Source organism: Candidatus Pseudoscillospira sp. SGI.172 (assembly GCF_050313575.1).
Classification (GTDB): domain Bacteria; phylum Bacillota; class Clostridia; order Oscillospirales; family Oscillospiraceae; genus Vermiculatibacterium.
This window is the reverse complement of sequence record NZ_JBNPLQ010000001.1, coordinates 1-55,096: the sequence shown is the minus strand read 5'-3', so window position 1 is coordinate 55,096 and position 55,096 is coordinate 1. Positions and strand designations below refer to the sequence as shown.

The following is a 55,096-nucleotide window of genomic DNA, read 5'->3' as shown; positions in this document are numbered from 1 at the left end:
TGTCCTTTTTGCTTCCCCGTTCCCGCACCAGCGGTGTCAGTAGCTGCGCCGCCGCCAGCAGGTTGCTCACCTGCTCCCGCAGCTCCTGGACCAGTTTTTCCCCCGTCTGCGTCTCCATGCCACGCCTCCGCACTCAGTGATATTATCTTGTGCAGTTTTCTTCCGTACAGTATAGCAAAATCTTCCTGCTCCAACAAGAGGAATTTGTCGGAAAAAAGAAAGTATTGTCGAAAGCATAAAATTCATTGGACAAATTCCAGAAAATTTCCGGGAAAATCAGCATTTTTCCTCTTTTCTATTTCTTGCGTTTGGGATATAATTTATTGTATCGCAATGGTTCGTTATATTGAATCACAAAGGAGTAATGAACATGAGCATTAAGGTTGGCATCAATGGATTTGGCCGGATCGGCCGTCTGGTCTTCCGCGCCGGCATCGACCGCCCCGACATCGAATTTGTGGGCATCAACGATCCCTTCATGACCCCTGACTATATGGCTTATATGCTGAAGTACGACACCATGCACGGTCGCTTCAACGGCACCGTCAGCTTCACCGACCATTCCATCATCGTCAATGGCAAAGAGGTGGAGTTCTTCGCCCAGAAGGATCCCAAGGACATCCCCTGGGGCAAGGTGGGCGCCGAATACGTGGTGGAGTCCACCGGCGTGTTCCTGACCAAGGAGAAATCCCAGGCCCATATAGACGCCGGTGCCAAGAAGGTTATCATGTCCGCCCCCTCCAAGGATGACACCCCCATGTTCGTCTGCGGCGTCAATCTGGACAAATACACCTCCGACATGCAGTTTGTCTCCAACGCCTCCTGCACCACCAACTGCCTGGCCCCCATCGCCAAGGTGCTGCACGATAACTTCGGCATCACCGACGGTCTGATGACCACCGTCCACTCCACCACCGCCACCCAGAAGACCGTGGACGGCCCCTCCGCCAAGGATTGGCGCGGCGGCCGCGCCGCCGCCGGCAACATCATCCCCTCCTCCACCGGCGCTGCCAAGGCTGTGGGCAAGGTCATCCCCGAGCTCAACGGCAAGCTCACCGGCATGTCCATGCGCGTGCCCACTCTGGACGTGTCCGTAGTGGATCTGACCGTCAATCTGGCCAAGCCCGCCAAGTACGACGAGATCTGCGCGGCCATGAAGAAGGCCAGCGAGGGCGAGCTGAAGGGCATTCTGGGCTACACCGACGAGGACGTGGTCTCCAGCGATTTCCTGGGCGATACCCACACCTCCATCTTTGACGCCAAGGCCGGCATCGCCCTGACCGACACCTTCGTGAAGGTGGTCTCCTGGTACGACAACGAGATCGGCTACTCCAACAAGGTGCTGGACCTCATCACCTATATGTTCTCCGTGGACCACAAGTAAGATTTTCTGATTCGCTGGAAAGAGAGGCACCGCTGCTGCGGTGCCTCTCTTTCTCTCGCTTTGTTTCCCTGAGGAAAAGCGCGGGCAGCACAGCCGCCGCTCATTCTCCCGCTCCGGTCTGACAGGGGCTCGTCGTTCAGCCCTCCCGTCCCTTGTCGTCAGCGGAACGCTCTACCTCCGTCTCGGGGCATTCTTCGGCGGCGGGCTCCTCCCCGGCGGCAGCCTTCAGATCGGCCTCGTCCAGCGCCATCAGCGCCGCCCTGTCCGGGGCCTCCAGTCCGGCCACCCGGTCGGACTGACGGGATACCGCCCGCTCGAAGAAATTGCGCACATCCCGGGCGTTCCCGAAATTCTCGTCCCGGTTTTCGTACATCTCCTCCAGGAACTCCTTGGCGTAAGTCCCGGCGCGCTCGTCCAGCGTGTAGCCGTTCTTCCCGCACATGGACTGGAAGATCTGATACATCTGGGCGCCGGTGTAGTCGTCAAAGCGGAAATACTTGTTGAAGCGGCTCTCCAGCCCGGGGTTGGAGTGGATGAAGTCCTCCATGAGATCGGTGTAGCCCGCCACGATGACAACGAGGTCCTCCCGGTGGTCCTCCATGTTCTTGAGCAGGACCTCCACCGCCTCCTGCCCGAAGTCGTTCTGACCGGTGCGGCTGGTGAGCGCGTAGGCCTCGTCGATGAAAAGCACGCCGCCGATGGCCCTGGTGATGACCTCCTGGGTCTTGAGGGCGGTCTGCCCTACGAACCCGGCCACCAGTCCGGAGCGGTCCACCTCCACCAGCTGCCCCTTGGACAGCACGCCGATCACGTGGTAGAGCCTGGCCAGGAGCCTGGCCACCGTGGTCTTGCCGGTGCCCGGATTGCCCAGGAACACCAGGTGGAGAGACAGGGGCGGCACCGGCAGGCCCTCCCCCTCCCGGAGCTTGCGCACCTTCACCAAATTGATGAGGCTCTTCACATCGGCCTTCACCTGTGTGAGGCCGCACAGCTCGTCCAGCTGGGCCATCAGCTCGTCCACCGTGGGCTCCGGTTCCTTCTGTTCGACTGGTTCCTCCGGCTTTTCCGGCACACCCTGCGCCGGGGCCGGACGGGCAGTGACAAAGTCCTTCGCGTCCAGAGGCGTCTTGCCCCCCGCCAGGCCGTCCTTGTCACAGAGGCTGGAGAGGGCATCCGCGCAGCGGTTGACAAACCCCGCCTCCCCCTCGCTCACCACACCGTCCACCGCCGCGAACAGGAGGGCCATCAGCGTGAAGAGATCGATGAACCGCCGGGCCAGCCCGGCCCCCGCCACCTTGTCCCAGGCCCGCATCCGCCCAAAGCTCTCAGGGGGGCGGAACCCCGGGTAGTTGGCCACGCTGGTGCCCAGCTCCCAGTAAAGGATGGAGGGCGCCGGGTTCCCCCGGAGATAGATGGCGTTATAATACTCCACATAGCCCGGAGTCAGGGAGGCCCCGTCTGCCTTCCACACCCCCAGGGCACAGGACTGGAAAAAGGCGTCCAGATCCCGGCCCAGCCGAACCCGCAGGCCTGCGTCGGGCACGGAGCGGATAAAGGTAGAGACCCCCTCTTCGTATTGTTTGTGGACCTCTGCCGGAGACAATGGCGTTTTCATGATCGGTTCCCCCTGCTGCCTATGGATTCCTGGCATGGCATTCTGAGATCATATTATAACCTTATCCAGTTGATTTGGCAATCCAAAGCCCAAAAACACTTCTTTCCCCGCTCTTCCCCCGCCTATTGACTTTCCCCCTCTGCCGCATTAAAATAGTGAAACTGCTTTATAATACTAAAGGTACTTTAATGACAAGGAGATGCCCCCCATGTCCATCTATCTGGATCATGCCGCCACCACCCCGGTGTGCGGCGCTGCCGCCCGGGCCGCCTATGAGGTGATGACCGAGGGCTATGGCAACCCCTCCTCCGGCTACCCTCTGGGAAAGGCGGCGGCCAAGCGCCGGGACGCCGACCGGACGGTGATCGCGGGGGCGCTGGGCTGTCTGCCGGAGGAGCTCTTCTTCACCTCCTGCGGCACCGAGGGAGACAACTGGGCCATTTCCGCCGCCGTGGAACTCAACCGCCGGAAGGGAAACCACATCGTCACCACCGCCATCGAGCACTCCGCGGTGCTGGAGCCGATCAAAGCCCTCCAAAGCAAAGGCTTTGAGGTCACCTGGCTCAAGCCGGACCGGGCAGGCCGCATCGATTCCCAGGCGGTGGCTGAGGCCGTCCGGCCGGACACCATTTTGGTGTCCATGATGCTGGTGAACAATGAAGTGGGCTCCATTCTCCCTGTCCGGGCCGCGGCCGATGCCATCCGCGCCGCCGGCGCCCCCGCTCTGCTCCATGTGGACGCCGTCCAGGGCTTTCTCAAGGTTCCCTTCACGCCCAAGGAGCTGGGGGCCGACTTCGTGACCATCTGCGGCCATAAGATCCGGGCCCCGAAGGGGATCGGCGGGCTCTATATCCGCAAGGATCTCATTTCCCGGGTGAAGCCCCTTCTGCTGGGCGGCGGCCAGGAGCGGGGGCTCCGCCCCGGCACCGAGGCCACACCCCAGATCGCCGCCTTCGCCGCCGCCGTGGAGGCGTGGGTCCCGGGGACCCGGGAGCACATCCGGGAGGTCAAGGACTACGCCGCCGACACTCTCTCCGCCATCGGCGGGGTGGAACTCATCAGCCGGGGGGACGCCCCCCATATTCTGGCCCTTTCCATGCCCGCGTTTTCCGGGGAGTCGGTGGTGCGGGCTCTGGGGGAAAAGGGTGTGTATCTCTCCTCCGGCTCGGCCTGCCACCGGGGCAGGCCCAGCCATGTCTTTGAGGCCATGCCTCTCCCCCCCAAGCTGCGCTTCGGGGCCCTGCGGGTCTCCTTTGGCCCCGGCTCCACCCGGGAAGAGGTGGACACCCTGGCCGGTCTGCTGGCCGATATGACTCAGCGGGGCAGCCTGCTGTAACGGAGGTACGATCTGTGTTTTCCTATATGAGGAGGGGGAAGGCCTTCTACAAGGACGTGGTGACCCTCGCCATCCCCATCATTCTGCAAAATCTTATCACCAACTCTCTGGGCCTGCTGGACACCTTTATGGTGGGTCTGCTGGGAGAGGCCCCCATGGCCGCCGTCACCCTGGCCAACATTCCCATCTTTGTCATCCAGCTCATGATCTTCGGCTTCCAGAGCGGCGCGTCGGTCCTCATCAGCCAGTTTTACGGCAAGGGGGACAACGACTCCATCAGCCGGGTCATCGGTATCGGGATGTACATCTCCGGCGGGCTCACCTTTCTCTTTGGATGCGTCATGTACTTTTTCCCTGTGTGGTTCATGGGCCTGTTCGGCAATGAGCCGGCGGTGGTGGCTCTGGCCGCCCAGTACGCTAAAATGGTGGCCTTCTCCTTCCTTTTTGACGGCCTGGCCCAGGTGTACATCGGCGCCCACCGCAGCATGGCCAATCCCCAGCTGGGTCTTTACATCCTGGCGGTGGCCATGGTGAGCAACACCTTCCTCAACTGGGTGTTTATCTTCGGCCACCTGGGTGCCCCCGCCATGGGGGTGGAAGGAGCCGCCCTGGCCACCCTCATCTCCCGCTTCCTGGAATTCCTCTTCGCCGTGGGTCACGCCTGCCTGGGCAGGCAGTTCCGGATCCGACCCGGCTTCTTCTTCCGCCCCGGCGGAGAAATGCTGGCCCGGTATGTCCGCTATGCCACCCCGGTCGTCATCAATGAAACTCTGTGGGGCCTGGGCACTGCCCTCTACCCCACAATCATGGGCCACATGGCGGGCTCTCAGGCCATTCTGGCCGCCTTCGGCATCTCGGGCAACATCGAGCGGGTATCCACCGTGCTGGTCTTTGCGGTGGGCGGCACCTCCGCCATCATCGTTGGCCGGGAGATCGGCGCGGGACGCCGGGATACCGTCTACGAGGTGGGGCAGGCGCTGGATCTGCTGGCCTTCCTGTCGGGGCTGCTGGTGGGCGGCGTGTTCATTGTGCTCACCTTCGTCCTGTTCAGCCCCGTGCTCTACCCCATGTTCCACCTGTCGGCAGAGGCGTCCTCCATCGCCACCATGATGAGCCTGGTCACCTTCTCCGTCCTCTCCCTGCGCTCGTTCAACACCACCAACACGGTGGGCGTGCTCCGGGGCGGCGGAGACGTACGGGCCGCCTCCGCCATCGATCTCTCCCCCCTGTGGTTCGTCTCACTTCCCGCTGCCGCGCTGGCCGGACTGGTCTTTCACCAGAGCATCCTGGTCGTCTATCTGTGCATCTCCCTGGAAAATGTGGTAAAGTTTTTCCTGGGCGTTGCCCGGCTCCGCTCGGGGGATTGGATCCGGGACGTCACGGTAGACTGACCTCCCTTGTACTGGCAATCTCTTTCCCGGTTCGCTAACCGCCCGGAAGCGGCCGCCTCTCTCCTTTCCCCGGAGAGGGGCGGCTTTTTGGCCGAAATTGCCCTTCATTATTCATATTTTATTTACAACCCCAACTCTTGACATTGTAGGCCCGTGGTGGTACAGTATCTTTAGCACTCAGGAAGCGAGAGTGCTAAAATATTTTGTGAGAGGTGAGCGGCTTGGATCTGACTGATCGTAAGAAGAGAATTCTCCGGGCCGTCATCGAAAGCTACATCCAAAATGCTGAACCTGTGGGCTCCAAGGCGGTGGCTGAGTGGGCACGGCTGAACGTCTCCTCCGCCACCATCCGCAACGAGATGGCCGATCTGGAAAACCTGGGTTATCTGGAACAGCCCCATACCTCCGCCGGGCGTGTTCCGTCCCCCAAGGGCTACCGGCTCTATGTCAACGAACTGATGGATGACTACAAGCTCTCCATTCAGGAGACCCAGCGGATCAACCAGGCTCTGCACATCCGCATGAAGGCCCTCGACCGGGTCATCGACGAAGCCGGCCGGGTGGTGGCCAAGCTCACTCAGTACCCCGCCTTCGCCCTGGCCTCCGGGCCGGAGAAGATGACCATACGCCGGTTCGATCTGCTGCTGGTGGATCAGAGCGCGTTTATCGCCGTGGTAATGACCGACTCCAACGTGGTGCGCAACAAGCTCTTCCGCCTGTCGGGAGATCTGAGTGAATCTCAGCTGCAAATGCTGGGCACCCTGCTCAATACAGGCTTTACCGGCCTGACGCTGGCCCAGCTGACCCCGGAGCTGGCCCGGGTATCCCGCCACGCCACCCGGGAGGCTTACGAGCTCATTGAGCTGGTGGTGAATTTTGGCGCTGAGGTGCTGGATGATCTGGAAAAGCGTCAGGTCCACACCGCCGGCATCGCCAACCTGCTGGAGCATCCGGAATACCAGTCCCTGGAGAAGGCCCAGCCCCTGATGAGCTTCCTCTCCGACGAGGAGTTTAAGCCTCTGCCCAGCGACTGTGACCGCGCCACCGACATCCTCATCGGCCCTGAGAACGTGGCCGAGGCCCTGAAGGATTCCAGTGTAGTGATGGCCACCTATGACCTGGGCGACGGGATGCGGGGCTTGGTCGGCGTGGTTGGCCCCACCCGAATGGATTACGCCAAGATCTCCGCGCGGCTGTCCTATTTTGCCAAGGGTCTGACCTGGCTCATCGGCCAGGGCGGACTGCCTCCCGGTGACAAGGATCAGTGACGCGCACCAAAGATAGAACCAAGGAGGGAATCTCTTGAGTAAAAAAGAGAAGGAGAAGCAGGTCCCGGAGACCGAGCTTCCCAAGGAGACCCCGGCGGCCGAGACCGCCCAGACCGGGACACCCGGGCCCCAAGCAGAGGAGGCCAATCCCCTGCTGGAGGAACTGGAGACCCTGAAGGCAAATCTCTCGGAGCAGGAGGACAAATTCCTCCGTCTGGCCGCCGAGTACGACAACTTCCGCCGCCGCACCCAGAAGGAGAAAGAGGCCATTTACGCCGACGCCAAGGCCGACGCGGTGAAGGCCCTGCTTCCCGTCTATGACAATCTGGAGCGGGCCCTCAAGCAGGAGACCTCCGATGAGGCCTACGCCAAGGGCGTTGAAATGACCATGACCGGCCTGAAGAAGGCGCTGGGATCCCTGGGCGTCACCGAGATCGACGCCGCCGGGCAGCCCTTCGATCCCACCGTCCACAATGCCGTGATGCACGTGGAGGACGACACGCTGGGAGAAAACACCGTAGCTGAGGTGTTCCAGGCCGGATTCCGGCTGGAGGATAAAATCATCCGGTTTGCCATGGTGAAGGTGGCCAATTAGGCTTGCGCCCATCCTTTTGTAAAAAAGAAATTTACGATATAATTGGAGGAATTCATATGTCTAAAATCATCGGTATCGACCTTGGTACCACGAACTCCTGCGTGGCTGTCATGGAGGGCGGCGAAGCCGTCGTCATCCCCAACGCCGAAGGCAACCGCACCACCCCTTCCGTCGTCGCCTTTTCCAAGGACGGCGAGCGGATGGTGGGTCAGGTGGCCAAGCGCCAGGCTGTCACCAACCCCGACCGCACCGTGGCCTCCATCAAGCGTGAGATGGGCACCGACCACAGGGTCTCCATTGACGGCAAGGGCTATACGCCCCAGGAGATCTCCGCCATGATCCTGCAAAAGCTCAAGGGCGACGCCGAGGCCTACCTGGGCGAGAGTGTCTCCGAGGCCGTCATCACCGTCCCCGCCTACTTCACCGACGCTCAGCGCCAGGCCACCAAGGATGCCGGCCGCATCGCAGGCCTGGATGTGAAGCGGATCATCAACGAGCCCACCGCCGCGGCCCTGGCCTACGGCATCGACAAGGAGTCCGACCAGAACATCATGGTCTACGACTTGGGCGGCGGCACCTTCGACGTCTCCATCCTGGAGATCGGCGACGGCGTCATCCAAGTGCTGGCCACTGCCGGCAACAACCGGCTGGGCGGCGATGACTTTGACAAGTGCGTCATGGACTGGATGGTGGCCGAGTTCAAGAAGGACACCGGCATCGACCTGTCCACCGACAAGGTCGCCATGCAGCGGCTGAAGGAAGCCGCCGAAAAGGCCAAGATCGAACTCTCCGGCGTCACCTCCTCCAACATCAATCTGCCCTATATCACCGCCGATGCCACCGGCCCCAAGCATCTGGACCTGACCCTCACCCGCGCCAAGTTCGACCAGCTCACCGCCCATCTGGTGGACGCCACCTCCGGGCCTGTGAAGCAGGCCATGTCCGACGCGGGCCTGTCCCAGGGCGACCTGTCCAAGGTCCTGCTGGTGGGCGGCTCCAGCCGGATCCCCGCTGTGCAGGAGATGGTCAAGAAGCTCACCGGCAAGGAGGGCTTCAAGGGCATCAACCCCGATGAGTGCGTGGCTGTGGGCGCAGCGCTCCAGGGCGGCGTTCTGGTGGGCGACGTGAAGGATCTGCTGCTGCTGGACGTCACCCCCCTGTCCCTGGGCATTGAGACCATGGGCGGCGTGTTCACCAAGCTCATCGAGCGCAACACCACCATCCCCACCAAGAAGAGCCAGATCTTCACCACCGCCGCCGACAACCAGACCTCCGTGGAGGTCAACGTGCTCCAGGGCGAGCGCGAGATGGCGCAGTACAACAAGAGCCTGGGCCGCTTCAACCTGGACGGCATCGCCCCCGCCCGCCGCGGCGTTCCCCAGATCGAGGTCACCTTTGACATCGACGCCAACGGCATCGTCAACGTCTCCGCCAAGGATATGGGCACCGGCAAGGAGCAGCACATCACCATCACCTCCTCCACCAACATGTCCAAGGAAGACATCGACAAGGCCGTCAAGGATGCCGAGCGGTTTGCCGCCGAGGACGCCAAGAAGAAGGAAGAGGTGGATGTCCGCAACCAGGCCGAGCAGATGGTTTATCAGACCGAAAAGACCATGGAGGATCTGAAGGACAAGATCGACGCCGGCGACAAGTCCACTCTGGACGCCGCCCTCAACAAGCTCAAGGACGCCCTCAAGGGCACCGACACCGCCGCCATCAAGACGGCCACCGAGGACTTGAGCAAGGCCTTCTACCCCATCACCGAGAAGCTCTATCAGCAGGCCAATCCCCAGGGCGGCCAGCCCGGCCCCGACATGGGCGGCTTCAACGGCGGCGCCCAGGGCGGCGCGCAGTCCGGCCCCGCCGATGACGGTGTGGTGGATGCCGACTACAAGGTCGTGGACGACGACGACAAGAAATAAGGACCCTTTCCAAAACAGGCGGCGGGGCGGTTTTCCGCCCTTGCCGCCTGTTTGTGGGGCCTTCCGGGAAGCAGAAGGTTTCCCCGGAAGGAAGGAGCAGCGGAGCAAATGAGCTTTCGCGCTCCGCGCGAAAGCGAATGATACGGAGCCTGCTTTTATCCGTGGCCCCGCGAAACAAATTGTTTCACGGGGTGAGGAGGAGCATCGAAGTGAATGAACTTTCGCGCTCCGCGCGAAAGCGAACGATACGGAGCTTGCTCCGACGAGGTGACAACATATGGCTGAACAAAAAAGAGATTATTATGAGGTCCTGGGGGTTTCCCGCGGGGCCAGCGATGCCGAACTCAAAAAGGCTTATCGGCATCTGGCCAAGCAGTACCATCCGGACCTGAATCCCGGCGACAAATCGGCCGAGGCCCGTTTCAAAGAGGTCAATGAGGCCTACGAGGTCCTCTCCGACAAAGAGAAACGTGCCCGCTACGACCAGTACGGCCACGCGGGCGTGGATCCCAACTTCGGCGCCGGCGGACCCGGCGGCGGCTTCGGCGGCTTTGATATGGGCGACATCGACCTGGGAGACATTTTCGGCTCCTTCTTCGGCGGCGGCTTCGGCGGCGGCCAGCGGGCCAACCCCAACGCTCCCCGGAAGGGAGAGACCCTCCGCACCTCCGTGACCATCAGCTTTGAGGAGGCCGCCTTCGGCTGTGAAAAGGAGATCACCGTCTCCCGTTCCGAGTCCTGCGGCACCTGCCACGGCTCCGGCTGCGCAGCCGGGACCACGGCGGAGGTCTGCCCGGACTGCCACGGCACCGGCTCCATCCGCATCCAGAGGGGCGGCGGGGCCTTTACCTTCGCCACCACCGCGCCCTGCACCCGCTGCCAGGGCACCGGCAAGATCATCCATCAGCCCTGCCCCGACTGCAAGGGCTCCGGTTCGGTGCGCAAACAACGGAAGATCACGGTCTCCATCCCCGCGGGCATTGACGACGGCCAGGCCATCTCTCTGCGGGGCCAGGGCGGCGCCGGAAAGAACGGCGGCCCCGCCGGAGATCTGCTGATCTCCGTATCCGTGCGTCCCAGCGACAAGTTCCGCCGGGACGGCACCGCCGTCTATCTGGAGCAGCCGGTGACCTTCACCCAGGCTGTCCTGGGGGCCAAGCTCATCATCCCCACCATCGACGGCAACGTGGAGTACACCATGCCCGAGGGCACTCAGCCGGGCACCACCTTCCGCCTGCGCGGAAAGGGCATCCCCTCCATCAACGGCCGGGGCCGGGGCGACCAGTTCGTCACCATCCGGCTCCAGGTGCCCACTTCCCTCACCTCCGAGCAGCGGGAGGCCCTCAACGCCTATGCCGCGGCCATGGGAGAGCGCGTGGAAGAGTCCGGGATCAAAGGTTTTTTTGACAAACGCAAGAAAAAGAAATAAAATAGAGAGCGGGTTTTTCCCGCTCTTTATTTTTGCATTTTCGGGAGGCTGTGTCATGCAGTATATCACCCCCTCCATTCTGTTTGCCCTGGTCACCCTGTTCTGCGTCGGACTCTTTCTGCTCCGATACGTTCGCACCGCCTGGAATGGGCCGCTGGGTGCAGACTGGGTCAGAGGCCGGACAGGATCCGGGCGGCTCACCTTTGCCGGAACCTGCCACCCCATGGAGAAGCAGGATCGGCTGCCGGTGCTCCTCATCACCCTGGTCTACGCCGCCACCGCCTTCTTCCTGCTGGGGGACACCACCGCCCCCCAGAGCGTCTATGAATTTGCCGGCGGCGAACCGGTGACCATCGCAGTCTACGGGGACGCCGTCTACACCACCGGGATCCGCTACTACTCCGGTCTGGGCACGGGGGCCTACAATGTGGAGATCTCCGCCGACGGGGAAAACTGGCTCACCCTGTGGCAGCGTAAGAACGACCCGGAGGACACGGAAAAGGTCACCGGGTGGTACTGGGCGCAGGCGGAGGACTATGATCCCAGCTATGCCCTGACGCAAAAGTACAATCAGCTCTATAAATGGATCGACATCACGGTGGAAAATCCGCAGAACGTCCGCTTCCTGCGCATCACCGGCAAGGCGGAGAAACCCCATCTCCAGCTCTCCAAGTTCTGCCTGCTGGGGCAGGACGGCCGCCCGGTCCCCTTCCACTGGGCCATGGCCGACGGCTCCAAAGCCGCTTCGGAAGTCCGGGACCTCTTTTCCGTGGACGCTACGGTACCCGCCAAGTCCACCTGGTACAACTCCACCTACTTTGACGAGATCTACCACGCCCGCACCGCCCAGGAGCACATTCAGGGGGTCTACCCCTATGAGGTCACCCATCCCCCGCTGGGCAAGCTCATTCTGGGCATCGGCATCCGGCTCTTCGGCATGACTCCCTTCGGCTGGCGATTCATGGGCACGCTCTTCGGCGTGGGGATGCTCCCCATCCTCTATGTCTTTTTGAAAAATCTCTTCGGCAAGACCCCGACGGCCGCCTGCGGTACCATTCTTTTTGCCGTGGACTTCATGCACCTGACCCAGACCCGGATCGCCACCATCGACACCTACGGCGTCTTTTTTATCCTCTGCATGTACTTTTTCCTCTATCGCTACCTGACTCTCCCCGCCGGAACCAGCTTCCGGCAGGGAGCCCTGCCCCTCTTCCTCTCCGGGCTCATGTGGGGCCTGGGGGCAGCCTCCAAGTGGACGGTGATCTACGCCGCCGTGGGGCTGGCCGTCCTCTACTTCATGGGCTTTTATCAAAAGCTCCGGGACTGGCCCGAGGAGCAGCGGGGGGAACGGGCCGTCTGGTGCGTAAAGACGCTGGCCTTCTCCGTGCTCTGCTTCGTCGTGATCCCCCTGTGCATCTACTGCGCCGCCTATCTCCCCTATGCCATGGCCAAAGGGGACACCAGCCTGAAGGGCCTTCTGAGCACCGTCTGGGAGAACCAGAAATATATGCTCCACTACCACGAGGGAGTCAATCAGAGCCATCCCTATTCCTCCCGGTGGTACCAGTGGATCGTGGACGGACGTCCCATTCTCTACTATATGGACAACACGGTCCCCGGCTTCACCACCCGCTTTGCAGCCTTCTCCAACCCCGTGGTCTGCTGGGCGGGTCTGGGCGCTGTCATCCTCTGCGCCGTGCAGGCCTTCCGCCGCCGCTCGGCAAAAGCCGCCTTTGTGGTGGTGGGCTACCTCTCTCAGCTGGTGCCCTGGATGTTCATCGGCCGCACCACCTTCGAATACCACTACTTCCCATCCATCCTCTTTCTGATCCTGGCCCTCTCCTTCCTGTTCAGCGGCCTCATGGAGGCCGACGAGGGCTGGAGAAGACCGGTTTACGGCCTTACCTGCCTCTCGGCGGGACTGTACGCTCTCTTCTACCCCGTCCTCATCGGTCTGACCATCCCGACCTGGTATGAACCACTGGTGAAATGGATCGAAAGCTGGCCATTTTAAGGAGTCATATTCATGTTTCTCACAGACTACCACACGCATTCTCTCTGCTCTCCCGACAGCTCCGCTCCCCTGACCGCCATGGCCCAGGCGGCGCGGGACGCCGGCATGGACGAGCTTTGTCTCACCGATCACTGCGACCTTCTCTCCGCCGACGGCAAGCTGGACCTGTCCTTCCGGTGGGCCCCCATCGAGAAACAGCTGGCCCTGACCCGGCCTGTTTTTGCCGGGATCCTCCCCATCAAAATGGGGCTGGAGCTGGGAGAGGCTTGGGAGGATCCCGCCGCCGCCGCAAAGCTCGTCAGCCGCCCGGAACTGGACTTTGTCATCGGCTCCGTCCACAACCGGGGCCGTGCCTCCGGAGGCATTGATTTCTATTATGTTAACTACAACAGTGAGGAGACCTGCTACGCCGCTCTGGACGACTACTTCTCCTGTATGGAGGCCCTTGCGGAACTGGACTGCTACGATGTGCTGGGTCATGTGATCTATCCCCTCCGCTATATGAACGAGCGGGATGGAAACCACGTCACCCTGGACCGGTATTGGGATCGCATCCGCGAAATTTTCCGCCGCGTGATCGCCAAGGGGAAGGGCATTGAAGTCAACACCTGCCGCGGCCGGAACATCGCCGACTGGAGGCCTGTCCTGGCCCTCTATCGGGACTGCGGCGGAACGCTCATCACTCTGGGCAGCGACGCCCACCGCCCGAATGACGTGGGGCTCGGCATTCGGGCGGCGGCGGAGCTGGTAAAAGAGATGGGCTTTGGCTCCATCGCCGTGTACGAACGCCGTCAGCCCAGACTGATCCGGCTGTGAGGCTGCACTCCCCATCTATTTTTCTGTCCATCCATTTTTACAATCATAGGAGGATATCATATGATCGCACTGGGTTCCGACCACGGAGGCTTCGGCCTCAAACAGCACATCATCGGCTATTTGGAAGCCAACAGCATCCCCTACAAGGATTTCGGCTGTGACAACACCGACTCCTGCGACTACCCCGATTTCGGCGCCGCCGCCGCCCGTGCGGTGGCTTCCGGCGCGTGCGAGAAGGGCATCGTCATCTGCACCACCGGCATCGGCATCTCCATCGCCGCCAACAAGGTCAAGGGGATCCGCTGCGCCCTGTGCTCCGAGCCTCTCTCCGCGGAGATGACCCGCCGCCACAACGACGCCAACATGCTGGCCATGGGCGGAGGCCTGATCGGGCCCAATCTGGCCGAGCGCATTGTGGAGGTGTTCCTGAACACCCCGTTCGAGGGCGGCCGGCACCAGCGCCGGGTGAATAAGATCTCCGCGCTGGAGGACTGACCTTTCTTTTTGCTGCAAAAAGGGCGTCCCCGCCCATGGACGGGGACGCCCTTTTCCTGATGTAAATACGGATTCCGCTCAGAAGCTGCAGCGGACAATGCACTTCAGTGTGGTGCCGTTCACCGTGGCGGTGACATTGCAGGTCCCCTTGCCTACCGCGGTGACTGTACCATCAGCGCCCACAGTGGCCACCGAAGTATTGCTGCTGGCCCAGGTGACGGCCGCGCTGGTTCCCGACACCACCATACGGAAAGTCTCTCCCGCGTGTCCCAGGGTAAAGTCTTCCCGGTTGAGCTTGAGTCCGGAGGCGGAAGAGGATGCGCCGGAGCCGGTGGGCGAGGTAGTGGCTGCGGAGGTCGTTGTCCCGCCGCTCTTAAAATTGCAGCGGACAATACAGGTCTTTTCTCCTGCGCCCGCCACCGATGCGGTGAGAGTGACCGTCCCCGGCGACACCGAGGTAACCACCCCGTTCCAGGAGACGGAGGCCACATTGGGATCGCTGGACTTCCAGGTGATATCCCCCGTGGTCCCTTCCGGAGTAAACGTCGCTTTCATCTGGAACACCTGTCCCGCCGCGTCAAAGGTAAAGTCCTCCCGGTTGAGGGTAAATCCGGTGGCCGTGCCCACGCCTGAGATCTGTCCGGCGGAAGGCGCCTCACTTTCGGCGGGCGCCGCGCTCTCGATGGGCGTCTCACTCCCGGCGGGTGCGCCGCTCTCTGCCGGAGCCTCGGAAGGAACGCTGCTCTCCACCGCGGGAGAGGCCGAAGGGGCCGGGTCCTTCGACCCACCCAGCATGGATTTGACAATGGAGATCACAATACAGACCGCCGCCACGATGAGCGCCAGAGACGCGACCGTCAAAATGATCCTGCCAATGGAGGGGCCGCCACGGCCCCCTCTTCTGCTGCCGCCTGCCAACCGCTTTCCGCCCCCCGTTCGAAATCCTTCATCCTTGTCGTAGTCATCCTCGTTCTCCAGGCTGTCCGGGTCATCCCAGCGGCCCGTGCCGTCCCCGTTGCAGAAGGGACAGCGTTTATATGTGGCGGAGTAACGCTCTCCACAGTATTCGCATTCAATGAGCTCATCTTTTGAGCCGGCGCGGCGTGCCATACTCTTCCCTCCGTTTTTTCATTTCTGATCCCATTGTACACGTTTGGTCAAAAATCGTCAACGGCCGAAAGACAAATGTCACTATTTGTAATGGCGTCTTAATGTCTTTTTCGGGAATTCCCGTGTTACGGATAAAAATTCAGATAAGTGCTGCCTGCCTTCAAAGAGAGGCGGCGCTGGGCCGCCAGCTCGTCCACCGTAAGAAAATAGAACCCTTTCTGGTGAAGGGCATCCACAATGCGCAGGGCAGCTTCCACCGATGTGGGATAGATGTCGTGGAGCAGGATGATATCGCCGTCCTTGGCCCGGGAGACCACATGCTCCACAATACGGTCGGTGTTCTTGTCGTCCCAGTCCTCCGGGTCGACAGACCACAGGATGATGGGGCAGCCCGCCCGGCGCTTCACCCCGTCGTCTACCATGCCATAGGGCGGGCGCAGCAGGAAATCGTTGTGTCCCAGAGCATTTTTCAGCACTGTGCGCGTCCGGTCTACCTGGGCGGAAAAATCAGCCGCATTGAGTCCCGTGAGCATCACGTGATCGTAGGTGTGGATCCCGATCTGGTGTCCCTCCTCATCCATCCGCCGCAGCAAGTCCTCGTTGCCGGGCACCTGCTCCCCGATCAAAAAAAAAGTGGCCCGCACGCCCCGCTGGGCCAAACCGTCCAGCAATTCCGTTGTGGTGGAGCGCCGGGGACCGTCGTCAAATGTGAGGGCAATGAGCTTCAGCTCGCACTCCTGCGTCAGCACCGCATCCGCAGGGCACGCTTCGGAGCGGGCCTTTTGAAGCCCCGCCCCCGCCCATGGGAGGATCAGTGCCGCCGTCAGGGCCAACATCGTCATCTTTTTCCATTCCAAACGCAAAACCACCCCGCCGCCTTTCTGAGAATGTTCCCTCTCAGTATGCGCAGCAGGGTGGTCTTTGTTCCTGTCAAAAAATTCTGAAAATGATTACGGCTCTCTTGGGTCCGGATCCCCGTCCAGTGTAGACAGGTAGCGGAACAGGGGAACCAGCTTCTCCCACTCCTCCAGAAGCGCTCCGGGCAGCTCAGGAGAAAAAACCAGGTCATCATGAGGCCGGTCACAGCTGAGTGAGAATCCGTTTTTCTTGTTGTACCAAGGCTCCAGCAGGGTGCTGGGCGCTTGTTTCGGGCGCTTGAAATCCTCTCCATCCAGCGCAAAAACATCCTGTTTTTTGATCTGGCGGGCCAGCTTTTCCATCGGTTTTGGATCCCGGTCCATCCGCGCCCGGAACTTGGCCATCGTCAGGGCCTGAGCCATCCAGTAGCCCACTCCGTGGCTGTACCCGTCCGCCGAGATCTCAAACCAGAACGCCGGGGCCGCCGACCAGCGCTCCACCGGCTGGGAGAGGGTCAGCCACAGGTGGTCCTTGTAAGGCCCCCGGCCATGGAGCCTGCGGGCGTCCCGATAGATGCGGCAGACCCGGCTGGTCATTTCCAGATCCTTGTGCCGCTCCCCAAAGCCCTCATACAGGCTCCGGCAGAGCTCCTTCATCGGCTCATAGAGGTTTTTCTGATAGTCCTCCTTATGGGCCTCAAACCAGCTGCGCTCGTTGTTGAATCGGATTCCCCAAAGGAAATCCACAGTCTGCTGTGAAAAACCTTGAAACATGCTTTTGTAAGCTCCTTCCCATCAGGCTTCGGGCGGAAGCAGGGGATCGTTGGGATCGGCGGTGGGGGCAGGCGTCTGAGTCTCCCCGGGAACGGGCGCCGTCGGCTCAGCGGTGGGTGCCGCCGTCACGGCCGGAGCCTGGCTTTCCGTGGGAGCGGGCGTGTCTGCGGGGGGTTGGGTGGCGGCAGGCGTTGGCGTCACCGGTGTCAGTGTCTTTAGCCCGGTGGCGGGATCGATCCCCCACAGCGCCGCGTCGGCGGGATTGTAGAGGATCACGGCATTGCGCAGCTTATAGCTGTCCTTGTGCAGGAAAATGGTGTCCACAGTCTTACCGTTGGCATCCACCAGCTTCTGATAGGTCTCCATGGTGACTGCATTGTAGGCGGTGCGCTCGGGATCCTTCCGCGTCGTGCCCTGTGGAATCTCCGCGCTGGGTTCATATACTGTCTGGGCATACTGGGTCACCGTCCGGTTGGTGTGGTACGGCTCTCCGTGGATCCCCGAGGTATTGGTGCCATAGAGATTGACGTGGACGTAGTTTTTGCTGTCCACATAGGCCTCTACCTTCACCGGATACTCGGTGGTGTTTTTAAACCGGTAATCCAGACTGTTTCCATACACCGTGGCGTCCAGGCCGCCAGGGATATAGCTGGGTTCATAGCGGTGGCAGTGGCGCTCGGTGATCTCCAGATTCCCCTTTAAGGTCGCCCAGTGGAGGGTGGAGGAGAGTTGGCAGATGCCGCCGGCCGTGGTATCCACCGTCTTTCCGTTGACATAGGCGCCTGCCTTGCCGTAGCCTTTGGAGGTCTCGTAGGGGCCGCAGAGGGCGTTATAGGAAAATTCCTCCCCGGGGAAGAGAATATATCCGTTGATAAAGCTGGCCGCCAGCTTGATATTGTCCTTCCGGGCGGCGGTACCGCTGAACTTGGTGACAGCGGCTCCCAGTGTGTCCCGAAACAGGCTGGCCTGAAGCGTCTCGGTGCTGATCTTCGGCGCGGTCAGCGTAAGCTCCACCCGGCAGGGCCTGCCGTCGGCGGTCTTGGCCAGCGCCGCCCGGGCCGCCGCCACATCAAAGTCCACCCCCATCACCGAGGGGACGATCTCCCGGCTCTCCTTGTCCAGATAGGCGTCAGCCACCTGAGCGGAGACCTTCTCGTGGATGGCGTCGAAGTCCGGCTCTGCCGGAGGGGCCTGGATGAGCACCACCTCCACCGTCTCCGGCCCGGTGCCGCTGAGGGCAAAGCCCACGCCCTTGCGGGCAGCCGCCCCGTCCACTTCCGTGCCGGTGACGCCTTTTTGAAAGAGGAGGGCGGTATCGGTGACTTCATAGGTCGTCTCATTGCCCTCGATCCCCAGCTTCTCGGAAAGCTCCTCCAGCGCCTGCGCCATCCGCTTTTCCCCGTCGGGGGTGAACGTCAGCGTGGGTGGGACCTCAATGTCTCCGCCGGAAATCACCCGGGCCAGATAGCGGCCGCCCAGCGTCAGAAAATTGGTTCCCCGGCGGTCGGCATGGGCGGCGGTGTTCACATCCCCGGCCAGATCGGCGGCCTCCATCAGTCCATCGGTATCCAGCGAGACCCGCTGTCCGCTGCCGGGCTCATAGAGTTCCACCCGTTTTCCCGCCAGCTTGCCGGGAATGGCCCCGGCCAGCTTTTCCTCGGCCTGAGCGGCAGTCAATCCGGAGAGATCCACCCCCATCACGCTGGTGTTGGGCCACAGCTTATCTCCGTTGGCAAAGGCACACAATCCAAGGTAGGCTGCCGCCAATACCCCGACCACGATTCCAGCCGCAATCAGGCCGATCTTTTTCCGGGAACCGGGCATAACCCGCTTACCCGTCTCTTTTTCTTCCATCTCCATCACTCCAGATCACACGCCGCTTTTGCGGCGGCGAAACACAAGATATAGGTCATTATATGTTTTTTTGTCCTAAAAAGCAATGACAGAACGGTTACAGCCGCTTAAACTCCCCCGGTTTCCGCTTTACAACTCTTTTCTTTCGTTGTATGATATGTGATAAGTGTAAAAGTATGTTTTCGGGAGGAACAGCATGTCAAACAAACAGGATTCCAACATTCCGTGGTGGCTCATCGTGCTGGGCTTCATTTTTTTCTGGCCGGTAGGAATGGTCCTGCTCTTCATGAATCTGGGCGGCGTAAACATCCCCACCGATCAGATCCGCCGTGACATGAAGGACCGATACGGTTCCTCCGCCGGAGCCGGTCCTTACGCCCCCAGCGGCGCGGCGGATTGGCAGGCTCAGAACGGTCAGGCACGGCGGCAGACGCCTCCCGCTTCTTCCACCTCCGCCCGGGGCATGGGAGCTCCCCGAAATGATCCGGGTCGGGTACGGCAGCGGAGCGGCCTCCACAGAGGGTTCCGTTCCCCCAGAGGCGGCACCGCACTCACGGTGGTGGGCACGATTTTTTCCCTCTGCTTCGCCGTCTCCTGCTTCGGCGTGATCGCGGGCACCGGACTTTCCGGCGCCCGCGCCATAACGGGGGCCTTTACCACCTTCGGCTTTTTGTGTGCCAGCCTCTTCATGACCGGAATGGGCCTTTCCATGACCCGGCGGGCCCGCCGTCAGCGGCTCTATCTGGGCCTCATCGGCCAGCGCAGCTCCATCTTCATCTCCGACCTGGCGGGGGCCGCCGGAGTGCCGGAAAAGAAGGCCATTGCCGACCTCCAGCGGATGCTCTCCGACGGAATCCTGCCCATGGGCTACATCGACCGTGCCACCGGACGTCTGGTGCTCACCGATCAGGGCTACGAGCCGCCCCAGGACTGGGTGAAACAGGCTGAGGGCGGGAAAAAGAGCGCGTCCTCCGATGACGCCATTCTGCGGGAAATCAAGGCCATCAACGATGCGATTCCCGACGAGGAAATGAGCCGCAAGATCGACCGTATCGGGGAAATTACGGGGAAAATTCTGGACTACCAGCGGCAGAATCCCGCCAAGGCCGGACAGCTGCGCCAGTTTTTGAATTACTATCTGCCCACTACCCTGAAAATTTTGAAGGCTTACGCCCAGATGGACGCCCAGGGCGTGCAGGGATCCAACATCTCGGCTGCCAAGGCGCGAATCGAGGGGATGATGGATAAAGTGGTGGAGGGGTTCGAAAAGCAGCTTGACCAGCTCTTCCAGACCGACGCCATGGACATCACCGCCGATGTGGCGGTGCTGGAGCGGATGCTGGACAGCGACGGGCTTGGTTCCGGCATGACCTTTTCTTAACACAATCTCACCCCCGGCGGGCCGAAGCCCGCCGGGGGTGACTTTTCACTTTCTCAAAGCTCCTTGCGCGCCATGATACGCACGGAGATCCCCCGGGAGATCAGGTTTGCCAGAATCCCGGCCCCCAGCAGAAGCAGGCCCAGCCACACGGGAAAGTCTGCCTCTCCGCCGCCGGCCATCCCCGCGATGCTCCCCACCGCGCCCAGCACCGCGGAAAGAGCAACAATGACCAGGAGAAACACCCGGCCCCGATTCACCCCGAAGCGATAGCACAGGGGCATCGCCACAGCGGCATAGACCAGGCCGAGCCCACCGTAAAAGAAGGGCATTCCCATTATGCCGCGGCCATCCGGACTCACCAGATCGGCGATCAGGAGCACCAGGGTCACCCCGCCGCTGAAGAGGAAGGCGAGGGCATACCGAGCCTCCACCTGGCTCCGGCGCCCGTTGGGAGCGGCCGCGGCATAGGCCTGCCAGTGGTTGGCCTCATCATAGTTGAACAATCCCAGCATCCCGGAGAAAGTAAAGATACAGGCGTAGATGGCGAAAAAGTCCAGGCCCAGCGAAGTGAAAAAGGACACCACCAGCATGATGGCAAAGATCCCCCCGTAAATTTTCAGGTTTGGAATCATCAGGTCCAGATCCCGCCTTAAAAAGCCTCTCATGCTCTGTCCCCCCTTGTGGTAAAAATCATCAGATCCTCCAGGCTGGCCGGGTCCAGCGGCAGATCGGGATAGGCCTGCTGAAAGACCGCCCGATCCCGGATCAGCGCCTGACAGCCGAATTCTCCCGTCCGTTTTCCCACCACCAGAGCGGGTTCCACCCGGCTCAAGTCAGCCCGGGAGCAGGAGAGCTTCCCGTAGTTGTCCAGCAGCTCGTCCTTGGCCCCCGAGACGGTCACCTCCCCCCTATGGAGATAGACCACCCAGTCGCAGATCTTTTCCAGGTCGCTGGTGATGTGGCTGGAGATGAGAATGGCGTGATCCTCATCGGAGAGGAAGGCGAGAAACTCATCCAGGATTTCGTCCCGGATCACCGGATCCAGCCCGGAGGTGGCCTCGTCCAGCACCAGCAGCTTGGGCCTGTGGGCCAGAGCAGCAGCGATGGAGAGCTTCATCTTCATGCCCCGGGAGAGTTCCTTTACTTTCTTCTCTGCCGGCAGATCGAACTTCTCCAGGTAGTGACCAAACAGCGTCTCATCCCAGCCGGGGAACACCCCGCCGAGAAATTTCCCCACCTGCTTCACCCTGAGCGCATCGGAGAAGGGGCACTCGTCGGGGACATACCCCACTTCGGTGAGCGCCGCCTCCCCCTCCTGACCCAGGACGGAGACCTCGCCGCTGTCCCGCCGGAGAATCCCCAGCAGGCACTTGATAACCGTGGATTTTCCCGCTCCGTTTTCCCCAATCAGTCCCAGAATAGTCCCCCCCGGGATGGCAAGGGACACATCCTTCAGAGAAAATGAGCCAAAGTCTTTGCACAAGTGGTCGATCTTGACCGCGTATTCCATATTCTATTCCTCCCCGTAAATAATGTCCAGCGTCTCGGCCACCTCTGCCCGGGAAACCCCGCCGCACTTGGCTGCGTCCACTGCCTTGGTCAGATATTCCTCCACCTGCCGCAGGGCATTTTCCCGCACCAGCTCCAGATTTCTGGGCGCTACAAAGCACCCCTTCCCCGGTACCGTGGTGATAAAACCCTCCCGCTCCAGTTCTTCATAGGCCCGCTTTGTGGTGATGACGGAGATCCGCAGATCCTTTGCCAGCGCCCGCATGGAGGGAAGGGCCTCCGCCTCCGCCAGCGCACCGCTGAGAATGAGCCCCTTGACCTGGCGGGTGATCTGATCGTAGATCGGGATCTCCCCCGTGTTGCGGATAATGATGTCCATATCCCGCCTCCGTATTTTGTGTATCTATTAGATATACACAGTATAATCACACATCACGTATCTGTCAAGCGTTTTTTTGCCCGGGCGGCGCACTTGACAAGCGCCGCCCTCCATGATAGGGCAAAAAAAGAGGTGAAATATGTGCAGTTACAACAGCTTTTTTACGTCGCCGAGGTGGCGGAGCGGGGCAGCATCAACAAGGCGGCGGAGGCTCTCTTTATCTCTCAGCCCAGTCTGAGCAAGGCGATCATCAATCTGGAGAGCGAGCTGAACATCCGCATCTTTGACCGGAACAACAAGGGAGCCACCCTCACGGAAGAGGGAAAATCTCTCTATCAATATGTCCGTACCATCCTCAATCAGATGGAGCTGATCGAGGGTATCTCCGCCAGTGATGCCCCCAAGGTCCTGCCGGCGGCCTCCTACCCGGTGCTCACCGTCTCCCGGGCACTGGCCGGGTTTTACCGGCGGCGGCAGGGCTACGGAATCGCTCTGCGGATGCGGGAGGTCCAGCTGGCCGAGGTGGTGGAGGCCGTGGCCTCCTCGGCGGAGATCGGCATCGTCTTCATCAACAACGCCCAGTTCAAGGAGTTCAAGCATACCATTGGCTACAAAAACCTGGAGTTCAACCCCATCGCCCAGGACACCTGGTACATCGACGCCGGTCCCGAAAGCCCGCTCTACGGCCGGAGCGAGGTCTCCATGAAAGAGCTGCTTGGGCTACTCCTGATAGGGTATCTTGATAACATATCTTGGAATCAGGCAGACAGCGCATTTGCGCTGTCTGCCTTTTCTGTTGTCTCCGCATAGAACGGGTCATCCGCTTCGTTCAAATTGAAGTCTTTGAACCGGATGCGAACCATCTGCGGCGTGTGCTTGGAGTATTTTACTTCCTTTTCATAGACGATGATTTTGGATATGAAGACCCGCAGAACCTCCGGCGCCAACTCTCCCATATCTGTGAACTTTCTGGCCTTAGCAAGCAGGTCATCGTCAGCCGGATGGACATATATTACAAAAGCAAAACCAGTTGCTCATCTTAATGACATTGCATGTATGCGGCCTCCTGTTTTATTTTAAGGGGTCTCGCTTTTCGGCTGAGGCCGGAATACGTTTTTAAAGAAATTTTGTTTGATATGTCTAAAAAAAGGCATTTATTTTGTATATTTAGCAGAATTGACTTTAATATGACACTATAGTATGCTAAAAATGTCACTAACAGTCAATATTGACAAATAATAAAAAGAGGAGGAGAGTTTCGTGACAACCGCAACCAAGAAAACCGCCGCCAGCATCGTACTGATCATTGGCCTGGTACTTATGCTGGTCGGAGGAACCATGGCGCATACCGCCAGCACCAGCAAGGGCACAGTCGATATCCAGTCCATCGAGTGGGTCAACGAGAATGGCGCATCCATGCATGCTGTTCTTTACATTCCCGAAAGCGCTTCCGCCGCGAACCCCGTCCCCGGCATCGTTGCAAATCACGGCTTTACATCCAACTCCGAGGCCATGCATCTCCACGCCATTGAGATGTCCCGCCGCGGATACGTGGTGATCGCTCTGGACGCATATGGCCACGGCAACTCCAGCTATCCCGACATGAGCATTGAGAGCGCTGTCATCAATGACATGGGCCACTATTCCGCTCTGCAGTATCTGGGCCGTCTGCCCTACGTGGATACTGACAACATCGGTTTGATTGGCCACTCCATGGGCTCTGACTGCGCTCGTTTCGGCGCTCTGCGCGCTTTCCAGGAGAGGGAAGCTGGCAACGACAACGTGATCGTGCCCAAATCCATCCTGCTGACCTCCAACTCCTTCAAGGCTATTGCTGCTGACAGTACCGGAAGCGTGCTGGGCGCAGGGCAGAGCGGCGAGAAGGTGGATCCCATCAATGCCTATCCCGTCAACTATGGCACCATCTTCGGTCAGTTCGACGAGTTTGCCGGCATAATGTGGGCCGTTGGCAAAGGCTCCGAGTTTAAGAATTCCGCTCAGTTTGCCGTCGGCATGGGCTTTGAGGGCGCTGATTACGCCACCTACTATGCCTATGGCGATTCCACCGCGCTCTCCCGCGAAGAGGCCATTGAAGCTGGCAACAACCGCACCCTGCGTGTGGGCTTCAACCCCTCTCTGACCCATGCCTTTACCCTGTTTGCCAAAGAGCCCGTGGCTTTGGCTCTGGAGTTTTTCGACATCACTCTGAGCAACGGCGAGCTGGCCTCCAGAACCTATGCCTATGACGATCAAATCTGGACCATGAAGCCGGCAGGCGGCATGATTGCCCTGATCGGCCTGGTGATGTTCATCATGGCGCTGGGCAGCATGCTGATCAAGTCTGCCGCTTTCCAGGGCATTGTGAAACCCGAGGGCCGTAGCTTCTCTACCCTGGCTGTCTCTGGCGATAAGGTCCGCTATGTGGTCCTGTACATCCTGCTGTCTGCCTGCGCACCCTTGCTGTATACTTGGTGCTCCGGCCTGTCCCTGCACAATCCCTTCCATGGTGTTATCGTTCCCGTAAAGCTGCCCGTCAGCGAGTACTTCCAGCTGCCCGGAACCAACGGTGTCGTCCTGATGAACATAATCCTGACCATTATCTTCTTGGCGGTGTTCATTGTGCTCTTCGCCATGGAGAAGAAGAGGGGTTACACCTTGCAGGACGCCGGCCTGGCCGTCTCCAGCAAGGTATTCCTGAAAAGCCTGTCCCTGGCTGTCCTTTTGTTCGTTGTGCTGTATGCACTGGTCTATGTTGCCGGCCTGTTCCATGTTGAGTTCGGCGCATTCAAGCTGGTACTGATGGAAATGCCCGGCTACAAGTGGACCGTTTACCTGAAATATCTGCCCTTCTTCCTGGCCTTCTTCATCGTTCACAGCCTGATCGTCAACAACCTGACCCGCATCAACGGCGCCAAGGAGTGGGTCAACATGGTGCTCATCGTTGTGACCACTGCCGGCGGCCTCATCCTGCTCCAGGCCTACGACCTGATTGTCTTCAAGAGCACCGGCGTGCGCGGCATCCCCACCGTTCCCTTCTCCTCTGACCCCAACGCCCTGTCCGGCATTCTGTTGTGGGGAACCATTATGATCCTGCCCGTCGCCGCCGTTATCTCCCGCTTCTTCTACAAGAAGACCGGCAGCATCTGGGTCGGTGCGATTCTGAACGGCCTGTTGGTCACGTTTGTCTCCGTGTGCGGCACCTGCATCATGCTACCCGCATAAGTTCTCACAAACAGTATAGGATCAAGATCATATACCTCTTTACAGAGATGGGACGCTTGCTCAGGCAGGCGCCCCATCTTTTTTGTGTGCGGGCGATCTGGTTGGTGTGCCGCGGCATTTGACTGGCCACCTGTGCGATCAACGCACCTTCTGGCAGTTTTCATAGTTTTGCGGGCGATTTTAAGTTATATTATTGAAATCTTTTTTTTCGTATACTATAATGATAAGATAAATAGTCATCAACAAGGGAGGACAACCAACTTTGCAAACTCCGCTTTCCTATATCATGGACCTTACTAAAACATCTGCAAGGGAAATTGCCGACCAGACGGGGATTAACGTGACTTTGCTGAGCAAGTTTAAGAACAACCAGAGAAAGTTACAGTATAACTCCAGATACCCGCTTCTTTTGGCTGATTTTTTCCTTCAGTGCAGAGCAGAACAGAGCGGTCATGTGGTGCGGGACCTTCTTGTGAAAAGCGACAGTACTCTGAAAGACGCGGATCTCCAGCAGCTGCGGGAAGCCTTGGCCCTGTGGCTGAGTTCTGAGCTTACCGATGAAGCTCCGGTCCGGCAAGTCCTGCCTGTGGTTGATGTCTTTCAGTCCACCAATGATCTGAAACCGGTGCTGGAGGGCTTTACCCGGCAGGTGTTGTCAGCGCCTGCCGGAAGGGTTTTTGTTATCCATGATTTTCCGGATATGCAGTTGTCCACATCCTTTCTGGAGTTTTCGCTGCCCTATCTGGAGCAGATGAGGAATCACGGCTGTCCCATTCAAATCTTGGACAGCTGTCCGGCCCCAAAGACCTACATGTCCATTTTCAAGTGGCTGGAATTCTATTTTTCGGACCGGATACAGTTGTTTTCCGATTATGAGCGGGCCTATCTTCACCGGATGATCTTCCTGCTGGAGGATACCTGTGCGCTGGTGATTCTGTCTAACGATGTTGGACAGAAAGTGTTCCACAGCACTCTGTACACAGACCGGAAAAGTGCGCAGTACTTCCAGCGGAGCGCCGATATTGCCGCGGAGACTTCCACCAGGGTGATCGAGAAGATCCCTTTCAGCAATATCACGGATTTTCTGCATACACTGGATAGATTTCTTGTGCCCTACTCCACCACCTACCTTGTGAATCCGGTCATGATGTACAAAACAATGAACCTGGATATTCTGAACCGGGTTCTCGAAGAAAACGGGGTCCCGGAGGCAGAGAGAAGGCCTGCCTTTGAAACAAACCGGTTTACTGCGTACCTCAGAACAAAGTGCCCTTATAAGCAGATCTATGACCTAAGTGCGATGACCTGGGTCGCGACGATGGAATCCACCGTGGACGAGGAACTTTCGGCGGTTTACGGTCGTCCCATAAAGGTATCGCGCCGGCTGCTTCATGAGCATCTGCAGTTCCTTTCCAAATTGAACAGCCATAAATACCAATTGCTGTTTGTCCCCTTCGAGACGCTTCAGCTGCTTCACAGCACTATCAGCTATGTGGTACAGCAGGGTGGTCTGTTCCTTGCCTGGGATGCTTCACGGAGTAATCAGCGCATTTACAGCAGGGATCCTTCTATCGTGCAGGCATCTTATAACTACATGGAAGAGATTTGGAACTCCATTCCTGCCGCATATACCAGCAGCGAATGGCAGGCACAGCAAATCAGAAAACTTCTGGAACTTTCCGGTGAGTGATCTGCTCAAAACAAAAGGAAATAAGAAACGCAGGGCCGCCAATGTCATTAAGATAATGAGATAAGTGAGAAAAAATAGAACTAGAACACAGGCCCCGGCAAGTGGAAAGCGGCTTGCCGGGGCCATTAATTTGTATATGAGTATGCTAAAGAGCGGATGAAAAAATCCGCTTGGAAAAGCTGTTCAACAGAAATAGGTCATGCTACCCCGCAAGAGAAGCTAACTGCGTGTTTAGCGGTGATATTTTCGGGGCTGGATCTGCCTGGACGAAGGAGATACATATGCCTCAGAATAAAAGCTTCAGCATCAAGTGGAGATACATCTTCAGAGAAAGAGTTGTCTGCAAATATGTGCGGCGGCAGAAAATCTTGATTCATATACGGATAAAAAAACATCCACGAGCTCAAGTAATACTTGTGGATATTTATTGTAGGGCAAAAACCCCGGAGGTACAGAAGGCTTGATAAGCCGAAAAAGCCTGACCAGAAAGAACCCTTATAGGGGCAGAACTTGCCACCTGTTTTGCGGGTGGTCATGACTCTTTTCTCTCAATCGGTCCTGTTGTAATCAAATTTCAAGATACCCCTATGAGGAGCCGCCCTTTGGGATGCCTGTTTTTCTGTTATCTCCCATTGTTTCAAGCACTTTTTAAAATATTTTTGCCCAAATCGTTTTTTTATCTATACTTTGTGGTACAATGGTGAAAACCTGAGAAGGAGCTTTCTATGATCCGATATCTCTCATTTTGGAACTGTATTTTGGAGGGTACTGACAAATCCGAACTGGTCTACCGGCTCAATCTGCGCTTTCAGGCCCTGCTTCCGGACTGTCCCGGTCTCCTGCGGACCCAGGTCATGCTCACCCGCCCCGGCAGCACCCATGAGCTTCTCGTCTGCCTGGACTTTTTTGACCAGCGTGCCCTGGACGCCTATCAGTTCAATCCCCGCCACCTCTCCCTCCGGGCAGAGACCGGTTATCTGCTCACCGACCACACCTTTGTCACCGTAGATCTCCCCGACTGAAAAAAGCCGGGTTCGCCCCGAATGAGCGAACCCAGCTTTTTTCATCGCAGATCTCAAGCAAGGCTGTCGTTTTTTTGTACGGTCCCTATGAAAGTTTTCTTTGCTGACTTTCTTTTTCAAAAGAAAGTCAGTGGGTGAGGTAGCGGACGCGGAGGACGCCTCCGATGGCGCGGATGGCATCCACCTCCCGGTCGGAGACGCGGCTGCCGATGTCCACCAGCGTATAGGCGTACTCACCCTTGGACTTGTTGGTCAGGTTTTCCACGTTCACATTTTCCCGGGAGAGGACGCCGGTGATGCTGGAGAGCATGGCTGGGATATTGCGGTGGATGACGCAGAGCCGGGCGGTGCCGCTCCACTCCTGCTGGAGGGTGGGCAGATTCACCGAGTTGCGGATGTTGCCGTTTTCCAGATAGTCCCGCAGTTCCTGGGCCGCCATCACGGCGCAGTTCTCCTCGCTCTCCGGCGTGGAGGCTCCCAGATGGGGGATCAGGGTGACGTTCTTGCCGGCAGAGAGCTTGTTGGTGGGGAAATCTGTGACGTAAGCCGCCACCTTCCCGCGCTCCAGGGCAGCCAAGATATCGTCCTCGACCACCAGCCCGCCGCGGGCCAGGTTGATGATGCGCACGCCGCCCTTCATCATGTGGATGGCGTCCTCGTTGATCATCCCCTTGGTCTCCTTGTTCTGGGGGACGTGGATGGTGATGTAGTCGCAGTTTTTATAGATGGTCTCCAGATCCATGGCCCGATGGATGAGACGGGACATGGACAGGGCCGCGTCCACCGAGAGGAAAGGATCGTAGCCGTAGACCGTCATCCCCAGCTTGGTAGCAATGTTGGCCACCTGCACGCCGATGGCGCCCAGGCCGATCACGCCCAGGCTCTTTCCCATGAGCTCAGGACCCACGAACTGGGCCTTGCCCTTCTCCACCACGGCCTCAATGTCGCCTCCCCCGGCGATCTGGGCGTCGATCCACTTGGTGCCGGCGGCCACGTTCCGGGATGCCATAATGAGGGCGCACACGGCCAGCTCCTTGACGGCGTTGGCGTTGGCGCCGGGGGTGTTGAACACCACGATGCCCGCCTCGGAGCAGCGGGCCACCGGGATGTTGTTGGTGCCCGCCCCCGCCCGGGCAATGGCCCTCAAGGCGTCGGGGAACGCATATTCCTGCATGTCCGCCGAGCGGACCAGGATGCCGTCCTCGTTCTCTTCGCTGTCGGAAACGGTGTAACGGGTCTTGTCCAGGGCGGACAGACCGGCGGGGGAAATCTTATTCAAAGTCTTGATACGGAACATATCTGAACTCCTCCTCAAATGAACCGGGAGGGCCGCCGAAGGCGGCGACCCCCAGCGACAAACTTCGATCTTGATGGAATGCTCAGTGATTCGCGTCAAACGCCTTGATAAAGTCCACCAGCTTCTCCACGCCCTCCAGAGGCATGGCGTTGTAGATGGAAGCCCGCATCCCGCCCACAGAGCGATGGCCCTTCAGGTTGGTGAACCCGGCGGCCGTGGCCTCGGACACGAACTTGGCGTCCAGTTCCTCAGAGACAGAGCGGAAGGCCACGTTCATATCGGAGCGGGAGCCCGGCTCCACCGGGCAGTTGAAAAGCCGGGAACTGTCGATGACGTCATAGAGCATCTGGGCCTTGCCGTGCTTGATCTTCTCCATGCCGGGCACGCCGCCCTGCCCCTCCAGCCAGTCCAGCACCAGACCCAGGATGTAGATGCACCAGCAGGGGGGCGTATTATACATGGAGTCCTTCTCGATCATGGTCTTGTAGCCCAGCATCAGGGGCGTGTAGGGCAGCTCCGCCCCTGCCAGCTCCTCCTTGACAATGACCACGGTAAGTCCCGCGGGGGCCATGTTCTTCTGCGCGCCCGCAAAAATCACACCGTACCTGCTCACATCCACGGGCCGGGAGAGGATGTCGGAGGACATGTCGCACACCAGCGGCACGCCTTGCGTCTCCGGAACATACTGCCACTCCGTGCCATAGATGGTATTGTTGGCGCAATAGTAAAAGTAAGACGCGGTGGGATCCAGCTTCAGCTGATCCTGGGCCGGGATGTAGGTGTGGTTCCGATCTGCGCTGGAGGCAGCCAGAGAGATGGTGCCGTACTTCTTGGCCTCCTTGTAGGCAATGTTGGAGAAGTTGCCGGTGACCGCGTAGTCCGCCCGTCCGGTCCGGCTGATCAGGTTCAGGGGGACGGCAGAGAACTGAGTGGATGCCCCTCCCTGCAGAAAGAGGATCTTGTAGCCCTCGGGAACGCCGAGGAGTTTGCGGAATTTGGCCTGTGTCTCGTCGAAGATCTTCTGGAAGACCTTAGATCGATGGCTCATCTCCATCACTGACATGCCAGAGCCCTGGTAGTTGGTGATTTCGGCACCCGCCCGCTCCAGTACTTCCAGAGGAAGCATGGACGGTCCCGCGGAGAAGTTGTAGACCCGCTGGTTTCCCATAATTATGACCTCCTAATCGAATCAAGCCAAATTACTTCTTTAGCTTGTTAAAGCACATTATATCTGTATTGCCCTGCTTCTGTCAATGGAGCCATATGTCAAAATACCGCTCTACCCGGGAAAAATCTTTGTGAAAAATAGAGCAATCTTCTTTACATCTTTTCTTTTATGTGCTACAATATTTAGTACAAAAAACTGCGTAGTTTAGTTTTGGAGGCTTGAACATGAATCTTTCCGAGGTCAGAGAAACGTTGAAGGCAGAGGTGCTGTACGGAGAAGACAAGTTAGATCGTGAAGTCACCTCCGCCTGCGGCAGTGATTTTATGAGCGACGTGTTGGCCTATGTGAAAAATCAGGCTCTGCTGCTCACCGGGCTGGTCAACCCCCAGGTGGTGCGCACTGCGGATATGATGGATATGAAGTGTGTCGTTTTTGTCCGCGGAAAGCATCCAGACGGAAACGTGCTGGCCCTGGCCCGCGAACGGGACATGGTGGTCATGTCCACCCCGATGCGGATGTATGATGCCTGCGGCAGGCTCTACTCCCGGGGCCTGAGAGGAGAGGAATAATCATGGAACCTGTAAAACTGGTCTATCCGGTGGAGGGCGGCGACCTCATCGAAGCCGGCGAAGCTTCCAGCAAAATGAAAATGACCCTCAAAAAGCTGGGGCTTCCTCCCGATGTGATCCGCCGTGCCTCCATTTGCATGTATGAGGGCGAGATCAATATGGTCATTCACGCCGACGGCGGCCGGGCCGAGGTGGATGTTGGCATGGACGAGATCGTCATCCGCATGATCGATCAGGGCCCCGGCATCCCCGATGTGGGCAAAGCCATGGAAGAGGGGTTCTCCACCGCCGGGGACATGGCCCGGGATCTGGGCTTTGGGGCCGGTATGGGCCTGCCGAATATGAAGCGCTATTCAGATGATATGTCTATTGAGACCAAAGTAGGAACCGGCACCACCGTAACGATCAGGATCAAGATCTGATCCTGTTTTTCCGCAATCGTTTCCATCTTCTGTGGGGGCGGCTTTGCCGCCCCCCTTGCCTATTATTTTACTCCGGGAGGTGTTTTCTTGGAACACTCGGTCACCATTGAATACGCCCGCTGCCGGGGGTGCACCACTTGCATGAAAAGCTGCCCCACTGAGGCGATCCGCGTCCGGCGGGGCAAGGCCACCATTCTGAAGGAGCGGTGCGTAGACTGCGGGGAATGCATCCGGTCCTGCCCGCACAAGGCCATCCGGGCTTCCAGCGACTCTATTTCCCATTTGCAGGATTTCCGCTACAACGTGGCGCTTCCCGATCCTGTTCTCTACGGCCAGTTTCAGAACCTGGACAGCATCGACTTTGTCCTGGAGGGGCTGACCCGGGTGGGCTTTGACGCGGTATTTGAAACCGCAAAGGGCTCGGGACTTCTTTCAGACTATGCCCGGCGCTATCCCCCGGATCCGGATCCCCTGCCCCGCCCGGCAATTTCTTCCGCCTGTCCGGCGGTGCTGCGTCTGATTCGGATCCGCTTTCCCCAGCTTCTGGAGCATATCACCTCCACCATTACCCCCGTGGAGCTGGCAGCCATTCTGGCCAGGCAAAAGGCCGTTCTGGAAACCGGACTCGCCCCGGGCGAGATCGGGGTGTTTTCCATTGTCCCTTGTTCCGCCCAGGTCACCGCCGCCCACACGCCCGACGATCTCCAGCAGCCGGTGCTGGACGGCGCGCTCTCCATCCGGGATCTCTATCTCCGGCTCCTGACCCCCATGAAGCAGATCGGCACCCCCCGCACCTTCTCCACCGCCGGTAAGGCTGGCGTCCGCTGGGCTTTCTGCGGAGGTGAGGCCAATGCCCGGAGCGGCAGCGAACGCTTCCTTGCTGTGGACGGCATGGACAGCGTCATCCGGGTCCTGGAGGCCATTGAGGACAACCGGGTCCCCGACGTGGATTTTGTGGAGCTGTCCGCCTGCACTCAGGGCTGTGTGGGGGGCTGTCTCACTGTGGAAGATCCCTTTGTCTCCACCATGCGCCTGCGCCACCTGATCCGGAACCTGCCCGATTTTGCCAGCAATTTCGACGCTGAAGTGGGTGATCCCGGCCTCATCCAGGCGGACAAAGAGCTGGAATTTGCCCCCGTGTTTCTGCTGGACACCGACCGCACCGCTGCGATGGAGAAGATGACCGCCATCCATGAGCTGGAGCGGCGCCTCCCCGGCCTTCTCTGCGGCTCCTGCGGCGCCCCCTCCTGTCACGCCTTCGCGGAGGATGTGATCCTGGGCCGGGCCGACCGTTCCGACTGCATCTTCCAGGTGCGGGCCAGGATGAAAGCCATGACCGGAAATGAAGACCCCGACGACTACCTGCCCACCCCGTTCCGCAGGCGAAAGCCGCCGGACTCCGATCCCACTCATACATAATTTTCTACAAAAAATGCCGTGGACAAAAGTCCACGGCATTTTTAACGCTCCGATTTAGTCGGTCACGTAAGGCAACAGGGCGATCTGACGGGCGCGCTTAACGGCCTCGGTCAGCTGGCGCTGATGCATGGCGCAGGTGCCGGTGGTCCGGCGGGGCAGGATCTTGCTCCGCTCGGAGAGGAACCGACGCAGCTTGACGGAATCCTTATAATCGATGTGCTCCACCTTGTCCACACAGAAAGTGCAGACCTTGCGGCGCTTGCGGCCGCGGGGACGCTCTCTATCCATAGCCATAACGGAATACCTCCTTACAAATCAAATTAGGGCCGTTCTCAAAACGGCAGGTCGCCGTCGTCATCGGCCAGTTCCGCGAACTGGTCGCCTCCGGAGGGGGCGGCATAGCCGCCGGAGGGCTGGGCGGGGGCGGAATAGTGGGAGGGAGCAGGCGCGTAGCCGCCGCCCTCACCATCCCGCTTGGAATCGCCAAAGTAGACGTTGTCAGCCACCACCTCGGCGGCAGTGCGCTTGTTGCCGTCCCGATCCGTATAGGGACGGATCTGCAGGCGGCCCTCCACCACGGCCAGACGGCCCTTGGTGAAGTAGCGGCTCACGAACTCAGCGGTCTGACGCCAGGCGACGACATTGATGAAGTCGGTCTCCTTCTCGCCGGTCTGCTTGTTCTTGAAATCCCGATCCACGGCCAGCCGCAGGGTGGCCACGGCGACGCCGCTGGGGGTAGTCCTCATCTCGGGGTCAGCTACCAGCCGGCCCATGAGGGTGATCCGGTTGAGCATGTCTCAGCTCCTCCTTATTTCTCGTCCTTGCAGACGATGATGGAGCGGATGACGCCATCAGTGATCCGGAAGATACGGTCCAGCTCCGCGGGGAAAGCGGGCTCAGACACAAAGGTCATCAGCACGTAGTAGCCATCGTTCTGGTCCTGGATGGGATAGGCCAGATGGCGCTTGCCCCACTCGTCGACCTCGCACTGAGTGGCATGGGCCTCGGCGAGGGTCTTGAACTTCTCCACCAGAGCGGCGGTGTCCTCCTCGTTCTTCCGGGGGTCAATGATATACAGTGCCTCGTAATTCGCGTTCAGTTTTGCCATTTTCTTGCACCTCCTTATGGACGTATGGCCCCCGGCCTCGTGCCGGGAGCAAGGAGCTCTGTCTTTAGACAGGCTATATTATTATATCGAAATTCTGCGCTTTGTCAAGTATTTTCCCTTGATTTTAAAATATTTTCCGGGCAAGGTGAAAAGGGCTCCGTTCCAGGTTCCTTTTGTCCCACGCCGGAAAAACAGAGAGGCCCGGGGCGGAGGCTGGGGTGCCCTCCGTCCCGGGCGGTCAGATCCTGATAAAATGAGTTGCCGGAATGAGTTCCCTTCTGGTGAACCCCTCGTGGAAATCCGGGTAGTAGACCCCCAACTCCTCCACCGTTTTTTTCAGCAGGCGCACATAGGGCAGGTAGATCCGGTTGACAATGTCGTCACTGTCGATGTGATAGTACCAGCATAGATTGTACTCGTTTGCATCCACCGCGGTCAGGCCGGAGAAGTGGTAGAAAATCAGCGGGTCCTCATTGAGAAAAAGGGTCCCGCCCCTGTCGGAGACCGTATACTCGGTGATGTTCCAGAGGGCGGCGTTGGCGCCCAGAGACTCAATGACGTGGACCCTGCCGGGATAGAGCTCCGGCCAGTCCTCTACATAGCGCTGATCTCCAAACGCCCGCCGCATGGGATCTTCCTGAATGGGGCAATATTCCACACACTGGCCGCGCCAGCGGCTGACCGCCGCAAGGCCCGCGGCGTCTCCCCGGCAGCCCACAAAACCGGTGTTGTAAACGCCCGTCACATAGTAGAATTTCCAGAAGGACGGAGAATTCCGGTGATGAGTCAGATAGAGCGACGCATCCGGCTTTTCCGAAAACAACAGGTCCGGGGTATTAAAAAAGAAGAGATCGGCGTCCAAATGGGCAAAAAACCGGGCATCCGGATACTGTGTCATCACATAGTGGAGAAATACCGGCTTCAGCGTCCAGCAGTAGGCGTGAAAAATGCGTTCCCGTTTGGCGTAAAGCAGTTCGTCGTCCTCAATCCTCTTCAGATCGACAGGCACCACATGGGGAAAACGGATGGCGGTCAAAATGTCGTACACCACCCGGCTGGCGCAGAGCACATAGATCTGATGCCCCGTGCAGTGGGCCTCCAGAGAGGTATACATGGCAATAAACTTGTAGAGATGGTCTTGGGATACCACAGTGGAAAAATGATAGTTGTCCATGTCAGCGCTCCTATGCTTCGCCGCTGTTGTTCCGGGCTGCTCCGTTTGCCAGAAGGATCGCCTCCAGATCAATGTTCAGCAGGCATTTTGCCAGGTGGCAGAGATGACGGGGCAGCTCCGTCATCCCGTACTGCCGTTGCAAGACGGCGAGATCGCGGATAAGGGCCGGGATCTTGCCGGCTACGGCGGCATACAGCTCGGCTGTATTGTCGCTGGGCGGATCCAGCACCTGTCTCCGTTTGAGCTGGAGCAGGGCCAGATAAACGGACAGGAACTCCTCAAACCCCTTCAGCGCCAGGGTTTGGTTGACTTCCTGATTGATGGCATTGAGCTGCCGGTCGGAGAGCAGCATCATGTCGCCGCCGCAGACCAGCACCATATCGATAAAGTAAATGCTGTTGTATTTTTCGCAGATATAGTTCATGTTTGAAACCATGTCCAGGTAACTGAAATTTACCGGGTGCTCCTGGTGTGCGCTCACGATGTCCTGCCGGATCCGGACCCGGCAGCCCGCTTTATAGAGCCGGATGCCCAGGTCATAGTCCTCAAAGCCGTAGCGGCGGATGCTCTCATCCAGCAGGCCGACTTCCAGGACTTTGCTCCGCGCCACCGAGAGATTGTTGGTGATGAAAAACCTCCGGGCCAGGGAATAGTCCGTCAGTTCGGGGCCGTGCTCCCGCAGGATCTGCTTGAGTCCCTTGACAAAATCCACATCCAGGTCGAAGGCGTTCTCTGCCCAGCGCCCATCCCTGACGGCCTGATCGGGAATCAGCTGCTGCCGGTCTCTCAGGGCCGCCCAATCAGGCGCGTCCTCCCTGCGTCGATAGGCCCGATGGAGCGCCTCCAGCTGATCGGGGGCAAAATCACGGTAATAAAACGTGTAGATACGCTTCCAGGAAAGTCCGCACACCACCAGATCCCGCTCTTCATGGGCCGCGAGATGCTGAGACAGGAAGCTGTCTCCGGCGATCATATCACTGTCGTGAAAGATCAGCAGATCCCCCGAGGCGGCCCGGATCCCGGTGTTCCGGCCGAAGGCGATCCCGCGGTTGCGCGCAACGCGCAAAACCTTCTTGGGGTATTTGAGCGGAAACGCCTCCGCCATTTCAAAGGTCCCGTCCGTGGAGCCGTTGTCCACGATGATGACCTCCACGTCCTCCCCCCCATAGGTCTGCCGGTTGAGCGCGATCAGGTTCAGCCGCAGACGCTCCTTTGCCTGGTAGGATGGGATCACAATGCTCGCTTTCAAATTGACACGCCCTTCCAAACGACTGCGCCTGTCACAGCGTTTCCAAATCTTCTTCATCGGCGTACCCGTCAAACCCGGGCAGGATGCGCTCCGTCAGCGCCATGACCTCCCGCAGGATCCCGCTGTAAATGGGGTAAAAAAAGGGAAGATCGGTGCGCTCCCGCTCGTGGATCTGCAAAATGACGCCGCCCGGCAGAATTCGAAATCCGCTGAAATGGTAGCAGATGAGCTTGCTGTTGTCCACATACAGCTTCCCGTCAAAAAAGCTGTATCTGTGTCCGGCGTAGTTCCAGTGGCCTAAATTGACCCCCGGGGTGGCAATGTCCGCCACTCCTGAAAATCTTTGCGGCATCTCGTTGAGATAGGTCTGATCGCCAAAGTCTCCCTCCTGGGGATGGTGGAAACAGGCCCGAAGGCAGGAGTCTTTCCACCAGCGCAGGCACGCCAGCCCCGCAGACGTGTTTCGGAAACTGATCAGGCCCGAATTATAATTGCCCATCAGTCCCTGCAGGTAATCGACCAGCCACGGGGCCAGAGAAGAGACGGAAATATCGCCTTTGGAGAGCAGGACGTCCTCCTCCGCCTGCCGGGCAAACAGGGGCAGAGGATCATTCCAGAAAAACAGATCGGAATCCAGATAGGTCACCCGTTCTGCCTGGGCGGCCTGAAATGCCGCTTCGATCATCACCGGCTTCAATGTCCAGCAGTATTCGGCCAGTGTTCGGCTCTGGCGGAGACGGCTTACCGCTGGCTCCCGCAGCTCCTCTATCCCGAGCAGGCGTACATTGGGAAGCGCCAGTCTTTCCAGGAGCGCCCCAACACTGTCATCCACGCAAAGGGCATAGATGATCGTCTGCGGGCAGACCTCTCTCAGAGACAGGAACAGGGCGATCGCCTGATAGGCCCGCAGACGGGACACGACGGTGCAAAACACATTGTTCATGGCTGTTTCCTAGGTCAAAAAAGTCTGATACCACGGGATGGTCCGGGCCAGCCCCTCCTCCACCGTGTACGCGGGCCTCCACCCCAGGATAGACCGGGCCTTCTCCGCAGAGAGATACTGGTGGCGGATCTCATTGCCGGCCTCATTGAGGACGGTGACCGGCAGATCGCTGTGCATCAGCATCAGGATCCGGGCCACGATCTCCCGAACCGTCATCTGCGCCTCATTGCTGAAATTAAACGCCTCGCCGCCCAGATCAAGTGTTTCGATCTGTTCGGCCAGCATCAGATAGGCGCTGACGGCGTCCTCCACATAAAAATAGTCCCGGATCAGTGTGCCGTCGCTGCGGATCACAGGGCTTTCCCCATTCTGCACACTGCGAATGGTCTGTGGAATGATGCGGTTAAAATTCAAATCCCCCGGGCCGTAAAGATTCCCGCACCGGGTGATGCAGACAGGCAGTCCATAGGACGTGTGATAGGCCTGCGCGATCAGATCGGCACAGCTTTTCGACACGTCATAGGGGTGCCGCCCCCGCAGGGGCATGGCCTCGTCGTAGGGCAGTACGGGCTGGTCTCCATAGGCCTTGTCGCTGGAGGCGACCACCACGCGGCGAACCAGCGGACTGCGGCGGCAGGCCTCCAGCAGATTCCATGTCCCCTCGATGTTGGCCCGAAAGGTGGAGATCGGATTTCTGTTGGCCACACCCACAATGGCTTGGGCCGCCACATGGAATACGGTGTCGATCTCATGCTCCCCCAGCGCCCGCTCCAAAAGGGCCAGGTCCTCCAGATTGCCCTCCACAAGGGTCACCCGCCGGTCTGTCTGATCTTCATACAGGAAAGAACGGGGCACCCGGTCCCGGATCAGGCCCACCACATTGGCGCCCCGGGCCACCAGCGCCCGGGCAAGATGGCTGCCCAAAAAGCCTGTGATCCCCGTCACAAAAACATTCCGATTTTTCCAGGAAAAAGTCTCCATGCTCACCATACCCTCCATTTGTCCTGGCCCTGCGCACTCAGGCGGTTGACCTCCATGATATCGCTCACCGTATCGCTCGCCTTCCAAAATCCCCGGTGGAGATAGACGGCCAGTTCTCTCTCCTCCACCAGGCGCTGCATGGGCCCTTGTTCAAATACGCAGGCGTTGTCCTCGGGAAGGTACCGAAAGATCTCAGGCTCCAGCACAAAAAACCCCCCGTTGATGATCCCGATGGACTGTTCTTTCTCGTGGAAGCCGGTGGCTAAGTCGCCGGTGACCGTCAGTGTACCGTACTGGCTTTTTTTCTCCACCCCGGTGACTGTGGCCACTTTCCCTCTGGCCTTGTGAAATTCCAAAAGCCGTCTGAGGTCAATGTCGGACAAGCCGTCTCCATAGGTCATCATGAAAGGGGCATCCTGCAGCAAGCCCTGGGCCTGCTTGAGCCGGCCGCCGGTCATGGCGTCCTCCCCCGTATCCAAAAAGGTGATTTTCCACTCCTCGCCCGGGTCCAGCAGCTGCGGCTTCCCCGTGGCGGTATCCAGATAAAAACTGCCGCTTTTCCACTTCTCGGTAAGAAAATACTCTTTGATTTGCTCTCCCTTATAACCAAGCAACAGCACAAACTCATCAAAGCCAAAGTGCTTGTAGGCCTTCATGATATGCCAAAGCATCGGTTTTCCGCCCACGCGGACCAGCGGCTTTGGAATCTCCTCGGTAAGCTGGTGCATCCGAAGTCCCTTCCCGCCGCAGAGGATGACAACCTTCATACGCCCCTCCATAAAAACCTGCGTGTCAGCCGCCGGACACGCAGGCAAAGCAAAAGTTTAAAGACGAATGCCGTAAAACCTGTGCTCACAGTGCTCATAATAGAGGACGGTGACGATGACCGTCGGACTGGCGGGCTCACAGACTGCGGGCTCACAGCATACGCTCTGCTGGATCCCAACGACATGCACTGTTTTTGCAAAGCGGTTGACCCGCCTTTCCACCTCACAAGGTGTGCCGGTAAAAATTCTGATCTGCATAGCAGGCCTCCTAACGCCCCGTTGTCCCGCGGACAGTACAACGCGGCTACTCCAGTATACAGTCAAACCGCTTCGGGGGTGACAGCCGGCATACCCCGAGGAGCCCCTTCCACAGCAAAAAATGCCGGTGCGCAATCCAAACGACCCACCGGCACTTTCGCCCGTGGAGTCATCGTACCAAAACAGGAACACAGGTTTTACCCGCAGAAACAACAAAAGAGGGAACCGGTCTCCCGGTTCCCTCTTGAAAAGTCTTGCGTTTTGGACCTTGCCGTCTTAGCCGAAGTAGCGGTTCAGCAGGCCCTCAAAAGCCTTGCCGTGACGGGCCTCGTCGCGGGCCATCTCGTGCACGGTGTCGTGGATGGCGTCCAGCCCCAGCTCCTTGGCCTTCTTGGCCAGCTCGAACTTGCCGGCGGTGGCGCCGTTCTCGGCGTCAACACGCAGCTCCAGGTAGCCAAACGGCTGCGCCGTTCGGCGCCGGGAACTCTCTCACTCACACAAAACCAGTTGCACATGTGCAACTTTTCACATGCTGGAATACACCAGAACTTGCACCCCAAATTGCACACTTTGGGAGGCAAGAACTATGGGAACCGAAAACAGCGCAAGTGTATTCCAACTTGGGAGCGGCATGTGGGCATTTCGCTACACCTACACACAAAGCGGCAAGAGAGTATCAAAACAGGTCAGCAAGGATGAAAACGGAAACCCATTCAAAAGTCGGCGGGCGGCGACCAGAGCGCGTCAAGTCGCCATTGACAACGCCCAGAATTCCCGCAAGCCCAAACCCACGGTACGGAAAACCATTCAGGAGGTCTATCAGGAATACTGTGCCACGGGACGTAGTGACCGGGCCTACAACACCATCCGCAAGCAGGACAGCTTGTGGAAGAACCACCTTTCCGCTCGGTTTGGCAGCCGCTTTGTTGATGAGGTCAGCGCGGCGGAGGTGGTGGACTATCTGACGGAGCTGTATTGCGGGCGGGGCCTCTCCTATCGTTATGTGGAGAGCTTTCTAAAGCAGTTCTATTTGCTCTTCGGTCAGGCGTATTCCCGGAACTACCTGGATGTGGATTCCTACAACAAGCTCTGTATCAACAAGGATACCAAAATCCACATGCCCAAACTGAAAACGGACGATGATTTGGATATTGTGGCGTTCAGTAAGGAGGAGCTTGCCGTACTGGACGACTACTTTCACGGAAGCAATGCGGAAACAGCGTACTTGCTGGGGCGGTATTGCGGTCTGCGTATCAACGAATGTTTCGGGCTGAAATGGTCGAATGTCGATGTGGTCAACGGAACCATCTTGATTGACCGGCAAATGCAATACCAGAACGGCCTTATCAAGCTAGTGCCATTGAAAACCCGCAACGCCAAACGCACCATCTACATGTGCGATAAATTGAAAGTGTATTTTCAAGAGCTGGCGGCGCAGCGGGAACGGGATATGCTGCAATACGCCGCTCTGCGAGAACAGAATCAGCGTATCATAGAGGACTTGGGCGGAAAGAAGATTTCTTCCACGGAGCTTGTGAACTGTCTGCCCGACGGAAAAATCCAGACGGTAAACTCCATGAAATACCCCTCACGGGAACTCAAAAGCAAGTATCATATCATGTTCAAATATCACTACTTGCGGCATACATACGGAACTATGATGGCGGAAATGAATACCCCCACCCACCTTCTCTGTAATCAGATGGGGCATGGAAATATCCAGGTGACGCAGCGATATTATATTGCCCTTTCCCGAACCGGGATAGATATATTAAAAGATAACTTAAATCGGCTATAATTAAAAATATGCAAGAAGAATGATGGTACAATTAAGAACTTTGTACCATCATTCTTTAATTTCTAATTAGATTTTTTAGTATCAGCTTGTATGTTATCTATTTTCCTTCGTTTGTATATTTTTATTAAATAATCAAACACTTTTCCACATATCTGCGGTTTTAATTCCATTCCAAAATACAATAACGTCAAAGACCACAAAGTTATACAGTTTAAGTTTATAGTAGATAAGCATTTTGCAATGTATGGAGATAAAACCAGGGACAAAAAAAGGCTGGTGTAACTAATAATATTCGCAATATTTAATAGTTTTTCACATCGGCACAAAAATTCTCGAATACTCACATACACCATGGATTCTTGCATGCCTTTTTCACAGCTTTTTAATTCTTTATCCAATTCGTGTAGTGTATTAAGTTCTTGAATATCCTGAGTGTGCGGCTCTTTCTCATACTGTTCTTTTTTTAGTCTCAACAACTCATACTGTAAATCGCTATGTTCCATATGTACTTCTGCAAAGTGTTGCGCATTTTTCTTGCATATTTGGCTAACTTCTGAAAAAAAGGAGATTATCGATAGTAAGAAAGACGGAACAATAACCGCATAGATAATACTTTCAAATAAATCATTCTGTATAATGGTTGCCGCTATTGAGATAATCAGTAGTGTGATTGCAAATGAAATCTGGACACCCTTCTTCATAATTAAGCCCTCAAACATTAACTATCAGTATATTTTGTATATGCACTCTAAAAACTCTCTCATTTTTACTTTTACATCAGATGGATATATAATTTGGGCGCAAGTCCTAAAACCACACACCCACGCAAAAAACTGATTGCTAATTTCTACATCTGCGGTCACAACAAAATGCTCTTTATCATCGGGTCTGTAAAACACATCTTTTCCTGTCCCAAATCGCTCAATGGCAGTATCGAGCAAGTAGTTGCGAAAACGAATGCTGACACGCTTCTGCTCCCCGCCAAACATGGAGAATACGCGGCGGGTATAACTTTCAATGTCGATTTTGGAAAACTCTTCTGCTCCCTCTCGCGGTTCATTAAGAAGTTTTACTTCTTTCATACGGTCAATGCGATAGGTAGCGATTTGAAGTGCCTTTCTATTTCCAACAGGCCCATAACCCAGCAGATAATAATTCCCATCGTTTATTAGCAGCTTGTAAGGACTGACTTTATAGGCTGCTCCTTTGCGGCGCTCTACCTGTGTTATCCCATCTTGAAGTGTATATTTCAAATATTTGAAGCTAATTTTCTGCGGGATGTGTGGCTTGCCGTCTTGCTTGGTTGCCATGGCCTGATTGATTTTTGAGATGATTGTCATGGTTCCCTTTTGGGCTGTTTTCACTCGGTCACACAGAAACACTTCCCGTTGGAGCTGTTCCGCCTGATAGGTGCTGCAAAACTCGCCCAGCGTGTCCACCAAATCTTTCGCTTGCCGGGCGGATATGAACTTTGCCGCGTGGACGCATTCGGCCAGCAGCCGCAAATCGTCGAACTCAAATTGACGGGACAGCAGCCGGTATTTGCCGCCCTGTCCGCCTTCTATATCCATCCCAAACACATCCCGCAGGGCGGCAATATCCCGGTAGATGGCGCGGCGCTCCGCCTCAATCCCGCACTCGTTTTTCAGATAGTCCACCACATCCCCGGCAGTAACGGGGTGGTTCTCGTCTGAGTTCTCCAAAAAGTATTTGGCGACATAGAGCGTTTTCACTTTTTGGTTTTCTGACTTTGCCATGTGCGCCGCCTCGCTTTCCCGGTTTTATATCCAGTGTATCACAAAATCAGGAAAAAGACAGTAAGAAAGATACTGTTTATTATATCGACAATATGTGCGTATTATATTGCAATAGTGGTACTCTCAGATAGCAATTTGGTTTGTATTTGGTGTTGATTTTCTTTTGAAATTAGTGGCAGGAAATAAATGAAACTGCAACGCCGATAATAAACAAGTGGGGCTGAAATTTCTAAATACCATACATCTTTTTGTAGACAATAACACGCCCCCGAGTGTAGGGGGTAAACATGTGACCCGCCGTTTGTTGGAATGAAGAGAAAATTAGAGTAAAGCAAATAAGTGAGACTTTAGTACTGGCCGAAAAATCCCTAATCTTTCTTTATTATTAGGGATTTTTCGGCCAGTACTAAACTCTTATTCGATTGGTACAGCGTAGTTTTTGACTCCCCAAAACAAAAAGTGAATGTTCTATCGGCCCCAAAAATTTCTTAATAATAATAGTTAATAAGAAATTTCTGGGGCCGATAGATGCTTCATTGATTTTTTACTGTTGAAGAATTTCAGAGTTTAATTATCGGCGAAATTGAACGGAAGCCAGCACTTTATACCATTAAATGAAGTGACAAGCGACCCAGCTATTAAATAAGTTGTGCATGGTTTTGGATTGCTGTTTCTATCCTTTGTGGCTCAATACCGATATACCGCTGTGTGACGGCGGCGGAGCTGTGCTGTAATAGCCGCTGCACCAGGGCAATATCATAGCCATTTGCCTTGTATATCTCCGTGGCGTACCATTTGCGGAAGCTATGAGTGCTGATTCCCTCAAAGCCCAGGTAATCGCACACGATATGAAGCTGCTTCTGTATGGCTCTCTCGGTAATGGGAAATATCAGGGCGTTTCGTTCTATACCGTTGCGCAAGCAGTAATTTTCGATATACTGCTGAATGACCAGGGGAACGGTAAACACGCGGCGCTTGCCTGTTTTCTGCTCGGTGATTTCCAGGCGGTATCTGTCCCCGTCCCGGACAATATCGCAGGGCCGCAGCTTCAATATATCGCTGATACGCAAGCCTAAATTGCCTTCCAGCACCAAGGCTGTGGCTATCCGCTCATTCGGGCGGCAACCGCTGAAACCCTCTCGCATGGTCTGGATGATGTCTTTATACTGCTCGGTGGTGAGCGCCTTGGTTCTCTTATTCATGGTGTCCTCCATCGTCAAAAGTTCGTTTTTTGAGGCGAGAAAGTTCGTGTATTTCGGGCGGTGGCGGGAAAGTCCCGTGATTGCTGGATTTTGATGTTCGTATTTCTTCACTTATACGAACTTCGGGAAGTGGGCGGGGATTGCTCCCCGCCCTTCCCTGTCAACCGGCCAGCACCATCCGCTCGTTACAGTCCAGGCAAGCGATATTTACGGCTTTGGTGGCCCGAACGGAATTTCCGCAGCAGGGACAAATATATTTCCGTGTGCTACTCGTCCGTGCCGGTGTGGCGCTGCCCCCTGTTCCGCTATGTGTCCCTGTCCCGGTGATACGGAACCCGCCAAACTCGTTTCGGTTTATGAGAATGTCGGTCAAGCCGTTCTCCAATATGAAGTCCAGCAACTCGTCAGAGGGGCTTGTGTGGCTCCATCCGTATTTGTCGCTATGAGTGACGGTCAGGCCGTGGGCCTCAGCAGCGGCCTTGAATTTCTTATTGTGGTAGGTATTGCCCCGGCTGCAATCCTGCACGCCGTTCTCGAAGTTGTAGTAGTGAACCATTTCGTGAAGCAGGGTTGCCGCCACTTCCTCAATGGGGCGGGCCAGCGTTCCGGCTCCGATATTGATTTCATGGGTGCCGCCCAACTTGGAAATCCAGGTATCTTCCCGCAGGGAAAAGTGACCATAGGCGCGGGGCGTGGATTGTATGGTGATGGTCGGCCTTGAAAGTGTACCTTCAAAAAATTCAGCATTCAGCAAGTCGAACACTTTGTTGAGATACCCGGCCACGCGGTTATAGCTTGTCAGTTCCTTCATGTCTTTTCTCTCCTGTTCTTGATTTTAGGGAGAGGGCAAGCTATAATGTTCTTGCCCTCTCCGTTCTGGTTTGGGTGGAAGCTCTTTGTCCGCTTGCTTTGGTCGGCGTTCGGACAAGGGGCTTTTCTTTATGCGCTGATAGTGAAGCGGCGGCTCTGGCTCTGCTTAGTGAAGGCTTTGTAGAGGTCACCATACACCTTCTTAAAAGCGGTGGTATCGAAGCGATTGGAGAGGACGGAAGTCCAGCGGACGATATACTTTCCAGCGGCCAGCTCCTCGGTGTCGCGCTCCATCATTTCGGCCTTGATGCTGTCCCGGATAGCTTCGGCCTCCGCCTTGGCCTCTTCGATAACGGCCTCCCACTCGTTCAGGGCCTCGATTTTGGCTACCAGTTCATTCTTGCTCATGGTTCATTCTCCTTTGTTTTGATTTAGGGTGTTCCCCTTAACTGATTATATATTACACTTTTTTTGAGTGTAATTCAATTCGCAAAACTTACAGATTTTACACTTGATTTATGTGTAATTTTAACACTTGAAAAAGGTGTAATCCTGTGTTAGAATAAGGACAATGGAAGAGGAGCGTAATTTTTGACGCGCCCCGGAATGGAGGCCAAACATGCCAATTAAATACAAGATTGATGTAATTACCGCACTGAAAGAAGCCGGATACAATACTACCAGAATTCGGAAAGAGAAAATCATGGGGGAAGCCATGCTGCAAAAAATCCGCAGCGGTCAAATGGTGTCATGGGCCACACTCGAAACCATTTGCGGGTTGCTCAACTGTCAACCCGGCGATTTACTGGAATACACCAAAGAATAGGAAGGTGCCATCATGCTTGGAGATACCGACCTGCCCCTTGCCCTTATCATGGAAGAGATTTTAGGCTGGGAGAAGAAGCCCGGTCAAAAGGATAAAGAAGAGGAAGAAAATCAGCAGAAAGATTTAATTTCTAAAAATTTTTGATGCAAAAAAGAAGTCGGAGAGAAGTTTTTATAACTTCCTCCGACTTTTTACATTTATTTGAAATAGCACTTGACCGTCTCATCTAACTATTCATGGAATGCCTGGGTAAGCTAGTGCTCGGATTTGGCTGTAATCTCCTTGGTGCTTCTGTCAATCACGCTTTTTGCCACAGCGTCCACGAGGGCGCTCCGGTGTATGAGAAAGTCATAGAATCGCTGGCGGCGGCTCTGTTCATCCTGCCAGTCTGCCTTTGCACGCTTGTAATTTTCAAGTGCATTTGGAGCGGAACCGCTTTGTGCCGCAAGTACAGCCTCTATCCAATTAAGACGCTCTGTGCTGTCCTGGCGCTCAAAGTCTTGCAAAATCTAAAACAATTCTTGAAACATGAATGTTTCCTCCTTCGGATGATTTTTGAATATACACTTTCAGGCGTGTTGCCTACACTCGGCTCTGCTGCCCGGAAGCATAAAATAGAAACCCTCTACAAGATGGAAGGCCACTACGCCTTCACTCTTACTTGTTTACGCCTATAAAGAGAACGACGAATTGCAGACCTTGCTTTCCTTTTTCTGTAATTATTATAACATAAAAATTTTTTTATGGCAAAGAAATGGAATAGCGCTCTCATTTCCCGCATTCTGCAACAATTTTGTTGCCTCTTTTTGAAAAGTTGGCACTTTACATTTTGAAGTTGTTGTTATTTCTTAAAAGTTCTTTCGGAGTTGTCGGTTTTGTTCAGGAGTTGAGCTTTTGCGGGTGAAGATTGCTTTTTGAAAGTGTAGTTTCAACTTGGAGCGGAATCATAATCGCGAGCGGGCGAAGAAATTACCCTCGCAAGAAGGTAATTGGGAAGGTGTGGGATACCCACATGCGGAGCGGGTGAAGGCTGCGGCCACACCAGGGCGGGGGATGGTTTCGGGATAGCGCATTTGTAATTTGCGGCGGCGGCTTTTCTTGGCGTTTTTCCCGACCGCTGAAAAAAGACGGGAAAAACGGGCGAAAACGGCGGACACGGGAGTTCGCAGCGCGCAAATAAAATTTTCACGAAACACTATGCAGCCAGGATATTGTATTGACTACAGGGAGCCATTAAGATTACTGTGTGGGATTAGATTTCTCATTGCAACAAAAACGGGCGGGTTTCCCCGCCCTGCAATTAACTTTCATCGTCTTTGATATATTTCATAATATCGCCCACTTCGCAGTCCAAGATACGGCAAAACATCTCAATGGTATGGGTGCTGACGCTTTCGTTGCGCTTCAATCTGGTGATTTGCGCCGGACTGACATTGTATTTCTTTATGAGGGTATATTGGGAAATCCCTTTTTCCCGCATAACATTCCACAAGTTGTCGTAAGAAATCATAACATTCAAGCCTCGCTCTCTACTTGAATGTTAACCGAAGACGATGTATAATCAGATTAACCAATATCGGTTAATATATTTATGTAGGAGGAAAAGAAAAGTGAAGAAAATATTGTTCCTTGTTCTGTCAGCGATGCTTATGTTGTCCTTGGTCTCTTGTGGCGGTGGTGAAAGCAGCGACACACTTAATGGTGATGAATCCAATATAACTGGTGGGGAGACCAGTGATGCAATGAGTGATGATAAAACTGATTTAAAAATTGGAGATACAGCAAGCGCAGGTGACTGGGATTTTACTTTAACAGATGTGGAGTTTAGCGACGCCATGACAGACGAGAACAACGGCCTTTACTATCTCCGCCCAGCAGATGACGAATATAAGAGCGCAGCAGGAAATTCCTTTTACACAGCAGAAAGCGGCAATGTATTTCTGTTTTTTACCGCTGAATTATCTTATAATGGGAAAGAATCGGCGGAACTCGGAAATCAAAGTGAAAATAGCATAGGTTTTGAAATTCGTTACGGCGATGGCTATACCTCTGATACCTATGAATTTGTTATAGCCGATGGACAAGGGGCAGATGGCAGTAACTTGTACACTTATGATAGCGTCTTTGAACCCTTAGACTCAGGTCGTGAATGTAGAGGCTACTTCGAAGTTCCTCTTGAAGTTCAGAACAGTGAAACCGATTTTTTGGTGTTAGCGGTGACCTTTATGGATATAGATGGAGCAAAAACTGAACTAGTATATGACATTAGATAAAAGAACAATAACAGAGAGGACGGTACACCAGCAGCACCGTCCTCTCTGTTATTGTATTCCATTGTTTTCAAGCGCCCTTCTGCTCCTTCTTCTCTTCCTGCTTTTTCTGGAAGGCAGCGAGATCAATCACCTTGGGCGCATTGTTGCCAAAATCGGGCTGCTCCCTGTGCTTGGGAAACTGGATCTCAAACCAATCCCGCACAAACTTGTAGGGGCTGGGCTGCTGCTTGGAGCACTCCTTTACCACCTCAAACTGGGCCAGCAGCTTATCGGCGTTCTGGAACACACTCATGTACTGCTCCATGTGCTTGTAGGTCAGGTTCTTGGTCGGACGGGCCTTCTTGGGGGCGCGGCGGGTCTTGCGAATTATGGTCAGGCCGGGGAAGTCAGCCCGAATCTGCTGCAACAGCTTGTATTCCTGGGAAGTGGGGTTGCTGGCGGCGTCCTCAAAAGCCTTGGTCATGGTCAGGGTGTTGTTCACAAAGTCAACCTTGTAAGTGTTCTTCATAGTAATTTCCTCCTAAAATTCAATTCTGTTTTGTCTCAAAAGTCGATATAGAGGTCAGGAATATTGCCTTCGTAGAGCGGCGGGTTGGGGCATGCACCTTTCTGTTCGTTGTATTCGGCGGTGAACTCAGCTTCCAGTGCTTCGTCAGTCAGTGCCGTTAGGCGCTTTTCCTCTTTGTCTCGCTCGTTGTAGGTCTTGCAGAAGGACAGCAGGTAATAGGTCATGTAGCCACGGGTGAATTCCATCATATTAAGCTCCTTTTCTGATTTTTGAGAAGTGTACTTCAAATAGTGTTTACTGATTGGCAGCCAGCGGGAAATCAACGGTTTCTTTCTCGCTGGCGGTTTCCGCCTCGCTGTTGTCAGCAAAGAACGCCTTGTACTCGTCGTACTTGGGGAACTTAGTAAGAAACCAAGCCAGCACCGCACGATAGGGGTTCTGCTGGATGGCTGCGATTGCTTTCTGGTCGTTGAACTCCTTAATGAGTTCCTTGCCGTTGGCCTGCATGTTCAGGAACCGCTCCATGTTGGCGTAGGTCAGATTCTTGTAGGTGCGCTTGCTGGTGTTCTTCTTGATGGTCTTGGTCACCATCTGGGCGCTGGGGAAGTCCTGGCGGTAGGCTCTCCACTCTCTGTATTCGGGAGTGCCGAAGATACGGGCCTGCTTCTCAAAAGCCTTAGTGACCTGGGCGTGGGTGTCGTCGATGTAGATGATAGCATTCTTTTTCATTGTGATATTCTCCTTATTTCATTTATTTTTGTTTTGAGAGGTTTTGTTTTTCTCTTGTTCTCTGTCCCTCTTTGTGCTTTAAGTATAGCATGGGCAAAGAGAAAACCTGTACTTTAAAAATGACATGTGATATAATCAAAGTATAAAAAAGCAGCCCCAAAGGGCTGCTGAACTGGAGAGAAACCCGGCAATTTTGATTCCGTTTGGCTTCCATCCGATGAAAAGTCTCTGTTTTTCCTTCTGATTGGGCCAAAACTTCATAAAAGTTGATGATTTTTCTCTAAAACTTGTTATTAAGCGGTGAAAACCACTTGATATTGGTGCAATTCTGGTGAGTTGCACATGTGAAAGTCAAAAAAGTGTGAAGAGAAGAAAAGTTGCACACCGAGTTGCACACTTCGGCGTCGCAAGCGCAAAAAGAGAGGGAACCGGTTTCCCGATTCCCTCTCGAAAAGTGCTTGTTTATCCGATTTGGATTAGCCGAAGTAACGCTTCAGCAGGCCTTCGAAAGCCTTGCCGTGGCGGGCCTCGTCGCGGGCCATCTCATGGACGGTGTCGTGGATGGCGTCCAGGTTCAGCTCCTTGGCCTTCTTGGCCAGCTCGAACTTGCCCATGGTGGCGCCGTTCTCAGCGTCTACGCGCATCTCCAGGTTCTTCTTGGTAGAGTCGGTCAGCACCTCACCCAGCAGCTCAGCAAACTTGGCAGCGTGCTCGGCCTCCTCCAGAGCGGCCTTCTCCCAGTACAGGCCGATCTCGGGATAGCCCTCGCGATGAGCCACACGGGACATGGCCAGATACATGCCGACCTCGGAGCACTCGCCCTGGAAGTTCTCACGCAGGCCCTGGAGGATCTCTTCAGGAGCGCCCTTGGCCACGCCTACCACGTGCTCGGCAGCCCACACCTTATCGCCGCCCTGCAGGACGAACTTGCTCTTGGGAGCCTTGCAGATGGGGCAGAAATCAGGAGCCTCAGGACCCTCGTAAACGTAACCGCAGACAGAGCAAACCCACTTTTTCATAATGAATGACCTCCTAAAAATTTATGTGATTTATTTGATTTTATTAGTAATGGTTCTTGTTTCTGTTTAAAGAATACCATAGTGGATTCATCTTGTCAAGCATTATTTCCGCTTTTCTCAGAAATTTTTCCAATCTCTGAACGAATACAGCGCCGTCCCGGCCTGGCGGTCGGGGCGGCGCTGCTGTTCCTTATTCCACAGTGACGGACTTGGCCAGGTTGCGCGGTTTATCAATGTCGCAGCCCCGCTGGAGGGCCACATAGTAGGCAAAGAGCTGGAGGGGAACCACATCCAGGCTGGGCAGGAGCATGGGGTGGGTATCCGGCACCGTGATGGTGTGATCCACCGTTTTCGCCATGTCGCCGCCCAGGCTCTCCGTGGTCAGGCCCAGGACGTCGGCTCCCCGGCTCTTGACTTCCACCACATTGCTCATGAGTTTTTCGAACAGGGGCCGATAACTGGCCAAAGCCACCACCAGAGTTCCATCCTCGATGAGAGAGATGGTGCCGTGCTTCAGCTCCCCCGCGGCGTAGGCCTCGGAGTGGATATAGGAGATCTCCTTGAGCTTCAGGGAGCCCTCCATGCCGATGGCGTAGTCGATATTGCGGCCGACGAAAAAGATAGAGGCATGGTTAAAGTAGAGAGAGGCATAGTACTGGATGGCCTGCCGCTGCTCCAACACCGACTCCAGCTTGGTGGGAATGAGGAGGAGCTCGGAGATGACCTTGTCATACTCTGCCTTCTCAATGGTTCCCATAAGATCGGCAAAATAAAGGCCGATGAGATAGGTCACCGCCAGCTGGGTGGAGTAGGCCTTGGTGGTCGCCACGGCGATCTCCGGTCCGGCCCAGGTGTAGATGACGTCGTCGCTCTCCCGGGCGATGGTGGAACCCACCACGTTGACGATGGAAAGCACCCGGGCCCCCAGGCGTTTGGCCTCCCGCATGGCGGCCAGGGTGTCGATGGTCTCGCCGGACTGGCTGATGACCAGCGCCAGCGTTTTATCGGTGACAATGGGGTCACAATAGCGGAACTCCGAGGCGAGGGCCACCTCCACCGGCTTGCGCAGGAGCTTTTCCAGGTTGTACTTGGTGGCCATGCCCACGTGGTAGGAGGAACCGCAGGCAATGATGTAGAGCTTGTCGAGTCCCTTGAGATAATCGGCATCGAAGCGGAGATCGTCCAGCACCACTTTCCCGTTCTGGATGCGGGGGAACACAGTCTTGCGGAAGGCCTCGGGCTGCTCCATGATCTCCTTGGCCATAAAGTGCTCATAGCCGCCCTTCTCCGCCGCCGAGATCTCCCAGTCCACGTGATGCTTCTCTTTCTCCACGGGCTGGAGATAGGCGTCGTACACCCGGATGCCGTCCCGGGTGAGCACGGCCAGCTCCCCGTCGTCCAAATAGCTCACCTCGCGGGTGTACTTGATGACGGCGGTGACGTCGCTGGCCAGGAAATTGAAATCCTCGCCGTAGCCCAGGATGAGGGGGCTGTCCTTGCGGACGGCCACCAGCCGGTCCGGGCAGTCGGCACAGACGATGCCGAAGGCATAGGCACCGTTGATGCGGTGGAGCACCTTGCTCACCGCCTCCAGCAGATCACCTTCATAGTAGTATTCCAGCAGCTGAGCCACCACTTCGGTGTCGGTCTGGGAGACAAACTTCACGCCCTGGTGCTGCAAAAATTCCTTGATCTCCACATAGTTTTCGATAATGCCGTTGTGGACCACGGCAAAGCGGCCGTTCTCCGACACCTGGGGATGGGAATTCACGTCGGAGGGCACCCCGTGGGTGGCCCAGCGGGTATGGCCCAGGCCTACGGTGCCATGGACCGTGGCTCCCCCCTGAGTCAGGTCGCTGAGGACCTTCAAACGGCCCTTGGCCTTCACCACCTGAAGGCCCTCCACCGCCCCGTAAATAGCCAGTCCGGCCGAATCATATCCCCGGTACTCCAGGCGGGACAGGCCGTCCAGCAAAATAGGGGCCGCCTCCTCTTTCCCGATAAAACCAACGATACCGCACATGTGCGTATCCTCCTGTTTGTTCAATTCCGCGTCTTTGCGTCTGACTACGCATTATATCATCCCTGGCATGCCCTGTGCAAGTTTTCCGGTGAATTTTATCCCCGCCTGTGCCGGGCGGGGGCGGGGCCCTCCCCCTCTACCAGAATGATATCCTCTCCAAACCGCCGGACGGCCGACCATGAAAACACCCGCTCGGCCTCCCGTCCCAGCAGGCCGAACAGGCGCAGGCGCCCAGGAACCACCAGAGTCCGCACCTGCCCGGTCTCCAGATCCACCTCCACGTCCCCCACATAGCCGTAGCGGGTGCCGTCTGTCACGTTGATGACCTCTTTACAGCGCAGATCTCCAATTCGGGTATCCATGCCCTCCCCCTCCTTATCTATGGATCAGAATATGACGGTTCCCCGTTGTCCCATTCCTCCCCCGCCGCACCCATCCCTCAGGCGGGGCATAGGATGGGCAAAAAGGAGGAATCTCTATGCCCATCATCTATCTCTCCCCCTCCACGCAGCAAAACAACTACTATGTAAACGGCGGCACCGAGGAGGAGTGGATGAACCGCCTGGCCGACGCGCTGGAGCCTTACCTCACCGCCTCGGGCATCCGGTATGTCCGCAACACCCCCGAGATGACCGCCGCCTCCTCCATCCGCGCCTCCAACCAAGGCCGGTACGACCTGCACCTGGCGCTCCACTCCAATGCGGCCCCAGAAGGGCTGTACGGCCAAAAACGGGGGATCATCGTCTTTTACTACCCCGGCAGCAGCCGGGGCCAGACCGCCGCCGAGCTGGTAACGGACGGTTTGAAGGAGATCTACCCGCTGCCCAACAACGTCCGCGCCGAACCCTCCACTTCCATCGGCGAGGTTCGCCAGCCCAAGGCCCCCTCTGTGTTTATTGAACTGGGCTATCACGACAACCGGGACGACGCAGTGTGGATCAAGAACAATCTGGACGCCGCGGCCCGCAGCATCGCCCTGTCCCTGACGGAGTATTTCGGTGTTCCCTTCCTCACCCCCAGAGCCTATCAAAACGCAGTGGTGGACGTGAACTGGGGTTCCCTCAACATCCGGGACAAACCGGATCCGGCCTCTTACGTGGTGGCCCGCGCCCCCGACGGTGCCCGGCTCACGGTCATCAATCAGTACAAAAATTGGTATGTGGTCCGCTATGACGGGATCGTGGGCTGGGCCAACGCCGACTTCGTCACTCTGGTGTGAGCCATGGTGATCCATGTGGTACAGCGGGGGGAATCCCTCTACTCCATCGCCCTGGACTACGGCGTGTCCATGTCCCAAATTTCCATCGACAACGGACTCGAGGCCCCGGAGCGTCTGGTCCCCGGTCAGGCGCTGGTCATCCGCTTTCCGGAGGCCATCCACACCGTCCTCCCCGGGGAGACCCTGGCCTCCATCGCCCGGGAGTCGGGTCTCTCTCTCCGCCGTCTCTATCAAAACAATCCCGTCCTGGGCGGCGCACCCCGGATCTGGCCCGGCCAGACCCTGGTTCTCTCCTACCGGGAGGAGCCGGGGCCGGAGCTGTCGGTCAACGGCTACGCCTACCCCTTCATCGACCCCGCCCTGCTCCGCGCCACCCTTCCCTATCTCACCTGGCTCACCCCCTTTACCTACGGTTTTACGGAAGAGGGCTCGCTGGTGGAGCTGGATGACGCCGCACTTCTGAGCGCGGCGGGGGCCGCCGGGGTATCCTGCCTGATGCACCTGTCCACCCTCACGGCGGAGGGGGACTTTTCCAACGATCTGGCCCACCTCGCCCTCACGGACTCCCAGGTTCAGGCCAGGCTTCTGGACAATATCTCCCTCACCTTGCGGGAGAAGGGTTACCGGGGCCTGGACGTGGACTTTGAGTACGTCTATCCGGACGACGCCGGGGCCTATGCGGCATTTCTGGCCACGCTGGCCCGGCGGCTCAACCCTCTGGGCTACCCGGTCATCGCCGCCCTGGCTCCCAAGACCTCCTCCACCCAGCGGGGCACCCTCTACGAGGGGCACGACTACTCCGCCATCGGGGCAGCGGTCAACGAGGTGCTGCTGATGACATATGAGTGGGGCTATACCTACGGCCCGCCGATGGCTGTGGCCCCCATTTCCAATGTACGACAGGTGGTGGAGTATGCCCTCACTGTGATCCCCGCCGAAAAGATCTGGCTGGGCGTCCCCAATTACGGCTACGACTGGCTTCTCCCCTTTGTGAAGGGCAAGAGCAAGGCCACTTCTCTCTCCAGTCAGCAGGCAGTGGCGCTGGCCCGGCGGTACGGCGCGGAGATCGCCTACGACGACCTCTCCCAGTCTCCCTGGTTCCGCTATACCGACGAGTCGGGCGGGGAACATGAGGTCTGGTTCGAAGACGCCAGGAGCATCCAGGCAAAACTGGCCCTCATCCCGGAATACGGGCTTCTGGGCGCGGGGTACTGGAATCTGATGCGCCCCTTCCCCCAGAATTGGCAGGTGCTCTCCTCCCTCTATCAGATCCGAAAAAGCCCGTCCTGAAATGTTCATAAATTATTCACGGGAAATTCCAAAACTGTACATCACTTCCTGCCCCGGTGTGGTATTCTATACTCGTCAGGACAGACAGAACAAAACACCAAAACCTCCTCTCTCTTTCTCTTTCTCTCTCAAACACTGTCCCCCGCGGACGGCAAGCGCCGTTCGCGGGGGTACAGACCAAAATCTCCGCGCCGGACGGCGCGTTATGATTCGGGCGGCTT

58 protein-coding genes and 1 pseudogene (1 of these 59 cut by a window edge) are annotated in these 55,096 nt (G+C 56.8%); 25 read left to right on the top strand and 34 right to left on the bottom strand.

Going from position 1 to position 55,096, the window contains the following annotated elements; all coding sequences use genetic code 11:
* Positions 1-118, bottom strand: the 5' portion of a protein-coding gene (locus ACQRD3_RS00295) for a sensor histidine kinase (RefSeq protein WP_427779103.1). The gene continues 653 nt to the left of window position 1, outside the view; 118 of the gene's 771 nt are visible here — the first part of the coding sequence; it begins with the start codon at positions 116-118; its stop codon lies beyond the left edge, outside the window.
* A 252-nt stretch (positions 119-370) separates the two neighbouring features.
* Between ACQRD3_RS00295 and gap the strand changes: the two genes are divergently transcribed.
* On the top strand, positions 371-1,384 hold the full coding sequence (gene gap, locus ACQRD3_RS00290) for a type I glyceraldehyde-3-phosphate dehydrogenase (RefSeq protein WP_080907094.1): 1,014 nt from the start codon (positions 371-373) through the stop codon (positions 1,382-1,384).
* A 136-nt stretch (positions 1,385-1,520) separates the two neighbouring features.
* Here the strand turns inward: gap and ACQRD3_RS00285 are convergent, their stop codons facing one another.
* Positions 1,521-2,999, bottom strand: a complete 1,479-nt coding sequence (locus tag ACQRD3_RS00285) for an AAA family ATPase (protein ID WP_080907093.1) — start codon at positions 2,997-2,999, stop codon at positions 1,521-1,523.
* Positions 3,000-3,207: 208 nt separating this feature from the next.
* On the opposite strand from ACQRD3_RS00285, the gene ACQRD3_RS00280 reads away from it, so the two are divergent.
* The 9 genes from ACQRD3_RS00280 to rpiB all read left to right on the top strand — a co-directional run bounded on the left by ACQRD3_RS00280 (position 3,208) and on the right by rpiB (position 14,268).
* Positions 3,208-4,335, top strand: a complete 1,128-nt coding sequence (locus tag ACQRD3_RS00280) for a cysteine desulfurase family protein (protein ID WP_427779101.1) — start codon at positions 3,208-3,210, stop codon at positions 4,333-4,335.
* Positions 4,336-4,349: 14 nt separating this feature from the next.
* Positions 4,350-5,726, top strand: coding sequence for an MATE family efflux transporter (locus ACQRD3_RS00275; RefSeq protein WP_427779099.1), 1,377 nt, complete (start codon positions 4,350-4,352; stop codon positions 5,724-5,726).
* A gap of 212 nt (positions 5,727-5,938) precedes the next feature.
* The gene (gene hrcA / locus ACQRD3_RS00270) at positions 5,939-6,994 is read left to right on the top strand and encodes a heat-inducible transcriptional repressor HrcA (protein WP_427779097.1); all 1,056 of its coding nucleotides are present in this window, start codon (positions 5,939-5,941) and stop codon (positions 6,992-6,994) included.
* 34 nt (positions 6,995-7,028) lie between these two features.
* Positions 7,029-7,589 carry a nucleotide exchange factor GrpE gene (gene grpE, locus ACQRD3_RS00265; RefSeq protein WP_427779095.1) on the top strand — a complete coding sequence of 187 codons (561 nt, stop codon included), beginning with the start codon at positions 7,029-7,031 and terminating at the stop codon, positions 7,587-7,589.
* Positions 7,590-7,645: 56 nt separating this feature from the next.
* On the top strand, positions 7,646-9,514 hold the full coding sequence (gene dnaK / locus ACQRD3_RS00260; RefSeq protein ID WP_427779093.1) for a molecular chaperone DnaK: 1,869 nt from the start codon (positions 7,646-7,648) through the stop codon (positions 9,512-9,514).
* A gap of 277 nt (positions 9,515-9,791) precedes the next feature.
* The gene (gene dnaJ, locus ACQRD3_RS00255; RefSeq protein WP_427779091.1) at positions 9,792-10,943 is read left to right on the top strand and encodes a molecular chaperone DnaJ; all 1,152 of its coding nucleotides are present in this window, start codon (positions 9,792-9,794) and stop codon (positions 10,941-10,943) included.
* 55 nt (positions 10,944-10,998) lie between these two features.
* A complete protein-coding gene (locus ACQRD3_RS00250; protein WP_427779090.1) occupies positions 10,999-12,957 on the top strand; it encodes a phospholipid carrier-dependent glycosyltransferase in 1,959 nt (652 codons plus the stop codon).
* A gap of 12 nt (positions 12,958-12,969) precedes the next feature.
* Complete coding sequence (locus ACQRD3_RS00245; RefSeq protein WP_080907085.1) at positions 12,970-13,773, top strand: histidinol-phosphatase HisJ family protein; 804 nt, start codon at positions 12,970-12,972, stop codon at positions 13,771-13,773.
* Between the two features lie 60 nt (positions 13,774-13,833).
* Positions 13,834-14,268 (top strand): ribose 5-phosphate isomerase B, encoded by a 435-nt coding sequence (gene rpiB, locus ACQRD3_RS00240; RefSeq protein ID WP_427779087.1) that lies wholly within the window; start codon positions 13,834-13,836, stop codon positions 14,266-14,268.
* A gap of 78 nt (positions 14,269-14,346) precedes the next feature.
* Here the strand turns inward: rpiB and ACQRD3_RS00235 are convergent, their stop codons facing one another.
* The 4 genes from ACQRD3_RS00235 to ACQRD3_RS00220 all read right to left on the bottom strand — a co-directional run bounded on the left by ACQRD3_RS00235 (position 14,347) and on the right by ACQRD3_RS00220 (position 18,869).
* The gene (locus tag ACQRD3_RS00235) at positions 14,347-15,378 is read right to left on the bottom strand and encodes an Ig-like domain-containing protein (RefSeq protein WP_080907083.1); all 1,032 of its coding nucleotides are present in this window, start codon (positions 15,376-15,378) and stop codon (positions 14,347-14,349) included.
* Between the two features lie 125 nt (positions 15,379-15,503).
* Entirely contained in the window at positions 15,504-16,235 is a 732-nt protein-coding gene (locus ACQRD3_RS00230; RefSeq protein WP_427779085.1) for a polysaccharide deacetylase family protein, read from the bottom strand.
* 93 nt (positions 16,236-16,328) lie between these two features.
* Positions 16,329-17,009: a DUF2461 domain-containing protein gene (locus tag ACQRD3_RS00225; protein WP_080907082.1), complete on the bottom strand. Its 681-nt coding sequence runs from the start codon at positions 17,007-17,009 to the stop codon at positions 16,329-16,331.
* Positions 17,010-17,030: 21 nt separating this feature from the next.
* A complete protein-coding gene (locus ACQRD3_RS00220; protein ID WP_427779083.1) occupies positions 17,031-18,869 on the bottom strand; it encodes a VanW family protein in 1,839 nt (612 codons plus the stop codon).
* Between the two features lie 190 nt (positions 18,870-19,059).
* On the opposite strand from ACQRD3_RS00220, the gene ACQRD3_RS00215 reads away from it, so the two are divergent.
* Entirely contained in the window at positions 19,060-20,244 is a 1,185-nt protein-coding gene (locus ACQRD3_RS00215; RefSeq protein WP_427779082.1) for a 5-bromo-4-chloroindolyl phosphate hydrolysis family protein, read from the top strand.
* A 53-nt stretch (positions 20,245-20,297) separates the two neighbouring features.
* Here ACQRD3_RS00215 and ACQRD3_RS00210 read toward each other — a convergent pair whose 3' ends face one another.
* Genes ACQRD3_RS00210 through ACQRD3_RS00200 form a run of 3 tightly spaced genes read right to left on the bottom strand, consistent with a single transcriptional unit; the run spans position 20,298 to position 22,132 of the window.
* Positions 20,298-20,909, bottom strand: coding sequence for an ABC-2 transporter permease (locus tag ACQRD3_RS00210; protein WP_427779080.1), 612 nt, complete (start codon positions 20,907-20,909; stop codon positions 20,298-20,300).
* Positions 20,906-21,754, bottom strand: coding sequence for an ABC transporter ATP-binding protein (locus ACQRD3_RS00205; protein ID WP_080907078.1), 849 nt, complete (start codon positions 21,752-21,754; stop codon positions 20,906-20,908). The genes ACQRD3_RS00210 and ACQRD3_RS00205 overlap by 4 nt, the downstream gene beginning before the upstream one ends.
* A 3-nt stretch (positions 21,755-21,757) precedes the next feature.
* On the bottom strand, positions 21,758-22,132 hold the full coding sequence (locus tag ACQRD3_RS00200; RefSeq protein ID WP_080907077.1) for a GntR family transcriptional regulator: 375 nt from the start codon (positions 22,130-22,132) through the stop codon (positions 21,758-21,760).
* Between the two features lie 141 nt (positions 22,133-22,273).
* Between ACQRD3_RS00200 and ACQRD3_RS00195 the strand changes: the two genes are divergently transcribed.
* Complete coding sequence (locus tag ACQRD3_RS00195) at positions 22,274-22,942, top strand: LysR family transcriptional regulator (RefSeq protein WP_427779077.1); 669 nt, start codon at positions 22,274-22,276, stop codon at positions 22,940-22,942.
* On the opposite strand, the gene ACQRD3_RS00190 is transcribed toward ACQRD3_RS00195, so the two are convergent.
* Positions 22,891-23,118, bottom strand: coding sequence for a DUF4368 domain-containing protein (locus tag ACQRD3_RS00190; RefSeq protein ID WP_427779321.1), 228 nt, complete (start codon positions 23,116-23,118; stop codon positions 22,891-22,893). The genes ACQRD3_RS00195 and ACQRD3_RS00190 overlap by 52 nt on opposite strands.
* 274 nt (positions 23,119-23,392) lie before the next feature.
* Here ACQRD3_RS00190 and ACQRD3_RS00185 point away from each other — a divergent pair, with 274 nt between their 5' ends.
* The 3 genes from ACQRD3_RS00185 to ACQRD3_RS00175 all read left to right on the top strand — a co-directional run bounded on the left by ACQRD3_RS00185 (position 23,393) and on the right by ACQRD3_RS00175 (position 28,066).
* The gene (locus ACQRD3_RS00185) at positions 23,393-25,354 is read left to right on the top strand and encodes an alpha/beta hydrolase (protein ID WP_427779075.1); all 1,962 of its coding nucleotides are present in this window, start codon (positions 23,393-23,395) and stop codon (positions 25,352-25,354) included.
* Between the two features lie 286 nt (positions 25,355-25,640).
* Complete coding sequence (locus ACQRD3_RS00180; RefSeq protein ID WP_427779073.1) at positions 25,641-27,044, top strand: hypothetical protein; 1,404 nt, start codon at positions 25,641-25,643, stop codon at positions 27,042-27,044.
* A gap of 725 nt (positions 27,045-27,769) precedes the next feature.
* Positions 27,770-28,066, top strand: coding sequence for a hypothetical protein (locus ACQRD3_RS00175; RefSeq protein WP_080907073.1), 297 nt, complete (start codon positions 27,770-27,772; stop codon positions 28,064-28,066).
* Positions 28,067-28,193: 127 nt separating this feature from the next.
* On the opposite strand, the gene ACQRD3_RS00170 is transcribed toward ACQRD3_RS00175, so the two are convergent.
* Positions 28,194-29,363, bottom strand: coding sequence for a phosphoglycerate dehydrogenase (locus ACQRD3_RS00170; protein WP_427779071.1), 1,170 nt, complete (start codon positions 29,361-29,363; stop codon positions 28,194-28,196).
* Positions 29,364-29,445: 82 nt separating this feature from the next.
* Positions 29,446-30,531: a 3-phosphoserine/phosphohydroxythreonine transaminase gene (gene serC, locus ACQRD3_RS00165; protein WP_080907071.1), complete on the bottom strand. Its 1,086-nt coding sequence runs from the start codon at positions 30,529-30,531 to the stop codon at positions 29,446-29,448.
* Positions 30,532-30,755: 224 nt separating this feature from the next.
* Between serC and ACQRD3_RS00160 the strand changes: the two genes are divergently transcribed.
* The 3 genes from ACQRD3_RS00160 (at position 30,756) to ACQRD3_RS00150 (ending at position 32,941) form a co-directional block, all read left to right on the top strand.
* Positions 30,756-31,100 carry a DRTGG domain-containing protein gene (locus ACQRD3_RS00160; RefSeq protein ID WP_080907070.1) on the top strand — a complete coding sequence of 115 codons (345 nt, stop codon included), beginning with the start codon at positions 30,756-30,758 and terminating at the stop codon, positions 31,098-31,100.
* A gap of 2 nt (positions 31,101-31,102) precedes the next feature.
* Positions 31,103-31,522 (top strand): ATP-binding protein, encoded by a 420-nt coding sequence (locus ACQRD3_RS00155; protein WP_080907069.1) that lies wholly within the window; start codon positions 31,103-31,105, stop codon positions 31,520-31,522.
* Positions 31,523-31,609: 87 nt separating this feature from the next.
* Positions 31,610-32,941, top strand: a complete 1,332-nt coding sequence (locus tag ACQRD3_RS00150) for a [Fe-Fe] hydrogenase large subunit C-terminal domain-containing protein (RefSeq protein ID WP_427779068.1) — start codon at positions 31,610-31,612, stop codon at positions 32,939-32,941.
* A gap of 54 nt (positions 32,942-32,995) precedes the next feature.
* On the opposite strand, the gene rpsR is transcribed toward ACQRD3_RS00150, so the two are convergent.
* From rpsR to ACQRD3_RS00100, 10 genes and pseudogenes are all read right to left on the bottom strand, one after another.
* On the bottom strand, positions 32,996-33,235 hold the full coding sequence (gene rpsR, locus ACQRD3_RS00145) for a 30S ribosomal protein S18 (protein ID WP_080907068.1): 240 nt from the start codon (positions 33,233-33,235) through the stop codon (positions 32,996-32,998).
* 38 nt (positions 33,236-33,273) lie between these two features.
* Positions 33,274-33,735: a single-stranded DNA-binding protein gene (locus ACQRD3_RS00140; protein WP_080907067.1), complete on the bottom strand. Its 462-nt coding sequence runs from the start codon at positions 33,733-33,735 to the stop codon at positions 33,274-33,276.
* Positions 33,736-33,749: 14 nt separating this feature from the next.
* Positions 33,750-34,049: a 30S ribosomal protein S6 gene (rpsF, locus tag ACQRD3_RS00135; RefSeq protein ID WP_080907066.1), complete on the bottom strand. Its 300-nt coding sequence runs from the start codon at positions 34,047-34,049 to the stop codon at positions 33,750-33,752.
* A gap of 238 nt (positions 34,050-34,287) precedes the next feature.
* Positions 34,288-35,223 (bottom strand): hypothetical protein, encoded by a 936-nt coding sequence (locus ACQRD3_RS00130; RefSeq protein ID WP_427779065.1) that lies wholly within the window; start codon positions 35,221-35,223, stop codon positions 34,288-34,290.
* Between the two features lie 10 nt (positions 35,224-35,233).
* Complete coding sequence (locus ACQRD3_RS00125) at positions 35,234-36,472, bottom strand: glycosyltransferase family 2 protein (protein WP_427779064.1); 1,239 nt, start codon at positions 36,470-36,472, stop codon at positions 35,234-35,236.
* 31 nt (positions 36,473-36,503) lie between these two features.
* Positions 36,504-37,415, bottom strand: coding sequence for a putative nucleotide-diphospho-sugar transferase (locus tag ACQRD3_RS00120; protein WP_427779063.1), 912 nt, complete (start codon positions 37,413-37,415; stop codon positions 36,504-36,506).
* A gap of 9 nt (positions 37,416-37,424) precedes the next feature.
* Positions 37,425-38,396, bottom strand: coding sequence for a GDP-mannose 4,6-dehydratase (locus ACQRD3_RS00115; RefSeq protein ID WP_427779061.1), 972 nt, complete (start codon positions 38,394-38,396; stop codon positions 37,425-37,427).
* A 2-nt stretch (positions 38,397-38,398) separates the two neighbouring features.
* Positions 38,399-39,163, bottom strand: a complete 765-nt coding sequence (locus tag ACQRD3_RS00110) for a sugar phosphate nucleotidyltransferase (protein WP_427779059.1) — start codon at positions 39,161-39,163, stop codon at positions 38,399-38,401.
* A 57-nt stretch (positions 39,164-39,220) separates the two neighbouring features.
* On the bottom strand, positions 39,221-39,421 hold the full coding sequence (locus ACQRD3_RS00105) for a hypothetical protein (RefSeq protein ID WP_080907062.1): 201 nt from the start codon (positions 39,419-39,421) through the stop codon (positions 39,221-39,223).
* 276 nt (positions 39,422-39,697) lie between these two features.
* Positions 39,698-39,871: pseudogene (locus ACQRD3_RS00100) on the bottom strand (NADH peroxidase); the annotation flags it as partial.
* Between the two features lie 136 nt (positions 39,872-40,007).
* On the opposite strand from ACQRD3_RS00100, the gene ACQRD3_RS00095 reads away from it, so the two are divergent.
* Complete coding sequence (locus ACQRD3_RS00095; RefSeq protein ID WP_427779058.1) at positions 40,008-41,219, top strand: tyrosine-type recombinase/integrase; 1,212 nt, start codon at positions 40,008-40,010, stop codon at positions 41,217-41,219.
* A 62-nt stretch (positions 41,220-41,281) separates the two neighbouring features.
* Here ACQRD3_RS00095 and ACQRD3_RS00090 read toward each other — a convergent pair whose 3' ends face one another.
* The 5 genes from ACQRD3_RS00090 to ACQRD3_RS00070 form a co-directional block, all read right to left on the bottom strand.
* The gene (locus tag ACQRD3_RS00090) at positions 41,282-41,920 is read right to left on the bottom strand and encodes a hypothetical protein (RefSeq protein WP_427779056.1); all 639 of its coding nucleotides are present in this window, start codon (positions 41,918-41,920) and stop codon (positions 41,282-41,284) included.
* A 24-nt stretch (positions 41,921-41,944) separates the two neighbouring features.
* Positions 41,945-42,976, bottom strand: a complete 1,032-nt coding sequence (locus ACQRD3_RS00085) for a helix-turn-helix transcriptional regulator (RefSeq protein ID WP_427779054.1) — start codon at positions 42,974-42,976, stop codon at positions 41,945-41,947.
* A gap of 638 nt (positions 42,977-43,614) precedes the next feature.
* Positions 43,615-44,289, bottom strand: a complete 675-nt coding sequence (locus tag ACQRD3_RS00080; RefSeq protein ID WP_427779052.1) for a tyrosine-type recombinase/integrase — start codon at positions 44,287-44,289, stop codon at positions 43,615-43,617.
* Between the two features lie 49 nt (positions 44,290-44,338).
* On the bottom strand, positions 44,339-44,989 hold the full coding sequence (locus tag ACQRD3_RS00075; protein ID WP_427779051.1) for a SprT-like domain-containing protein: 651 nt from the start codon (positions 44,987-44,989) through the stop codon (positions 44,339-44,341).
* 128 nt (positions 44,990-45,117) lie between these two features.
* Complete coding sequence (locus ACQRD3_RS00070; protein WP_080907055.1) at positions 45,118-45,396, bottom strand: hypothetical protein; 279 nt, start codon at positions 45,394-45,396, stop codon at positions 45,118-45,120.
* Between the two features lie 211 nt (positions 45,397-45,607).
* On the opposite strand from ACQRD3_RS00070, the gene ACQRD3_RS00065 reads away from it, so the two are divergent.
* From ACQRD3_RS00065 to ACQRD3_RS00055, 3 genes are all read left to right on the top strand, one after another.
* Complete coding sequence (locus tag ACQRD3_RS00065; RefSeq protein ID WP_427779049.1) at positions 45,608-45,814, top strand: helix-turn-helix domain-containing protein; 207 nt, start codon at positions 45,608-45,610, stop codon at positions 45,812-45,814.
* 12 nt (positions 45,815-45,826) lie between these two features.
* Positions 45,827-45,958, top strand: a complete 132-nt coding sequence (locus ACQRD3_RS00060) for a hypothetical protein (protein ID WP_427779047.1) — start codon at positions 45,827-45,829, stop codon at positions 45,956-45,958.
* 191 nt (positions 45,959-46,149) lie between these two features.
* The gene (locus ACQRD3_RS00055; RefSeq protein WP_427779046.1) at positions 46,150-46,491 is read left to right on the top strand and encodes a hypothetical protein; all 342 of its coding nucleotides are present in this window, start codon (positions 46,150-46,152) and stop codon (positions 46,489-46,491) included.
* A gap of 623 nt (positions 46,492-47,114) precedes the next feature.
* On the opposite strand, the gene ACQRD3_RS00050 is transcribed toward ACQRD3_RS00055, so the two are convergent.
* Positions 47,115-47,294, bottom strand: coding sequence for a helix-turn-helix domain-containing protein (locus ACQRD3_RS00050; RefSeq protein WP_427779319.1), 180 nt, complete (start codon positions 47,292-47,294; stop codon positions 47,115-47,117).
* Positions 47,295-47,424: 130 nt separating this feature from the next.
* Here ACQRD3_RS00050 and ACQRD3_RS00045 point away from each other — a divergent pair, with 130 nt between their 5' ends.
* A complete protein-coding gene (locus ACQRD3_RS00045) occupies positions 47,425-48,087 on the top strand; it encodes a hypothetical protein (RefSeq protein ID WP_427779044.1) in 663 nt (220 codons plus the stop codon).
* A gap of 67 nt (positions 48,088-48,154) precedes the next feature.
* Here ACQRD3_RS00045 and ACQRD3_RS00040 read toward each other — a convergent pair whose 3' ends face one another.
* The 6 genes from ACQRD3_RS00040 to ACQRD3_RS00015 all read right to left on the bottom strand — a co-directional run bounded on the left by ACQRD3_RS00040 (position 48,155) and on the right by ACQRD3_RS00015 (position 52,728).
* The gene (locus ACQRD3_RS00040) at positions 48,155-48,595 is read right to left on the bottom strand and encodes a hypothetical protein (RefSeq protein WP_427779043.1); all 441 of its coding nucleotides are present in this window, start codon (positions 48,593-48,595) and stop codon (positions 48,155-48,157) included.
* A 35-nt stretch (positions 48,596-48,630) separates the two neighbouring features.
* A complete protein-coding gene (locus ACQRD3_RS00035; RefSeq protein WP_427779041.1) occupies positions 48,631-48,843 on the bottom strand; it encodes a hypothetical protein in 213 nt (70 codons plus the stop codon).
* Positions 48,844-48,889: 46 nt separating this feature from the next.
* On the bottom strand, positions 48,890-49,324 hold the full coding sequence (locus tag ACQRD3_RS00030) for a hypothetical protein (protein WP_427779040.1): 435 nt from the start codon (positions 49,322-49,324) through the stop codon (positions 48,890-48,892).
* Positions 49,325-49,800: 476 nt separating this feature from the next.
* A complete protein-coding gene (locus ACQRD3_RS00025; RefSeq protein ID WP_080907045.1) occupies positions 49,801-50,343 on the bottom strand; it encodes an NADH peroxidase in 543 nt (180 codons plus the stop codon).
* 190 nt (positions 50,344-50,533) lie between these two features.
* Positions 50,534-52,366, bottom strand: a complete 1,833-nt coding sequence (gene glmS, locus ACQRD3_RS00020) for a glutamine--fructose-6-phosphate transaminase (isomerizing) (RefSeq protein WP_080907044.1) — start codon at positions 52,364-52,366, stop codon at positions 50,534-50,536.
* Between the two features lie 95 nt (positions 52,367-52,461).
* The gene (locus tag ACQRD3_RS00015) at positions 52,462-52,728 is read right to left on the bottom strand and encodes a YlmC/YmxH family sporulation protein (RefSeq protein ID WP_080907043.1); all 267 of its coding nucleotides are present in this window, start codon (positions 52,726-52,728) and stop codon (positions 52,462-52,464) included.
* 116 nt (positions 52,729-52,844) lie between these two features.
* Between ACQRD3_RS00015 and ACQRD3_RS00010 the strand changes: the two genes are divergently transcribed.
* Both ACQRD3_RS00010 and ACQRD3_RS00005 read left to right on the top strand, forming a co-directional pair.
* Positions 52,845-53,585, top strand: a complete 741-nt coding sequence (locus tag ACQRD3_RS00010; RefSeq protein ID WP_427779039.1) for an N-acetylmuramoyl-L-alanine amidase — start codon at positions 52,845-52,847, stop codon at positions 53,583-53,585.
* Between the two features lie 3 nt (positions 53,586-53,588).
* Positions 53,589-54,875 carry a glycosyl hydrolase family 18 protein gene (locus ACQRD3_RS00005; protein WP_427779038.1) on the top strand — a complete coding sequence of 429 codons (1,287 nt, stop codon included), beginning with the start codon at positions 53,589-53,591 and terminating at the stop codon, positions 54,873-54,875.
* The last annotated feature ends 221 nt before the right edge of the window (positions 54,876-55,096 follow it).

What these genes read in the sequence shown, in the direction of transcription:
- gap (WP_080907094.1), top strand. Translation starts at nt 371, where the DNA reads ATGAGCATTAAGGTTGGCATCAATGGATTTGGCCGGATCGGCCGTCTG.
- ACQRD3_RS00120 (WP_427779063.1), bottom strand. Translation starts at nt 37,415, where the DNA reads ATGAACAATGTGTTTTGCACCGTCGTGTCCCGTCTGCGGGCCTATCAG.
- ACQRD3_RS00050 (WP_427779319.1), bottom strand. Translation starts at nt 47,294, where the DNA reads ATGCGGGAAAAAGGGATTTCCCAATATACCCTCATAAAGAAATACAAT.
- ACQRD3_RS00205 (WP_080907078.1), bottom strand. Translation starts at nt 21,754, where the DNA reads ATGGAATACGCGGTCAAGATCGACCACTTGTGCAAAGACTTTGGCTCA.
- ACQRD3_RS00090 (WP_427779056.1), bottom strand. Translation starts at nt 41,920, where the DNA reads ATGAAGAAGGGTGTCCAGATTTCATTTGCAATCACACTACTGATTATC.
- ACQRD3_RS00155 (WP_080907069.1), top strand. Translation starts at nt 31,103, where the DNA reads ATGGAACCTGTAAAACTGGTCTATCCGGTGGAGGGCGGCGACCTCATC.
- ACQRD3_RS00005 (WP_427779038.1), top strand. Translation starts at nt 53,589, where the DNA reads ATGGTGATCCATGTGGTACAGCGGGGGGAATCCCTCTACTCCATCGCC.
- ACQRD3_RS00035 (WP_427779041.1), bottom strand. Translation starts at nt 48,843, where the DNA reads ATGATGGAATTCACCCGTGGCTACATGACCTATTACCTGCTGTCCTTC.
- ACQRD3_RS00245 (WP_080907085.1), top strand. Translation starts at nt 12,970, where the DNA reads ATGTTTCTCACAGACTACCACACGCATTCTCTCTGCTCTCCCGACAGC.
- ACQRD3_RS00085 (WP_427779054.1), bottom strand. Translation starts at nt 42,976, where the DNA reads ATGGCAAAGTCAGAAAACCAAAAAGTGAAAACGCTCTATGTCGCCAAA.
- ACQRD3_RS00200 (WP_080907077.1), bottom strand. Translation starts at nt 22,132, where the DNA reads ATGGACATCATTATCCGCAACACGGGGGAGATCCCGATCTACGATCAG.
- rpsR (WP_080907068.1), bottom strand. Translation starts at nt 33,235, where the DNA reads ATGGCTATGGATAGAGAGCGTCCCCGCGGCCGCAAGCGCCGCAAGGTC.
- ACQRD3_RS00030 (WP_427779040.1), bottom strand. Translation starts at nt 49,324, where the DNA reads ATGAAAAAGAATGCTATCATCTACATCGACGACACCCACGCCCAGGTC.
- ACQRD3_RS00130 (WP_427779065.1), bottom strand. Translation starts at nt 35,223, where the DNA reads ATGGACAACTATCATTTTTCCACTGTGGTATCCCAAGACCATCTCTAC.
- dnaJ (WP_427779091.1), top strand. Translation starts at nt 9,792, where the DNA reads ATGGCTGAACAAAAAAGAGATTATTATGAGGTCCTGGGGGTTTCCCGC.
- ACQRD3_RS00210 (WP_427779080.1), bottom strand. Translation starts at nt 20,909, where the DNA reads ATGAGAGGCTTTTTAAGGCGGGATCTGGACCTGATGATTCCAAACCTG.
- ACQRD3_RS00250 (WP_427779090.1), top strand. Translation starts at nt 10,999, where the DNA reads ATGCAGTATATCACCCCCTCCATTCTGTTTGCCCTGGTCACCCTGTTC.
- ACQRD3_RS00105 (WP_080907062.1), bottom strand. Translation starts at nt 39,421, where the DNA reads ATGCAGATCAGAATTTTTACCGGCACACCTTGTGAGGTGGAAAGGCGG.
- ACQRD3_RS00285 (WP_080907093.1), bottom strand. Translation starts at nt 2,999, where the DNA reads ATGAAAACGCCATTGTCTCCGGCAGAGGTCCACAAACAATACGAAGAG.
- ACQRD3_RS00025 (WP_080907045.1), bottom strand. Translation starts at nt 50,343, where the DNA reads ATGAAAAAGTGGGTTTGCTCTGTCTGCGGTTACGTTTACGAGGGTCCT.
- serC (WP_080907071.1), bottom strand. Translation starts at nt 30,531, where the DNA reads ATGGGAAACCAGCGGGTCTACAACTTCTCCGCGGGACCGTCCATGCTT.
- ACQRD3_RS00175 (WP_080907073.1), top strand. Translation starts at nt 27,770, where the DNA reads ATGATCCGATATCTCTCATTTTGGAACTGTATTTTGGAGGGTACTGAC.
- dnaK (WP_427779093.1), top strand. Translation starts at nt 7,646, where the DNA reads ATGTCTAAAATCATCGGTATCGACCTTGGTACCACGAACTCCTGCGTG.
- rpiB (WP_427779087.1), top strand. Translation starts at nt 13,834, where the DNA reads ATGATCGCACTGGGTTCCGACCACGGAGGCTTCGGCCTCAAACAGCAC.
- ACQRD3_RS00225 (WP_080907082.1), bottom strand. Translation starts at nt 17,009, where the DNA reads ATGTTTCAAGGTTTTTCACAGCAGACTGTGGATTTCCTTTGGGGAATC.
- ACQRD3_RS00060 (WP_427779047.1), top strand. Translation starts at nt 45,827, where the DNA reads ATGCTTGGAGATACCGACCTGCCCCTTGCCCTTATCATGGAAGAGATT.
- ACQRD3_RS00010 (WP_427779039.1), top strand. Translation starts at nt 52,845, where the DNA reads ATGCCCATCATCTATCTCTCCCCCTCCACGCAGCAAAACAACTACTAT.
- ACQRD3_RS00015 (WP_080907043.1), bottom strand. Translation starts at nt 52,728, where the DNA reads ATGGATACCCGAATTGGAGATCTGCGCTGTAAAGAGGTCATCAACGTG.
- ACQRD3_RS00075 (WP_427779051.1), bottom strand. Translation starts at nt 44,989, where the DNA reads ATGAAGGAACTGACAAGCTATAACCGCGTGGCCGGGTATCTCAACAAA.
- ACQRD3_RS00040 (WP_427779043.1), bottom strand. Translation starts at nt 48,595, where the DNA reads ATGAAGAACACTTACAAGGTTGACTTTGTGAACAACACCCTGACCATG.
- ACQRD3_RS00065 (WP_427779049.1), top strand. Translation starts at nt 45,608, where the DNA reads ATGCCAATTAAATACAAGATTGATGTAATTACCGCACTGAAAGAAGCC.
- ACQRD3_RS00280 (WP_427779101.1), top strand. Translation starts at nt 3,208, where the DNA reads ATGTCCATCTATCTGGATCATGCCGCCACCACCCCGGTGTGCGGCGCT.
- glmS (WP_080907044.1), bottom strand. Translation starts at nt 52,366, where the DNA reads ATGTGCGGTATCGTTGGTTTTATCGGGAAAGAGGAGGCGGCCCCTATT.
- ACQRD3_RS00235 (WP_080907083.1), bottom strand. Translation starts at nt 15,378, where the DNA reads ATGGCACGCCGCGCCGGCTCAAAAGATGAGCTCATTGAATGCGAATAC.
- ACQRD3_RS00110 (WP_427779059.1), bottom strand. Translation starts at nt 39,163, where the DNA reads ATGAAGGTTGTCATCCTCTGCGGCGGGAAGGGACTTCGGATGCACCAG.
- rpsF (WP_080907066.1), bottom strand. Translation starts at nt 34,049, where the DNA reads ATGGCAAAACTGAACGCGAATTACGAGGCACTGTATATCATTGACCCC.
- ACQRD3_RS00095 (WP_427779058.1), top strand. Translation starts at nt 40,008, where the DNA reads ATGGGAACCGAAAACAGCGCAAGTGTATTCCAACTTGGGAGCGGCATG.
- ACQRD3_RS00215 (WP_427779082.1), top strand. Translation starts at nt 19,060, where the DNA reads ATGTCAAACAAACAGGATTCCAACATTCCGTGGTGGCTCATCGTGCTG.
- ACQRD3_RS00180 (WP_427779073.1), top strand. Translation starts at nt 25,641, where the DNA reads ATGGACCTTACTAAAACATCTGCAAGGGAAATTGCCGACCAGACGGGG.
- ACQRD3_RS00220 (WP_427779083.1), bottom strand. Translation starts at nt 18,869, where the DNA reads ATGGAGATGGAAGAAAAAGAGACGGGTAAGCGGGTTATGCCCGGTTCC.
- ACQRD3_RS00140 (WP_080907067.1), bottom strand. Translation starts at nt 33,735, where the DNA reads ATGCTCAACCGGATCACCCTCATGGGCCGGCTGGTAGCTGACCCCGAG.
- ACQRD3_RS00170 (WP_427779071.1), bottom strand. Translation starts at nt 29,363, where the DNA reads ATGTTCCGTATCAAGACTTTGAATAAGATTTCCCCCGCCGGTCTGTCC.
- ACQRD3_RS00115 (WP_427779061.1), bottom strand. Translation starts at nt 38,396, where the DNA reads ATGGAGACTTTTTCCTGGAAAAATCGGAATGTTTTTGTGACGGGGATC.
- ACQRD3_RS00070 (WP_080907055.1), bottom strand. Translation starts at nt 45,396, where the DNA reads ATGAGCAAGAATGAACTGGTAGCCAAAATCGAGGCCCTGAACGAGTGG.
- ACQRD3_RS00160 (WP_080907070.1), top strand. Translation starts at nt 30,756, where the DNA reads ATGAATCTTTCCGAGGTCAGAGAAACGTTGAAGGCAGAGGTGCTGTAC.